Source organism: Billgrantia antri, from assembly GCF_019430905.1.
GTDB classification, from domain to species: Bacteria; Pseudomonadota; Gammaproteobacteria; order Pseudomonadales; family Halomonadaceae; genus Halomonas; species Halomonas antri.
The window spans coordinates 611,698-669,368 of the sequence record NZ_JAHYCA010000002.1; the positions used below are offsets into that span (position 1 = coordinate 611,698).

General features: G+C 60.2%; 52 protein-coding genes and 1 tRNA gene (2 of these 53 only partly in view). 41 read left to right on the plus strand and 12 right to left on the minus strand.

Annotated elements, in window-relative coordinates; genetic code table 11:
• Positions 1-716, plus strand: the 3' portion of a protein-coding gene (gene dnaG, locus KPL81_RS07315) for a DNA primase (protein WP_219791250.1). 1,108 nt of this gene lie to the left of the window's left edge; 716 of the gene's 1,824 nt are visible here — the last part of the coding sequence; the start codon falls outside the window, past its left edge; it ends in the stop codon at positions 714-716.
• Between the two features lie 247 nt (positions 717-963).
• Complete coding sequence (gene rpoD / locus KPL81_RS07320) at positions 964-2,820, plus strand: RNA polymerase sigma factor RpoD (RefSeq protein ID WP_219791251.1); 1,857 nt, start codon at positions 964-966, stop codon at positions 2,818-2,820.
• A gap of 99 nt (positions 2,821-2,919) precedes the next feature.
• On the opposite strand, the gene KPL81_RS07325 is transcribed toward rpoD, so the two are convergent.
• Positions 2,920-3,582, minus strand: coding sequence for a hypothetical protein (locus KPL81_RS07325; protein ID WP_240549090.1), 663 nt, complete (start codon positions 3,580-3,582; stop codon positions 2,920-2,922).
• 53 nt (positions 3,583-3,635) lie between these two features.
• Positions 3,636-4,574 (minus strand): LysR substrate-binding domain-containing protein, encoded by a 939-nt coding sequence (locus tag KPL81_RS07330; RefSeq protein WP_209476702.1) that lies wholly within the window; start codon positions 4,572-4,574, stop codon positions 3,636-3,638.
• Between the two features lie 166 nt (positions 4,575-4,740).
• On the opposite strand from KPL81_RS07330, the gene KPL81_RS07335 reads away from it, so the two are divergent.
• The 6 genes from KPL81_RS07335 (at position 4,741) to KPL81_RS07360 (ending at position 11,265) form a co-directional block, all read left to right on the plus strand.
• Positions 4,741-6,120 (plus strand): L-serine ammonia-lyase, encoded by a 1,380-nt coding sequence (locus KPL81_RS07335; RefSeq protein ID WP_209476703.1) that lies wholly within the window; start codon positions 4,741-4,743, stop codon positions 6,118-6,120.
• A gap of 270 nt (positions 6,121-6,390) precedes the next feature.
• Positions 6,391-7,164: an ABC transporter ATP-binding protein gene (locus tag KPL81_RS07340; RefSeq protein WP_219791252.1), complete on the plus strand. Its 774-nt coding sequence runs from the start codon at positions 6,391-6,393 to the stop codon at positions 7,162-7,164.
• Entirely contained in the window at positions 7,161-7,913 is a 753-nt protein-coding gene (locus KPL81_RS07345) for an ABC transporter ATP-binding protein (RefSeq protein WP_240549091.1), read from the plus strand. The genes KPL81_RS07340 and KPL81_RS07345 overlap by 4 nt, the downstream gene beginning before the upstream one ends.
• Before the next feature lie 194 nt (positions 7,914-8,107).
• Positions 8,108-9,328 carry an ABC transporter substrate-binding protein gene (locus KPL81_RS07350; protein ID WP_209476704.1) on the plus strand — a complete coding sequence of 407 codons (1,221 nt, stop codon included), beginning with the start codon at positions 8,108-8,110 and terminating at the stop codon, positions 9,326-9,328.
• Between the two features lie 61 nt (positions 9,329-9,389).
• Positions 9,390-10,277, plus strand: a complete 888-nt coding sequence (locus KPL81_RS07355) for a branched-chain amino acid ABC transporter permease (protein ID WP_209476705.1) — start codon at positions 9,390-9,392, stop codon at positions 10,275-10,277.
• A 4-nt stretch (positions 10,278-10,281) separates the two neighbouring features.
• Positions 10,282-11,265, plus strand: a complete 984-nt coding sequence (locus KPL81_RS07360; protein ID WP_219791253.1) for a branched-chain amino acid ABC transporter permease — start codon at positions 10,282-10,284, stop codon at positions 11,263-11,265.
• A 62-nt stretch (positions 11,266-11,327) separates the two neighbouring features.
• Here KPL81_RS07360 and KPL81_RS07365 read toward each other — a convergent pair whose 3' ends face one another.
• Positions 11,328-12,233, minus strand: a complete 906-nt coding sequence (locus KPL81_RS07365) for a LysR family transcriptional regulator (protein ID WP_219791254.1) — start codon at positions 12,231-12,233, stop codon at positions 11,328-11,330.
• A gap of 112 nt (positions 12,234-12,345) precedes the next feature.
• On the opposite strand from KPL81_RS07365, the gene KPL81_RS07370 reads away from it, so the two are divergent.
• From KPL81_RS07370 to mtgA, 3 genes are all read left to right on the plus strand, one after another.
• Positions 12,346-13,455: an S-(hydroxymethyl)glutathione dehydrogenase/class III alcohol dehydrogenase gene (locus KPL81_RS07370; RefSeq protein ID WP_219791255.1), complete on the plus strand. Its 1,110-nt coding sequence runs from the start codon at positions 12,346-12,348 to the stop codon at positions 13,453-13,455.
• Positions 13,456-13,558: 103 nt separating this feature from the next.
• On the plus strand, positions 13,559-14,413 hold the full coding sequence (gene fghA / locus KPL81_RS07375) for an S-formylglutathione hydrolase (RefSeq protein WP_219791256.1): 855 nt from the start codon (positions 13,559-13,561) through the stop codon (positions 14,411-14,413).
• A gap of 24 nt (positions 14,414-14,437) precedes the next feature.
• Complete coding sequence (gene mtgA, locus KPL81_RS07380) at positions 14,438-15,148, plus strand: monofunctional biosynthetic peptidoglycan transglycosylase (protein WP_219791257.1); 711 nt, start codon at positions 14,438-14,440, stop codon at positions 15,146-15,148.
• Between the two features lie 30 nt (positions 15,149-15,178).
• Here the strand turns inward: mtgA and KPL81_RS07385 are convergent, their stop codons facing one another.
• A complete protein-coding gene (locus KPL81_RS07385) occupies positions 15,179-16,093 on the minus strand; it encodes a DMT family transporter (RefSeq protein WP_219791258.1) in 915 nt (304 codons plus the stop codon).
• A gap of 214 nt (positions 16,094-16,307) precedes the next feature.
• On the opposite strand from KPL81_RS07385, the gene KPL81_RS07390 reads away from it, so the two are divergent.
• The 3 genes from KPL81_RS07390 to KPL81_RS07400 all read left to right on the plus strand — a co-directional run bounded on the left by KPL81_RS07390 (position 16,308) and on the right by KPL81_RS07400 (position 19,460).
• Entirely contained in the window at positions 16,308-16,697 is a 390-nt protein-coding gene (locus KPL81_RS07390) for a DUF4168 domain-containing protein (protein WP_209476718.1), read from the plus strand.
• 123 nt (positions 16,698-16,820) lie between these two features.
• A complete protein-coding gene (locus tag KPL81_RS07395; RefSeq protein ID WP_209478521.1) occupies positions 16,821-18,731 on the plus strand; it encodes a DUF294 nucleotidyltransferase-like domain-containing protein in 1,911 nt (636 codons plus the stop codon).
• 3 nt (positions 18,732-18,734) lie between these two features.
• Positions 18,735-19,460 (plus strand): 3'-5' exonuclease, encoded by a 726-nt coding sequence (locus KPL81_RS07400; protein WP_219791259.1) that lies wholly within the window; start codon positions 18,735-18,737, stop codon positions 19,458-19,460.
• A 21-nt stretch (positions 19,461-19,481) separates the two neighbouring features.
• Here the strand turns inward: KPL81_RS07400 and KPL81_RS07405 are convergent, their stop codons facing one another.
• The 3 genes from KPL81_RS07405 to KPL81_RS07415 all read right to left on the minus strand — a co-directional run bounded on the left by KPL81_RS07405 (position 19,482) and on the right by KPL81_RS07415 (position 23,653).
• Positions 19,482-21,266: a putative bifunctional diguanylate cyclase/phosphodiesterase gene (locus KPL81_RS07405; protein ID WP_209476722.1), complete on the minus strand. Its 1,785-nt coding sequence runs from the start codon at positions 21,264-21,266 to the stop codon at positions 19,482-19,484.
• Positions 21,267-21,509: 243 nt separating this feature from the next.
• On the minus strand, positions 21,510-23,174 hold the full coding sequence (locus tag KPL81_RS07410; protein ID WP_219791260.1) for a BCCT family transporter: 1,665 nt from the start codon (positions 23,172-23,174) through the stop codon (positions 21,510-21,512).
• A gap of 53 nt (positions 23,175-23,227) precedes the next feature.
• On the minus strand, positions 23,228-23,653 hold the full coding sequence (locus KPL81_RS07415) for a universal stress protein (protein ID WP_219791261.1): 426 nt from the start codon (positions 23,651-23,653) through the stop codon (positions 23,228-23,230).
• Between the two features lie 432 nt (positions 23,654-24,085).
• On the opposite strand from KPL81_RS07415, the gene KPL81_RS07420 reads away from it, so the two are divergent.
• The 6 genes from KPL81_RS07420 (at position 24,086) to KPL81_RS07445 (ending at position 29,937) form a co-directional block, all read left to right on the plus strand.
• Positions 24,086-25,231, plus strand: a complete 1,146-nt coding sequence (locus KPL81_RS07420; protein WP_209476728.1) for an ABC transporter ATP-binding protein — start codon at positions 24,086-24,088, stop codon at positions 25,229-25,231.
• Positions 25,232-25,283: 52 nt separating this feature from the next.
• Positions 25,284-26,405 carry an extracellular solute-binding protein gene (locus KPL81_RS07425; protein ID WP_219791262.1) on the plus strand — a complete coding sequence of 374 codons (1,122 nt, stop codon included), beginning with the start codon at positions 25,284-25,286 and terminating at the stop codon, positions 26,403-26,405.
• Between the two features lie 89 nt (positions 26,406-26,494).
• On the plus strand, positions 26,495-27,748 hold the full coding sequence (locus tag KPL81_RS07430) for an ABC transporter permease (protein ID WP_338035597.1): 1,254 nt from the start codon (positions 26,495-26,497) through the stop codon (positions 27,746-27,748).
• Between the two features lie 4 nt (positions 27,749-27,752).
• Positions 27,753-28,604: an ABC transporter permease gene (locus KPL81_RS07435; RefSeq protein WP_209476731.1), complete on the plus strand. Its 852-nt coding sequence runs from the start codon at positions 27,753-27,755 to the stop codon at positions 28,602-28,604.
• Between the two features lie 278 nt (positions 28,605-28,882).
• On the plus strand, positions 28,883-29,314 hold the full coding sequence (locus tag KPL81_RS07440; RefSeq protein ID WP_219791263.1) for a hypothetical protein: 432 nt from the start codon (positions 28,883-28,885) through the stop codon (positions 29,312-29,314).
• A gap of 95 nt (positions 29,315-29,409) precedes the next feature.
• Positions 29,410-29,937: a hypothetical protein gene (locus KPL81_RS07445; protein WP_219791264.1), complete on the plus strand. Its 528-nt coding sequence runs from the start codon at positions 29,410-29,412 to the stop codon at positions 29,935-29,937.
• A gap of 212 nt (positions 29,938-30,149) precedes the next feature.
• On the opposite strand, the gene KPL81_RS07450 is transcribed toward KPL81_RS07445, so the two are convergent.
• From KPL81_RS07450 to KPL81_RS07465, 4 genes are all read right to left on the minus strand, one after another.
• Entirely contained in the window at positions 30,150-31,538 is a 1,389-nt protein-coding gene (locus KPL81_RS07450; RefSeq protein WP_209476737.1) for a sigma-54-dependent transcriptional regulator, read from the minus strand.
• Positions 31,535-32,992 (minus strand): sensor histidine kinase, encoded by a 1,458-nt coding sequence (locus KPL81_RS07455; RefSeq protein ID WP_219791265.1) that lies wholly within the window; start codon positions 32,990-32,992, stop codon positions 31,535-31,537. The genes KPL81_RS07450 and KPL81_RS07455 overlap by 4 nt, the downstream gene beginning before the upstream one ends.
• 71 nt (positions 32,993-33,063) lie before the next feature.
• On the minus strand, positions 33,064-34,203 hold the full coding sequence (locus KPL81_RS07460; RefSeq protein ID WP_219791266.1) for a PQQ-dependent sugar dehydrogenase: 1,140 nt from the start codon (positions 34,201-34,203) through the stop codon (positions 33,064-33,066).
• 92 nt (positions 34,204-34,295) lie between these two features.
• Positions 34,296-35,171 carry an AEC family transporter gene (locus KPL81_RS07465; protein WP_209476742.1) on the minus strand — a complete coding sequence of 292 codons (876 nt, stop codon included), beginning with the start codon at positions 35,169-35,171 and terminating at the stop codon, positions 34,296-34,298.
• A gap of 170 nt (positions 35,172-35,341) precedes the next feature.
• Here KPL81_RS07465 and KPL81_RS07470 point away from each other — a divergent pair, with 170 nt between their 5' ends.
• Entirely contained in the window at positions 35,342-37,147 is a 1,806-nt protein-coding gene (locus KPL81_RS07470) for an ABC transporter ATP-binding protein (protein ID WP_219791267.1), read from the plus strand.
• A gap of 23 nt (positions 37,148-37,170) precedes the next feature.
• Here the strand turns inward: KPL81_RS07470 and KPL81_RS07475 are convergent, their stop codons facing one another.
• On the minus strand, positions 37,171-37,773 hold the full coding sequence (locus KPL81_RS07475) for a hypothetical protein (RefSeq protein ID WP_219791268.1): 603 nt from the start codon (positions 37,771-37,773) through the stop codon (positions 37,171-37,173).
• Positions 37,774-37,918: 145 nt separating this feature from the next.
• On the opposite strand from KPL81_RS07475, the gene KPL81_RS07480 reads away from it, so the two are divergent.
• The 20 genes from KPL81_RS07480 to KPL81_RS07575 all read left to right on the plus strand — a co-directional run.
• A tRNA-Ile gene (locus tag KPL81_RS07480) sits at positions 37,919-37,995 on the plus strand.
• 97 nt (positions 37,996-38,092) lie between these two features.
• Positions 38,093-39,157: a tyrosine-type recombinase/integrase gene (locus KPL81_RS07485; RefSeq protein ID WP_219791269.1), complete on the plus strand. Its 1,065-nt coding sequence runs from the start codon at positions 38,093-38,095 to the stop codon at positions 39,155-39,157.
• 122 nt (positions 39,158-39,279) lie between these two features.
• Positions 39,280-40,602 carry a dGTP triphosphohydrolase gene (dgt, locus tag KPL81_RS07490; protein WP_219791270.1) on the plus strand — a complete coding sequence of 441 codons (1,323 nt, stop codon included), beginning with the start codon at positions 39,280-39,282 and terminating at the stop codon, positions 40,600-40,602.
• Positions 40,599-41,165 (plus strand): primase 1D-like protein, encoded by a 567-nt coding sequence (locus tag KPL81_RS07495; protein WP_219791271.1) that lies wholly within the window; start codon positions 40,599-40,601, stop codon positions 41,163-41,165. Before dgt ends, KPL81_RS07495 begins: the two co-directional genes overlap by 4 nt.
• Before the next feature lie 61 nt (positions 41,166-41,226).
• Positions 41,227-41,484 carry a tyrosine-type recombinase/integrase gene (locus KPL81_RS07500; RefSeq protein ID WP_338035598.1) on the plus strand — a complete coding sequence of 86 codons (258 nt, stop codon included), beginning with the start codon at positions 41,227-41,229 and terminating at the stop codon, positions 41,482-41,484.
• 18 nt (positions 41,485-41,502) lie between these two features.
• Positions 41,503-42,177, plus strand: coding sequence for a hypothetical protein (locus tag KPL81_RS07505; RefSeq protein ID WP_219791272.1), 675 nt, complete (start codon positions 41,503-41,505; stop codon positions 42,175-42,177).
• Between the two features lie 138 nt (positions 42,178-42,315).
• Complete coding sequence (locus KPL81_RS07510; protein WP_219791273.1) at positions 42,316-43,152, plus strand: hypothetical protein; 837 nt, start codon at positions 42,316-42,318, stop codon at positions 43,150-43,152.
• Between the two features lie 512 nt (positions 43,153-43,664).
• Positions 43,665-43,877, plus strand: coding sequence for a hypothetical protein (locus tag KPL81_RS07515; protein WP_016416860.1), 213 nt, complete (start codon positions 43,665-43,667; stop codon positions 43,875-43,877).
• Positions 43,878-43,935: 58 nt separating this feature from the next.
• A complete protein-coding gene (locus KPL81_RS20875) occupies positions 43,936-44,811 on the plus strand; it encodes a DnaT-like ssDNA-binding domain-containing protein (protein WP_422674115.1) in 876 nt (291 codons plus the stop codon).
• Entirely contained in the window at positions 44,693-45,445 is a 753-nt protein-coding gene (locus KPL81_RS07525) for a replication protein P (RefSeq protein WP_422674116.1), read from the plus strand. The genes KPL81_RS20875 and KPL81_RS07525 overlap by 119 nt, the downstream gene beginning before the upstream one ends.
• A gap of 434 nt (positions 45,446-45,879) precedes the next feature.
• Positions 45,880-46,251, plus strand: coding sequence for a conjugal transfer transcriptional regulator TraJ (gene traJ, locus KPL81_RS07530; protein WP_219791276.1), 372 nt, complete (start codon positions 45,880-45,882; stop codon positions 46,249-46,251).
• 34 nt (positions 46,252-46,285) lie between these two features.
• Positions 46,286-48,067: a TraI/MobA(P) family conjugative relaxase gene (traI, locus tag KPL81_RS07535; RefSeq protein WP_219791277.1), complete on the plus strand. Its 1,782-nt coding sequence runs from the start codon at positions 46,286-46,288 to the stop codon at positions 48,065-48,067.
• 286 nt (positions 48,068-48,353) lie between these two features.
• Positions 48,354-48,971, plus strand: a complete 618-nt coding sequence (gene trbJ / locus KPL81_RS07540; RefSeq protein ID WP_479688647.1) for a P-type conjugative transfer protein TrbJ — start codon at positions 48,354-48,356, stop codon at positions 48,969-48,971.
• A gap of 160 nt (positions 48,972-49,131) precedes the next feature.
• Positions 49,132-49,362: an entry exclusion lipoprotein TrbK gene (gene trbK / locus KPL81_RS07545; RefSeq protein ID WP_219791278.1), complete on the plus strand. Its 231-nt coding sequence runs from the start codon at positions 49,132-49,134 to the stop codon at positions 49,360-49,362.
• A 13-nt stretch (positions 49,363-49,375) separates the two neighbouring features.
• Positions 49,376-50,872 carry a P-type conjugative transfer protein TrbL gene (gene trbL / locus KPL81_RS07550; protein WP_219791279.1) on the plus strand — a complete coding sequence of 499 codons (1,497 nt, stop codon included), beginning with the start codon at positions 49,376-49,378 and terminating at the stop codon, positions 50,870-50,872.
• A 12-nt stretch (positions 50,873-50,884) separates the two neighbouring features.
• Entirely contained in the window at positions 50,885-51,151 is a 267-nt protein-coding gene (locus KPL81_RS07555) for a hypothetical protein (RefSeq protein ID WP_219791280.1), read from the plus strand.
• Positions 51,152-51,219: 68 nt separating this feature from the next.
• A complete protein-coding gene (locus tag KPL81_RS07560; protein ID WP_219791281.1) occupies positions 51,220-51,420 on the plus strand; it encodes a hypothetical protein in 201 nt (66 codons plus the stop codon).
• Positions 51,421-51,519: 99 nt separating this feature from the next.
• Positions 51,520-54,876, plus strand: coding sequence for a helicase-related protein (locus KPL81_RS07565; RefSeq protein WP_240549093.1), 3,357 nt, complete (start codon positions 51,520-51,522; stop codon positions 54,874-54,876).
• Positions 54,873-55,547: a DUF4391 domain-containing protein gene (locus tag KPL81_RS07570; RefSeq protein WP_219791282.1), complete on the plus strand. Its 675-nt coding sequence runs from the start codon at positions 54,873-54,875 to the stop codon at positions 55,545-55,547. The genes KPL81_RS07565 and KPL81_RS07570 overlap by 4 nt, the downstream gene beginning before the upstream one ends.
• Positions 55,548-55,575: 28 nt before the next feature.
• Positions 55,576-57,671, plus strand: partial view of a site-specific DNA-methyltransferase gene (locus KPL81_RS07575; protein ID WP_219791283.1) — the 5' portion only. The gene runs 13 nt beyond the window's last position; only the first 2,096 of its 2,109 coding nucleotides appear in the window; its start codon is at positions 55,576-55,578; the stop codon falls past the right edge of the window.

Below are 57,671 nucleotides of genomic sequence, written 5' to 3' on the forward strand. Positions count from 1 at the left end.
TGTCGGAGTTCCTGTTCGACCAGGCGGCGCGGGGGCGAGACCTGGCGCGAGTCGAGGAGCGTGAGCGTTTCGCCAGCCAGGTGCTCAAGGCGGCCAGTCGCTTGCCGCGAGGCATGCTTCAGACGGTGCTTCTGGGGGAACTCGCACGCCGTACTGGGGTCGACCAATCGCGCTTCGAGGCGCTCCTGGCGCGGGACGAAGGCGTGGCGCCGTCATTGGCGGAGCCGAATGTTGCGCCTGCCGCATCCTCTACCGGGCAGGAGGTGGTGGGTCATGTACCGCCGGCCAAGGGGGCTTCGCTGGGGCTGGTGGCGCGCGTGCTGCAACTCCTGGTGCATGAGCCGGCGTTGGTCGAGCGCTTGCCCGGCGAGGACGACTGGTGTCCCGAGGGAGATGGCGACGCGGCGCTGTGTCGCGAACTGGTTCGGCTATTGCGTGCTGGGCGCTACCGTAGTCCACAGGTGGTGCTGGCGCATTTTCAGGGCAGCGCTCAGGGCGAGCGCCTGGCGTTGCTGGCACGGCGAGAAATGCTCATTCCTCGCGATGCCCGGGCCCAGGAGCTTGATGGCCTGATCGAGCATTTTCGTCGCCACCAGAGGCGGCCGTCATGTCAGGAGCAGATCGATGCGCTTCTGGCGAAGCAGCGCTCGGGGGAACGGCTTTCGCCCGAGGAGCGACAGCGACTCATGACGTTGCTGGCCGAGCTGGGAAGTTGAGATACAAGCGTCAGGACGACGAAGGATGTTGGTGACAGGGTTGAATTCTCTTCTATCACCACCACATAGGGAGCATGGACTGGGCTCCGCGACAGCATAACCGTTTAAACTAACACACCTGAGTGATCGAGCAAATGGGCCGCACTGGCGGGCTCGCGGTGTTTCCCGCTATACTATTGGGCTTCATGAGTTTTCTCCACCCCAGCGCTTCAGGTGCTTCATTCTTCTTCGTCGAGATAGGGTTTCTATGGCTGGAAATGCGCAGCAGCAGTCACGTCTGAAGGAGTTGATCGCGCGTGGCAAGGAACAGGGTTACCTGACCTACGCCGAGGTCAACGACCACCTCCCCGAGGATATTGCCGACCCCGACCAGGTGGAAGACATCATCGGCATGATCAACGACATGGGTATCAGCGTCGTCGAGGAGGCCCCCGATGAAGATACCCTGATGATGTCTGATCATTCCGCCGACGAATCGGCGGCTGAAGAGGCCGTGGCTGCCCTGGCAGCGGTGGAGAGCGACGTAGGCCGTACCACCGACCCCGTGCGCATGTATATGCGCGAGATGGGAACCGTGGAGCTTCTGACCCGCGAGGGGGAGATAGAGATCGCCAAGCGCATCGAGGAGGGTACGCGCGAAGTGATGTCGGCCCTGGCCTGGCTGCCCGGCGCGGTGGATTCGATTCTCGAGGCATATGACGCGACCCAGGATGAAGAAGCCCCCGGCCGTCTCTCCGATCTCTTTTCCGGTTTCATCGACCCTGACGAAGGTATTCCCGGCGTTGCCGAGGCCGAGCTTCCCGAGGAGGAGATCAGCGCTACCGACGACGATGACGACGCCGGTGACGAGGATGATGACGACACCGGTGAGGCGGAGGAGGAGAGTTCCGGCGGTCCGGATCCCGAGGAAGCCAAGGCCCGCTTCGAGCAGATTCGCGAGCAGAACGAGCTGGTGCGCGAGGCGATTGCCAAGCACGGTCGGGGTGGGGCGCAGGCCCAGGCCGAGATGGAGCGTCTGGCCGAACTGTTCTCGCCGATCAAGCTGGTGCCCAAGCACTTCGAGCGTCTGGTCGGTCAGGTGCGCATCAGCGTCGAACAGGTTCGCGCCCAGGAAAAGACGGTGATGCAGCTGTTCGTCAAGAAGGCGAAAGTGCCGCGCAAGAGCTTCATCAAGGCGTTTCCGGGCAACGAGTCGCGCCAGGAGTGGGTTGACGAGTTCATTGCCCAGAATCCCAAGTTCGCCGAGCGCCTGGAGCCCCTGCGTCCCGATATCCAGCGTGCCCAGCGCCGGATCGCCTTCGAGGAGGACATGGTTCAGCTGGCGGTGGCGGAGCTCAAGGAGATCAATCGTCGGCTCTCCATTGGCGAGGCCAAGGCCCGGCGTGCCAAGAAGGAGATGGTCGAGGCCAACCTGCGTCTTGTGATTTCCATCGCCAAGAAGTACACCAACCGCGGGCTGCAATTCCTGGATCTGATCCAGGAGGGCAATATCGGCCTGATGAAGGCGGTGGACAAGTTCGAGTACCGTCGCGGCTACAAGTTCTCGACCTATGCCACCTGGTGGATTCGCCAGGCGATCACTCGCTCGATTGCCGACCAGGCGCGGACCATCCGCATTCCGGTGCACATGATCGAGACCATCAACAAGCTCAATCGCGTGTCGCGCCAGATGCTGCAGGAGATGGGCCGCGAGCCGACGCCGGAAGAGCTGGGCGAGCGTCTCGAGATGCCCGAGGACAAGGTGCGCAAGGTGCTCAAGATCGCCAAGGAGCCGATCTCCATGGAGACGCCCATCGGCGACGATGACGACTCGCATCTGGGCGACTTCATCGAGGACAGCACCATGCAGCTGCCGGTCGACCTGGCCACCGGCGAGGGGCTGATCGAGGCCACGCGCAACGTGCTCGGCGGGCTGACCGCCCGCGAGGCCAAAGTGCTGCGCATGCGCTTCGGCATCGACATGAACACCGACCACACCCTCGAAGAGGTCGGCAAGCAGTTCGATGTTACCCGTGAGCGGATCCGCCAGATCGAAGCCAAGGCGCTGCGCAAGCTGCGCCATCCCAGCCGTTCGGAGCCGCTGCGTTCGTTCCTCGACGAGTGACCAGTCCAGCATACCGGGCATGACAGGACGCCCACCGCCATGGCGGTGGGCGTCCTGCTTTTGGTACGGGCAAAATGAAAGTTTGAGAACACGCTGCCATCAGGGCAGGGAACGGGCCTGCTGCCAGCGCCGGGAGAGCAGGACGAGTTCGATGACGGCAATCAGGATCAGGCTGTAGCCGAGCAGCTCGGTGATCTCCTCTGCGGCCTCCTTGAAGGTGCGCAGATAATGTTCTTCGAGGATAGCCATCCACATCTCGCTGCGCCCATACAGGCGAGAGAATACGTAGGTAACGAGGAAGCCGGCAGCGAAGAGGCCGAACGAGAAACTGTTGCCGTAGGTGACAAACTCGCTCGAGAAGCGCTGGCGCCGCCACAGGACGAGGGTCAGGCAGGGAAGCAGCACAAGAGTGACGAGCAACTGCCAGGCGCCGTCGAAAAGGTGCCGGTCCAGATAGTAATCCTGCTCGCGAATCAGCGAAGCAACGATCAGCGCGAACATCAGCAGCGAGACGGTGGGCAGTTCGCGCCTGGCCGAGGGCGTGCACAGCAGAAGCGCGCTGGCTGCCAGCACGACACTCTGGCACAGCTCGGTGAAGCCCAGCTCGGCAAAGGAACGCCGGGCGGGAAGGTACAGCGCTTCGTAGTAGATGCCTTGCAGAAATGCAGCGATGAGCAGGATATAGAACACGGCCCGCAGGCAGGCCGCAGCAAAGCCGATAGGCGCCGCGGGCGGCGGCGGCAGGGAAGAAGTTCGAGGCATAGAGGTTCCGGTGGGGCAGCACTAACAGAAACACGCAGAGTGTAGCGTCATCGCTACGGGACTGCCATGGGCAGGGATTGGCTGCGTTGCGCTTCCTCCACGATCCAGTCGTGTACCGCCGCCACGCGCCGGTCGTCCAGGGCGCCGCTGGTATGCACGATGCCGTAGCGCTTGCCCGTGGGGATGCGCTGGGGAAAGGGGGCGATCAGGCTGCCTGACTTCAGTTCGTCGGTCAGCAGGGCCTGGCGGGCGATGGCGACCCCCATGCCTGCCACCGCCGCTTCCATTGTCAGCCGATGACGATTGAACGTGTAGCCGCGGCGCACATTGATCGGGGGGGCTTCGATAGCTTCCAGATAGTGCTCCCACTCGGCATAGGAGTGGCCGCCGCGCCAGGCGGTGATGTCGTGCAGCAACGGGTACCAGGCCAGCTCCTCGGGGCGCGACAAGGTGGGGCGGCGACGCATCAAGGACGGGGCGCAAACGGGAAATATCACCTCTTCCATCAGTGGGGTGATGGCAAGGCCGGGGTAGTAGCCGTCGTTGAGGTCTATGGCCAGATCGAATTCGCCTTCGCGCAGCGACAGGCTGCTGTCCTCGGCGATGACCTGCAGCTCGATATCGGGAAAGCGCGCCTGCAGCCGCGGCAGCCTCGGCATCAACCATTTACTGAGAAAAGCCGGCACGCTGCGCAGTCGAATCACGCCGCTCATCACGCCGCTACGCAGACGCTTTACCTCGAGACCGACCGACTGGTAGGCCTCGTCGACCACGGCAGCCAGCCGCTTGCCTTCCTCGGTGAGCTCCAGGCGCCGCGGCAGGCGGCGAAACAGGCGGAAGCCCAGCCGCTCCTCGAGCTGCTTGATCTGCTGGCTCACCGCGCCGGTGGTGACGTGCAATTCCTCCGCCGCGCGCGTGAAGGAGAGATGTCGGGCGCTGACGGCGAAGACTTTCAGCCAGGCATGGGTCTGGGCGTGCAAGAGTCGGCTCATGGTTTAGTTTTGCTATAGCTTCTAGCAGATATTCTCGTTTGCCGAACGGCAGTCTCGCCACCAACATAAGGTCATCAGTGCCGTAAAGGCAAACATGTTTTAGTCAGGCTGATGCATGAGCCGCATGAAGCGCATGGCGAACGACTGGCAGCAGACGAGGTAACGTATGGCAATCAGTGTCTTCGACCTGTTCAAGGTCGGTATCGGCCCCTCCAGCTCCCATACCGTGGGGCCCATGCGCGCCGCCTTCGACTTCGTTCAGGCACTGCGTGACGAGGACCAACTCGAGCGGGTGGCCCGTATCGAGGTGAGGTTGTACGGCTCGCTGTGCGCTACCGGCAAGGGGCATGGTACCGACCGCGCCGTGATCATGGGGCTGATGGGGGAACGTCCCGACCAGATCGATCCGGCGATCGTCGCGCCCTGTATCGAGGAACTGCTCGAGGCGAGCACGCTGATGCTCGACGGGCGCCTGGCGATCCCCTTCCTCTGGGCACGCGACATGCAGTGGTACGAGGAGTGCCTTCCCTACCACCCCAATGCCATGACGCTGATCGCCCATGGTCACGGTGGTGAGCTGTGGCGTAATACCTATTATTCGATCGGCGGTGGTTTCGTCGTCGACGAGGCCCAGGCCGAGCGCGGTGAGCTTGACCAGGACCACACCGCGCTGCCTTACGATTTCAACTCGGCCGCCGAACTGATGGCGCTGTGTCGCATGCACGACATGCGTATCAGCGAGCTGATGCTGGAGAACGAAAAGGCATGGCGCAGCGAAGCCGAAGTGCGTGATGGCCTGTGGCGGATCTGGCTGGCCATGCGTGCCTGCGTCGATACCGGCCTCGAGCAGGAAGGCGTGCTGCCTGGTGGGCTCAACGTCAAGCGGCGCGCGGCATCGCTGCACCGTCGGTTGCTGGCGGCGAGTGACGATCAGAGCTTGATCGCTACCACCTTCGGGGCAATGGACTGGGTCAATGTCTTCGCCCTCGCGGTGAACGAGGAGAACGCTGCCGGCGGGCGCATGGTGACCGCGCCGACCAACGGTGCGGCCGGCATCATTCCCGCGGTACTGCACTACTACATGAAGTTTCAGCCCGGCGCCTGCGAGCGCGACGTAGTGGACTTTCTGCTCGCGGCAGGGGCGGTGGGCATCCTGTGCAAGAAGAACGCCTCTATCTCGGGCGCCGAGGTCGGCTGTCAGGGCGAGGTCGGCTCGGCCTGTGCCATGGCCGCGGCGGGCCTGGCCGAGGTCATGGGCGGCAGCGTGGCGCAAGTGGAGAATGCCGCCGAGATCGGCCTGGAACATAACCTCGGGTTGACCTGCGACCCCGTGGGCGGCCTGGTCCAGGTGCCGTGCATCGAGCGCAACGCCATCGCCTCGGTCAAGGCGATCAACGCGGCTCAAATGGCTCTGCGTGGTGACGGCGAGCATTTCGTCTCGCTCGACAAGGCGATTCGCACCATGCGCGACACCGGACGCGACATGCAGGACAAGTACAAGGAGACGTCACGCGGCGGCCTCGCCGTGAACGCCATCGAGTGCTGATTCCTGCGACAGGCTCCTGAGGGGGCCTGATCCAATCCCCGCGCGATGCCCGATGGCATCGCGTTTTTGTTTGCACGCTATTGACATGGGGCTGCCTCTACGCCATTGGTCGAGTTCGACGTTTCTATGGTTGCCCCGCGAGTGTGTCTCCTCTAGCTTACGTTAACGTAAAGGTTAGAGTTCAGGCTGAACCAGCCACGAACCGCCGCCTTACACGACAACGACAATAATCAGCATGGGCCGCCGCGGGCGGTCCAGAGAGGACGTCACATGACCCAGGAGTTCATCCTCGAAACTCGCGGACTGACCAAGCAATTCCGCGGCTTCACGGCGGTGGACGACGTCAACCTACGGGTTCGGGAGGGGCATATCCATGCCTTGATCGGCCCCAACGGTGCCGGCAAGACGACCGTCTTCAACCTCCTTACCAAGTTCCTGCCGCCGACACGGGGCGAGATCCTCTACCGTGGCAAGGCCATCACCGGCATGAAGGCCAACGAGATCGCGCGCATGGGAATGGTGCGCTCGTTCCAGATCTCTGCGGTATTTGCCCACATGACGGCCCTGGAGAACGTGCGCGTGGCGCTGCAGCGACCGATCGGCACCTCGTTTCACTTCTGGAAATCCGAACGCAGCCTGGAACATCTCAACGCGAGAGCCATCGAGCTGCTCGACGAGGTTGGCCTACGTGAATACGCCGACGTGCTGACCGTGGAAATGCCCTACGGGCGCAAGCGGGCCCTGGAAGTGGCGACGACGCTGGCCATGGATCCGAAGCTGATGCTGCTCGACGAGCCGACCCAGGGCATGGGGGCCGAGGATGTCGATCGCATCGTCGAGCTGATTCGCCGCGTGGCCAAGGGGCGCACGGTACTGATGGTCGAGCATAACCTCAGCGTGGTGAGCCGCTTGTGCGACCAGATTACCGTGCTCGCCCGCGGTGCCGTGCTGGCAGAGGGCGACTACGAGACGGTTTCCGCCGATCCACAGGTTCGCGAGGCCTACATGGGCAGCGAGGCCGAGACAGAGGAGGCCAGTGCATGAATCAGGTCGTCGAACAGCCGACTCGCAGCGAATATCGCGATCACGATGGCGCCGAAATGCTGCGTATTCGTGACCTTCATGCCTTCTATGGCGAATCCCACATCTTGCATGGCGTCGACATGGAGGTGCGCCGTGGCGAGCTGGTCACGCTGCTGGGGCGCAACGGCGCAGGCCGCAGTACCACGCTCAAGGCGATCATGAACATGGTCGGTCGACGTACCGGCTCGATCATGATCAACGGCACCGAAACCGTTGGCATGAAGGCACACCGGATACCGCGGCTGGGGATCGGCTACTGCCCCGAGGAGCGTGGCATCTTTGCCAGTCTCGACGTCGAGGAGAACCTGCTGCTGCCGCCCACGGTACGCTCGGGCGGGATGTCGATCGACGAGATCTACGCGATGTTCCCCAACCTTTACGAGCGCCGTCGCAGCCAGGGCACCCGTCTCTCCGGCGGCGAGCAGCAGATGTTGGCCATGGCGCGCATTCTGCGTACCGGGGCACGCATGTTGCTACTCGACGAGATTACCGAAGGGCTGGCGCCAGTCATCGTGCAGAAGCTGGGAGAGGTGCTGGTGCAACTGCGCGACCGTGGCATGACCATCGTGCTGGTAGAGCAGAATTTCCGCTTCGCCGCACCGCTGGCGGATCGTCACTACGTCATGGAACACGGCCGCATCGTCGAGGAGATCAGTGCCGCCGAGCTGCCATCGAAGCGTGACCACCTCAATGCCCTGCTAGGAGTCTAGTCAGCCTGCTACGAAGCAAGTCCCGGTTCGCCATGCCCCGGCAGGCGGGCCGCTTGCCAAGACGCGCCTTGAAGGCGAAACAAGAACCACAACCGTCAATACGCAATCGCTAATTTCGAACTACCTAGAATTGCGACTTACCCGCAGTGCGCGTGACAACAACAACCCGCCCAGTTGGGCTATGGAGACGAACAATGACCTTCATCAAGAAGACACTCGCCAGCAGCATCGCCATTGCCGCCACCGCCGCCATGGCAACCACCGCCCAGGCGGAGATCAGCGATGGTGAGGTGCGCATCGGCTACCTCGCCGACATGTCGGGCACTTACCGCGACCTGGCCGGCCCGGGTGGCCTCGAGGCCCTCCAGATGGCCGTCGAGGACTTCGGCGGCAGCGTCGACGGCGCCCCGATCGAAGTGTTCAGTGCCGACGACAGCAACAGCGCTGACGTGGGTGCCAATACCGTGCGCGAATGGGTCGATCAGCGTAATGTCGACCTGGTCGCCGGCATGGTCGCCTCCTCGGTGACCATCGCCGTGACCAAGGTGCTCGAAGACAACGACGGTTTTGGTATCGTTTCCGGTTCGGCGGCGTCGAGCATCACCAACGAGCACTGCACGCCCAACCATATCCACTGGGTCTACGACACCTATCCGCTGGCCAACGGTACCGCGCGTGCCGTCGTCGAACAGGGCGGCGACACCTGGTTCATGCTGACCGCCGATTATGCCTTCGGCCATGCACTTGAAGGCGACGTGACCAAGGTGGTGGAGGAAAATGGCGGCGAGGTCATCGGCGGTGTGCGTCACCCGTTCCCGACCAACGATTTCTCCTCCTACATCCTCCAGGCCCAAGGCTCGGGGGCCGAGATCATCGGCCTGGCCAATGCGGGTGCCGATACCGTCAACGCGATCAACACCGCCAGCCAGTTCGGCGTCGTCGAGGCCGGACAGCAACTCGCCGGTCTGCTGGTATTCCTCAACGACGTCCACGCCATGGGCCTGGAGACTACCCAGGGCCTGCTGCTGACGACTGGCTGGTACTGGAACATGGACGATCAGGCGCGCGAGTGGGCCGAGCGCTACTACGAGCGCGTGGGCAGCATGCCGACCATGGTCCAGGCCGGTATCTACTCCAGCACCATGCACTATCTCCAGGCCGTCGAGGCGACCGGCAGCGACGACACCCAGACGGTGCGCGAATACATGATGAAGCAGCCGATCCACGACTTCTTCGCGCGCAATGGCCGCATCCGCGAGGATGGCCGCATGGTGCACGACATGTACCTGGCCCGCGTGAAGTCGCCGGAAGAGTCCACTCACGAGTGGGACCTCTACGAGATCCTGACTTCCATTCCCGCCGAAGAGGCATACCGTCCGCTCGCCGAAAGCCAGTGCGACCTGGTTCAGAACTGAGCGTGACACGAGACGGCGGCGGCCTCGGCCGCCGCCCCTCTGACGGCGAGGAGAATCCGACATGACGATGATATTCGGGGTGCCGTTGGCGGTGTTCATGGGCCAGTTGCTACTGGGTCTGATCAACGGCGCCTTCTACGCCCTGTTGAGCCTGGGCCTGGCGGTGATCTTTGGCCTGCTGAAGATCGTCAACTTCGCCCATGGGGCCATGTACATGCTGGGGGCATTCACCACACTGCTGGGGATGCAATACCTAGGCATCAATTACTGGGCTGCGCTGCTGCTGACACCGGTGGTGGTGGGGCTGGGCGGCATGCTGATCGAGCGCGTGCTGCTGCGACGCATCGCGCATCTCGACCATCTCTACGGGTTGTTGCTGACCTTCGGCCTGGCGCTGATCTTCGAAGGCTCCCTGATCAACTTCTTTGGCGTCTCCGGGGCTCGCTACCCCACGCCCGAGATCTTCCAGGGCGGCTTCCAGCTGGGCTTCATGTTCTTGCCCAAGTACCGGGCCTGGGTGCTGCTGGCGGCTATCGTCGTCTGCTTTGCCACGTGGTTCATCATCGAGCGTACACGTCTAGGCGCCTACCTCCGGGCCGGCACCGAGAATCCCTCGCTCATGCAGGCCTTCGGCGTCAACGTACCACTGCTGGTGACGTTAACCTACGGCTTCGGCGTGGCGCTTGCGGCTTTCGCCGGCGTGCTTGCTGCACCGCTCTATCCCGTGTCGCCGACCATGGGGTCCAACCTGCTGATCGTGGTATTCGCAGTGGTCGTCATCGGTGGCATGGGCTCCATCCTGGGGGCTGTCGTCACCGGACTCGCCATGGGGCTGATCGAAGGCTTGACCAAGGTGTACTACCCCGAGGCAGCCAATACCGTAATCTTCCTGGTGATGATCCTGGTGCTGCTGCTCAGGCCCGCCGGACTCTTCGGCAAGGAGGCATGACGCCATGGCCACGACTCAAACCTTGACCCCGTCGATGAAACGCGAGCGGCGTGCCAACCTGCGTCGCAACGCCTTCTACCTGGCGCTGATCGTCATCGGCCTGGTGGCTCCTTTCGCAGCCTACCCGGTCTTCCTGATGAAGATGCTGTGTTTCGCCCTGTTCGCCTGCGCGTTCAACCTGCTGCTGGGCTATGCCGGCCTGCTCTCTTTCGGTCATGCGGCTTTCCTGGCCACCGGGGGCTACGTGACCGGCTACTTGCTGTCGAGCTATCCGACGCTGACTCCCGAGCTCGGCATCCTGGTCGGTACGGCTGCTGCCGTGTTGCTGGGGGCCGTCTTCGGCGCGCTATCGATTCGGCGACAGGGTATCTACTTCGCCATGGTCACGCTGGCCCTGGCCCAACTGGTGTTCTTCTTTTATATTCAGGTACCCTTTACCGGCGGCGAGGATGGCCTGCATGGCGTGCCGCGCGGCCACCTGTTCGGCGTCATCGACCTGAACAACAGCTTGGCGATGTACTACTTCGTCTTTGCGGTGTTCCTATTCGGCTTCGCCCTGATCCAGCGCACCGTGCACTCGCCGTTCGGCCAGGTGCTAAAGGCGATTCGCGAGAACGAGCCGCGCGCCGTGTCGCTTGGCTACAATGTCGAGGCCTACAAGCTGGTGGCCTTCATCCTGTCGGCCGGCCTGGCCGGTCTGGCCGGCTCCACCAAGACGATAGTGTTCCAGCTCGCCTCGCTCACCGATGCCCACTGGCACATGTCCGGCGAAGTGATTCTGATGACTCTGCTGGGTGGCGTGGGCACACTCTTCGGCCCGGTCCTTGGTGCGGGAATGGTGGTTGGCCTGCAGCACCTGTTGTCGCAATCGCCGCTGGGCAACTGGGTCAGCCCGATCCTTGGCTTGATCTTCGTCGTCTGCGTGCTCAGTTTTCGCAGCGGTATCGTCGGAGAGGCCATCAAGATGTATCGCAAGAACTTCAAGTAAAGCGGCGCTTGAAGCCAAGGTTATCGGCAAGCCTCATCCTGGCGCCCTGCGGGGCGCCTTTTTTATTCTCGGCTCGTCGCGCAGGCTCGTGCCAGGGCGGCAGGCAGATGGTCGACCAGGTAGTCGACGAACTGTCGAACCTTGGCGGCATGCTGACGATGGCGCGGCATGACGGCCCAGACCCCCGCATCTCGACATTGGAAGCGGGACAGCACCTCGACCAGCTCGCCGCTGGCAAGATAGGGCATGACGTAATAATCGGGCAACTGCGCCACCCCCAGCCCCTTGAGCGCCGCATCGAGCAGCGCGAGCCCCGAATTGGCCTGCCAGGGCCCTTGCACGCGGACTTCACGGTGCAGCCCATCGATGTCGAAACGCCACACATCGCGTGAGCCGATCAGGCAACGATGATGGGCCAGTTCCGCCACTGAGTGCGGCTGCGATATGCCCTGGAAGTAATCGGGGGAGGCGACGATGTATTCGTGACGCTCGCACAAACGCCGTGCTACCAGGGAAGAGTCTTGTAGCGTGCCCATGCGAATGACCACGTCGTAACCTTCGTCGATCACGTCCACCTGGCGGTTGGTCAGGTGCAGGCGCATCTCGAGCTGGGGATGAAGGCGCAGGAAGTCGTTGATCAACGGGGCGAGGAAGCGTTCTCCGAAGGTGGTGGCACAGCTGAGCTGGAGCACGCCGTGGGGGCGCTCCTGCAGGCTCTGCAGGTCGTTCTCGGCTTCGCGGAAGCCATCGAGCAGTTCGCGGCAGCGCACGTAATAGCGCTCGCCGGCATCGGTGAGATGGATCTGGCGCGTGGTCCGGTAGAGCAGCGGCAAGCCCAGCTCCTGCTCGAGCTGCGCGACTTGGCGGCTTATGTGCGAGTTGGACACGTGAAGCTGTCGTGCCGCCGCGGCAAAGGTGCCCAGGCGAACCACCTCGACGAACGCCTCGATGCCATCCCAGTGAGCCATAAATGCTCCATTGTTGCTCAGTTGGAATAATGTTGTGTCGTTGTTTCTATATCATCATAGCCCTGGCCGCACCTAGACTGATAGTGCAAGTCATCATTATCAGGAGATCTGAATGAAGTCGCGTGCCGCTGTTGCCTTCGAAGCGGGCAAGCCGCTCGAACTCACCGAGATCGACGTCGAGAACCCCAAGGCCGGGGAGGTGCTGGTGCGCATCGCCGCGACCAGCGTCTGCCACACCGACGCCTTCACGCTTTCCGGAGCCGACCCCGAGGGCCTGTTCCCCTCGGTGCTGGGCCACGAAGGGGCCGGCATCGTCGAGGCGGTGGGCGAAGGCGTCACCAGCCTCGAGCCCGGCGATCATGTCATTCCGCTCTACACCGCCGAGTGCGGCAAGTGCAAGTTCTGCCGTTCGGGCAAGACCAACCTGTGCCAGGCGGTGCGCGCCACCCAGGGCCAGGGGCTGATGCCCGACGGCACCTCGCGCTTCTCGCTCGACGGCAAGATGCTGCACCACTACATGGGCTGCTCGACCTTCAGCGAGTACACCGTGCTGCCCGAGGTGTCGCTGGCCAAGGTGTCCAAGGAGGCGCCGCTGGACAAGATCTGCCTGCTCGGCTGCGGCGTGACCACCGGTATCGGCGCCGTGCTCAACACGGCCAAGGTCGAGCCGGGCTCCACCGTGGCCGTGTTCGGCCTGGGTGCCATCGGCCTGGCGGTGATCCAGGGCGCGCAGATGGCCAAGGCCAGCCGCATCATCGCCATCGACGTCAACCCGGACAAGTTCGACCTGGCGCGCCAGTTCGGCGCCACCGACTTCGTCAATCCCAAGGAACACTCGGATCCGATCCAGCAGGTGATCGTCGACCTGACCGACGGCGGGGTCGACTACTCCTTCGAGTGCATCGGCAACGTCAACGTGATGCGCTCGGCGCTGGAGTGCTGCCACAAGGGCTGGGGCGAGTCGGTGATTATCGGCGTGGCCGGGGCCGGCGAGGAGATCTCGACGCGGCCGTTCCAGCTGGTCACGGGCCGGGTGTGGCGCGGCTCGGCATTCGGCGGGGTGAAGGGGCGCAGCGAGCTGCCCGGTTACGTGCAGCGCTACATGGACGGCGAGATCAAGATCGACGAGTTCATCACCCACGACATGCCGTTCGAGCAGATCAACGAGGCGTTCGAGCTGCTGCACGCGGGCAAGAGCATTCGGACGGTGCTGCACTTTTGATAGGTGCCCGGTGCCGCGCCCATAATTAGCAGGCGCCTGGCGCCAGCTCTGACGAGCCGCCCAGCCGTATTCCGCTGGGCGGTGAAGGTAAGGAGATCGAACCATGACCATGACCGAGAACCTCGAGCCGATATCGAGCAACAAGAGCTTCGGTGGCTGGCACAAGCGCTACCGGCATCGCTCGCGGGCGCTGGACTGCGAGATGGAGTTCGCCATCTACCTGCCGCCGCAGGCCGAGACGGAGCGTGTGCCGCTCTTGTGGTGGCTGTCGGGGCTGACCTGCACCGACGAGAACTTCATGCAAAAGGCGGGCGCGCATCGCTTGGCGGCGGAGCTGGGCATCGCCATCGTCTGTCCCGATACCAGCCCGCGAGGCACGGACCTCCCGGGCGAGCACGACAGCTACGACTTCGGCTCGGGAGCGGGCTTCTACGTCAATGCCACCCAGGCCCCCTGGAAGCAGCACTACCGCATGTATGACTACGTGGCCGAGGAGCTGCCCTCAGTGGTGCGTCAGCACTTTCCGGTCAATGGTCGCGAGGCGATCAGCGGCCACTCGATGGGTGGCCACGGGGCGTTGATTCTGGCGCTGCGCCGTCCTGGGCACTACCGCTCGGTGTCGGCCTTCTCGCCGGTCGTCAATCCCACCCAGTGCCCCTGGGGGCGCAAGGCCTTTCGCGAGTATCTAGGTGACGACCCCGGCGCCTGGACGCAATACGATGCCTGCGAGCTGGTGGCCAAGGGCGCTTCGAGTCAGCATCTGTTCATCGATCAGGGCGAGGCGGACCAGTTCCTGGAGGAGCAGCTCAAGCCGGAGCGCCTCGAGGCGGTTTGTGAAGAGCATGATCACCCCCTGACGCTGCGGCGCCAGCCAGGGTATGATCACAGCTATTTCTTCATTGCCACCTTCATCGAGGATCACCTGCGCTATCATGCCGAGCATCTGCACAAGCATTGAGCGCTCCACCTGCCAGGGTGGGGCATGATCCAGGCCTGGCTGCATCGCGCGCTACGTTGGGCGGCCCTCGTCGGGGCCGCCTTCGTCGTACTGTCCATCGTCCTTGTGCTGATGCTGAGGTATGTGCCCGTCTATGGCTCCATGGTGATGCTGGAGCGCAAGGTCGAAGCATGGGCGGCTGGTGAAACGCTGCCCCTTCGTCATCAATGGCGGCCGTGGGCAGAACTCTCCGACCATGCCAAGTTGGCGGTGATCGCCGCCGAGGACCAGCGTTTCGCCCTTCATCACGGCTTCGATGTGGACGAGATACGCCGGGCCTGGGAAGCCAGCCGCAACGGGGCGACGCTGCGTGGGGCCAGCACCATCAGCCAACAGACCGCCAAGAATCTCTTCCTCTGGACTGGGCGTAGCTGGCTGCGCAAGGGGTTCGAGGCCTGGTTCACCGTATTGCTCGAGGCACTGTGGCCCAAGCAGCGCATTCTCGAGGTATATCTCAATATCGTCGAGTGGGACCATGGGGTGTTCGGCCTGGAAGCGGCCGGCCAGCACTATTTTGGCGTCTCGGCCGGGCGACTTAGCGAGGCCCAGGCCAGCCGGCTGGCAGCGATCCTGCCCAATCCCCGCCATTGGGACGCGACTCGCCCCGGTCCCCATGTCGAGCGTCGCAGCCAGTGGATTCGCCAGCAGATGCGTAACCTCGGGCCGGGATATCTCGAGCAACTCGCGGCAGATTGAGTCTCTCTGCTCCTACCGAAAGGCGAGGGCCTATCGGCGTGCCTGGCCGCGTGCCGCGAGCACCACACCCACGATGGTGATGGCCATGCCGACCAGCGCTGCCACCGGCAGACGCTCGTCGAACAGCCACCAGGCCTGCAGTGCCGTGACCGGGGGCACCAAATAGAACAGGCTGGCCACGCGCGAAGCCTCGCCGCGCCGGATCAGCGCCATCAGCAGCAGGATGGCGGCTATCGACAGCACCAGCACCAGCCAGCCCAGGGTCAGTACGAAGGTGGGCGTCCACTCGACATGACGTTCCTCGAGCCACAGGGCGCCGAGACCGAGTAGGACGCCGGCGGAGAGATACTGCACCACCGTCCCCGAGAGCAGCGGCATGCCGGTACAGTAGCGCTTCTGGTACAGCGTGCCCAGGGTGATTCCCGCCAGTGCAACCAGCACGCAGGCCAGCGCCTCGAGACCGAAGCCTCGGAACGAGGCCGTCCCCGGGTCGAGCTTGCTGCCCAGCACCATGGCGATACCGACTAGTCCGAGTACGAGCCCGAGCCACTGAATGGCAGTGATGCGCTCGCCCAGCAGCGGACCTGCCAGCGTAGCGGTCAACAGCGGTTGCAGGCCGACCAGCAGTGCCGTGAGGCCCGCCGGCATGCCCAGGTAGATACCGTAGAACACCCCGCCCAGATAGGCGGCGTGCACCAGCAGGCCCGATACGGCGATATGTCCCTTCAAGCGCCAGCCCTGCGGCCAGGTGGTGCCCATCAGCATGACCAGCGGAATCAGCAGGGCGAGGGTCAGCACGAAGCGAATGAACAGGAAGGTGAAGGGCTCGGCATGGGGCAGGCCGAACTTGGCGCCAATGAAGCCGGTGCTCCACAAGGCCACGAACAGCACCGGCATGCTGGCCAGCAGAGCGGCCTCGAGACGAGAGTTGGCGGATGACGACATGGCAGGGAAGATCCTTGTGCTCGGGCAACCAAGCGCTGACGATACTGAGTTGGTGGCGCAAGCGAAAGCTAGCAGGTTAACTTTTTACACTTGGTTGGCTGGGATTGATGCCAAGGGAGCACTTTTTTACATTTTCTTGCATAAAAATCTGAACTCCCATCGTTCCCCCTCGTCAGACTTCTTACATTCACGGCAACACCCTTGGAGGTATTACATGCAACGGATGACCGCACTGTTCTCGGCTGCCCTGCTCGCTGCCGGGCTGCTGACCGTACAGGCGCATGCTCAGCAGGACCCCGCCCAGGATCCGGCCGGTCAGCCGCAAGCGCAGGCACCCGCACAGGACTTCTCGGATGATCAGCTTCAGCAGTTTGCCGATGCCTCCCAGGAAATCGCCGTGATTTCACAGGAGTACACCGAGCGTCTGCATGCGGCAGAAGACGAGCAGGCCCAGCAGGAAGTGCGCATGGAGGCCAATGATAAGATGGTCGAGGTGGTAGAGCAGAACGGTCTTGACGTCGACACCTTCAATGCCATCGGTCATGCCATCCAGCAGGACCCCGAGCTGATGCAGCGCGTACAGGAGATGGCCGAGCAGTCGTAAGCCGGCCTTCCTGATGGCGAGAAAGGTCACCTGCGGGTGGCCTTTCTTGTGTCTGGCGTCGGCGGGCCCTTATGCTCAAGGCGCGGCATGACGATTGGCATCGACCCTGGGGGCCCTACCGAGATGGAAGCGGAACTACTCGAGATTCGGCAGCACATGGGGCGCTTCCCGCCCTTCGATGCACTCGACGACGACCTGCTCGACAGTATGGCCGGGCAGGTCGAGGTGGCTTATTTCAAGGCAGGAAGCGATATCCTCCAGCTCGATCAGGAGCTCCACGAGCTGTGTTACATCCGCAGTGGAGCGGTAGAGATTCGACGGCGCACGGGCGATCTCTACGATCGCCTGGGCGAAGGCGACATCTTTGGCCATTTCAGTCTGTTGAGAAACAATCGGGTACGCTTCCCGGCCCGGGCCCTGGAAGACACCCTGATCTACTACCTCCCCGAGACGGTCTTTCAGCACCTGTGCGAGGCCGACGAGCATTTCGCCGACTTCGTGGAGCTGGAGCGTCCACGACTGGAAGCGGCCGTGGAGGAGCACAAGAAAGCCAATGACATGATGATCACCCGGGTGCGCAAGCTGCTGACGCGCTACCCGGTGATGGTGGAAGCCAGCGCCACGGTACAGGAGGCAGCCCGCCAGATCACCGCGGCGCAGGCTTCGTCGGCGCTGATCCTCGATGAGCCCGACGACCCGCGTTACACCTTCAGCGACAGTCAGGACCGACCCTGGCGGCTACGCGGCATCCTGACCGACAGTGACTTTCGCACCCGCATCGTGGCCGAAGGGGTGTCGCCCGACACCCCCGTGGGCGAACTGGCGAGTGGCGGGCTGATCACCATTCAATCGGATGAGTCGGTACACGAGGCGATGCTGTGCATGCTGCGCAACAACATTCATCACCTGCCGGTGCTGTACCGTCGCCGGCCGGTGGGCATCGTGCATCTCTCGGATATCATTCGCTACGAGACCCACAGCAGCCTCTATCTGGTCAGCAACATCTTTCACCAATCCAGCGTCGACGGGCTGGCGCGTCTGGCGCCCGACGTGCGTGCCGCGTTCGTGCGCATGGTGGAGGAGGGGGCCAGTTCGCAGATGGTCGGCAGCGCCCTGTCGACTATCGGGCGCAGTTTCGCGCGACGCCTGCTCGAGTTGGCCGAGGAGGCACTGGGGCCACCGCCGGTGGCATACTGCTTCATGGTCAACGGCTCCATGGCACGCAACGAGCAGACCGCGGTCACCGATCAGGACAATGCGTTGATCCTCTCCGACGACTTCGAACCGGCTCGGCACGACGCCTACTTCCTCAGCCTGGCGCAGTTCGTCAGTGACGGTCTGGCGGCCTGCGGCTACGCCTACTGCAAGGGAGAGGTCATGGCGACCAATTCCCAATGGCGCCAGCCCTTGTCGGTATGGAAACGCTACTTTGAGGAGTGGATAGAGTCGCCGACCCCGGAGCGGCTCCTGCACTGTTCGATCTTCTTCGATCTCGACAGCGCTCATGGCGAAGAGGCCTACGTCGAGCAGTTGCAGGACCTGATCGCGAAGAAGGCGCCTAACAGCCCGCTGTTCCTTGCTGCCCTGGCGCGTAATGCGCTGAACCGTACGCCGCCGCTGGGCTTCTTCCGCACCTTCGTGATGGAGAAGGATGGCAAGCATAACAACTCGATCAATCTCAAGCGCCGGGGAACGGCGCCCCTTGTCGACCTGATCCGCGTGCATGCATTGGCGTGTGGCTCGCGTGCCCAGAACAGCTTCGAGCGGCTGGATGACATTGCCGCCACGCAACTATTGGCCCCCGGGGCGAGCGACAAGCTGCGCTATGCCATGGAGCTGCTCTCCATGGTGCGGATTCGCCATCAGGTGTTCGATCTGCAGCAGGAGCATGAACCGGACAACAATATCGAGCCCGAGAACGTTGCCGACAGCGAACGCCACCACTTGAAAGATGCCTTCCAGGCCCTGAGTCATGCCCAGAAATTCCTCAAGTATCGCTATCCGGTGCCGGCGCAAACCGGTCGGGCGCGCTGAGTCATGCTGTCCCATCGATTCACCTCACGCTCGCAAGGGCATGAATGGCCCTCCTACCTGCAGCGCCGGGCGGCCGAAACCCGGGCGCCCTTATTGAAGACCTTCTTCGCCGCGGACTGGCCGGCGCCCGAGACGCCCATCGCCGAGGCACCGCTGGTGGCACTGGATTTGGAAACCACCGGTCTCGACGTGCAGCGGCATGCCATCGTCAGCATCGGCCTGGTGCCCTTCAGCCTGCAGCGAATCCCCATGGCCGAGCGCCGCTATTGGGTCGTGCGTCCCAGCCGGCCGCTGTCCGAGGCCTCGGTCACCTATCACCACATTACTCACTCGGAAGTGGCCGAGGCCCCTGATCTGGAGGCCATCCTGCCCGAACTGCTCGAGGCCTTGGCGGGGCGGGTCGTCGTGGTGCATTTCCGCCACATCGAGCGGCCCTTTCTGGATGAGGCGATCAAGGAGAGGCTGGGAGAGGGGATTCGCTTTCCGATGATCGATACCATGTCGCTGGAAGCAAGGCTTCACCGGCTTTCGCTGTGGTCGCGAGTGCGGCGCTGGATGCGGCGTCCACCCGTGTCGATACGCCTGGGAGACAGCCGGCGGCGCTACGGGCTGCCCGACTATCAGGGGCACCATGCCATGATCGATGCCCTGGCGACGGCGGAATTGTTGCAGGCCCAGGTGGCGAGGCACTACGACCCCACGCTGCCCGTCAGTGCGCTGTGGACTTGACGGCTCGTCGCAGCGGGCGACTCACAGCCATAGCTCGGCGAAGGTGTCGCCGTCCACCGGGCGACCGAAGTGAAAACCCTGAACCCCGGTACAGCCCAGCGCACGCAGGGCCTCGGCCTGCTCGGCGGCCTCGACGCCCTCCGCCACCGTCAGCATGCCCAGGGTCTGGGCCATGGCAATGATGGTGGAAACGATGGCGTGATCATGACTGCTCTTGAGCATGTCCTGGACGAAGGACATGTCGATCTTGAGGGTGTCGGCGGCAAAGCGCTTGAGGTAGGAAAGTGACGAATAGCCCGTGCCGAAGTCGTCGATCGCCAGGCTGAAGCCCGCTTTGCACAGCGCCCGGGTAACGCGCACCGTCTGCTCGGGGTTGCGCATCAGGCCGCTCTCGGTGAGTTCCAGCCCCAACTTGCCGGGGGGCACGCGTGTCGCGATGCGCTGAATGTGTTCGGCCAGGCGGGGATCGTCCATCTGTTGAGCCGACACGTTGACACACAGCCGACCGGGGAACGGTTTGCCCTGGCGCTCCCAGGCCAGGAGCTGCTGACAGGCGGCCTCCAGTACCCATTCGCCCAGGGCACAGATCAAGCCCTGCTCCTCAGCCAGTGGGATGAAGGTGCCGGGGCTGACGTGGCCGAGGATCTCGTCATGCCAGCGGCACAGCGCTTCCGCTCCGGTCAGCTTGCCTGTCTTGAGGCTGAACTGGGGCTGGAAGGCGAGCGATAGCTTGCCCTTGGCCAAGGCCTCGCTGAAGCGCAGTTGCAGCAGCTCGTACTGGTGTAGCTCATCCGCCATGGTGGCGGTAAAGAAGCGGGTGCGGCTGCTGTCCCGCTTGGCATGGTTGAGCGCGATACTGGCATGCTGGAACAGCGACTGGGCCGTGTCGGCATCGCGGGGAAACAGTGCCGCGCCGACACTGGCGGAAATCGAGAAGCTACGCTCCGATAGTTGGATCGGTGCCGTGAGACTGTTGCGGTATCGCTCGATGGCGTGAGCCATGGCAGCCGGCCGGGTGTCGGTGAGCAGCACCATGAACTCATCGCCACCAAGACGGGCGATGAACTCTCCCGGCTCTGCCTGGGCGCCGAAGCGGCCGGCGATCTCGGCCAGTATGAGATCACCCAGTTCGTGCCCTTGGGTATCGTTGATCTGGCGAAAGCGCTGCAGGTCGAGATAGAGCAGACCCAGGCAGTTGTCACGCAAGCGGGCCTGCTCGCAGGCCTCCTCCAGGCGCTCCATGAAGTAACGCCGGTTGGGCAAGCCCGTGACGCTGTCCCAGTAGATGAGCTGCTGGATACGATAGTCGCTGCTGCGCCGCTTCTCCTCCTCGGCCCGCCGCGCCATCTCGGCGCCAGCCTGGGCTGCGGCGATACGCAGCACCTCCGGGGCATAGGCCGCCAGTTCGAGCGGATGGTTGGAGAGCACCGCCAGCAGGCCGACGAGGTGGCCTTGCGGCGCACGCAGTGGAATGCCCACGTAGCTCTCGACGCCCAGCTCTTCCAGCATGATATCGTCAGGAAAGCGTTGACGAACGTCGCCGGAGAACTCGCATACTTCGCCCTCGAGAACGTGCTCGCAGGGAGTGCCGGCCAGGGCATAGACCGAGGCTGGCTGAAACGAGCCCCGTGACCAGAAGGCAACGGTTCGGATCGAGGCATTATCGGAAAGCAGCTTTCCGATGAGCACGTGCTCCCCACCGAGTATCGTGGAGATGCGCTCGACCAGGTGATCGAACGCCTGGGGAGTGCCGGCCTTGCCCAAGCCATCGGCGAGCAGACGAAAGGCGTCTTCGGGTGCCATCATGGGCGAGAACGGTCCTTAGGCATAGTTGTAATGATCTACTCGAAATATGCCCGAAGCGATAGCGCGTTGCTAGTGGCCGATAGCCGCATGAAACACTTGACGGCGGCGGCTTTTTCATCCCGCTGAATGAGCCACCGTCGGGAGCGGCCAGTCGGATGGCGATGAAGGTTCGTCAAGAGGGGGGAGTGTGTCGCCCTCGGCGGCAGGCAGCCCCGTGGGCTGCCTGCCGTTCGGCCGGTTGCGTCAAGTACGCGGTTCGCTCATCAACCCTTTGACGATGGCATAGCAGCCAGCCAGCAACACCAACGTGAAGGGCAGACCCGTCGAGACGGCCATGGCCTGCAGGGCGGTCAGCCCGCCGCCCAGCAGCAGGGCGATGGCGATGACACCCTCGATGATGGCCCAGAATACGCGCTGTGGCTTGGGCGCGTCGACCTTACCGCCGGCGGTGATGGTATCGATCACCAGCGAGCCGGAATCCGACGAGGTGATGAAGAATACCACCACCAGCACGATGCCGACGAAGGAAGTGATGGCCGTCAGCGGCAGCTCACCGAGCATGACGAACAGCTGCAGCTCAAGGGCTGAGTCGCGCACACCCTCGAAGCCGTCACCGACCAGTTGGTCGATGGCCGTACCGCCGAAGGCGGTCATCCACAGGACCGAGACCAGCGAGGGCACAAGCAGCACGGCGATCAGGAATTCGCGCACGCTGCGACCACGGCTCACGCGGGCAATGAACATGCCGACGAAGGGCGACCAGGAGATCCACCATGCCCAGTAGAAGGCAGTCCACCCCTGACTGAAGTTGGCATCCTCACGGCCGAAGGGGTTCGACAACGCCGGCAGGTTGACGACATAGGCGCCCAGGTTCTTGAAGAAGCCGCTCAGGATCAGCAGGGTCGGCCCGACGAGGATGACGAACAGCAGTAGCAGCACCGCCAGCCCCATGTTGATCTCCGACAGCCGGCGTACGCCCTTGTCCACCCCGGCCAGGATCGACACGATGGCGATGGCGGTGATGCCGAGAATCAAGAGCACCATGGTGGCGTCCGATTCGGGTACGCCAAAGAGATAGGTGAGGCCAGCCGAGGCCTGCGAGGCGCCGATTCCCAGCGAGGTAGCGAGCCCGAACAGGGTGGCGAAGACTGCCAGGATGTCGACGATATGACCCGGCCAGCCCCATACCCGCTCGCCCAGTATGGGGTAGAAGATCGAGCGCATGGTGAGCGGTAGGCCCTTGTTGAACGAGAAGATGGCCAGCGCCAGCGCCACCACGGCATAGATAGCCCAGGGGTGCAGGCCCCAATGATAGATCGTCGCGGCCATGCTCAGGCGGGCGGCGCCTGCAGGATCGTCCGCAGCTGCCCCCAGCGGCGCCCAGTCGGTGCGCACGCCATCCTCCACGGTAGTGCCGCCCAGAGCCGAACCGAAATGAGACATCGGCTCGGAGACGCCGTAGAACATCAGGCCGATGCCCATCCCGGCGGCGAACAGCATGGCAAACCAGCCTAGGTAGGTGAAGTCTGGTTTGGCATGCATGCCGCCGATGCGAACCTTGCCCAGCGGTGATACGACCAGGATCAGGCACAGCAACACGAAGATGTTGCCGGCGAGAAGGAAAAACCAGGACAGGTTGCCGGTGAGCCAGTTGCGCATGGCATTGAACAGCGGCTCGACCTCGGTCTGCAGGGCAAGGGTGATGACCACGAAGAATACCGTGACCAGTGCCGAGATGGTGAAGACCTTGCCGTGCAGGTCGATACTGAAGCCGAGCTTGTCGGTAGCCAGATTGTCCTGCCCGATGACGTAGTCGGTATCAATCAGGTTGGCCGGCCCTTCCGGCGCCGGCACGCCTTCCGAGGGCTCAGGTTCTCTGGCCCTGTCGGTGCGAGAATCGTTATCCACGTTACGCTCTCCCCTTGAAAGATCGAATGTACGATGGCGGTGAACGGATGGGGTCAGGAACGAGAAGGCCTGACCAGAAAGACCGAGACATCGGTATGGGTGGCGATCTTGCCACCATGAGACGGCATGATGACGTCGAGGTGCTTCGGTGGGTGGGTTGGCATGACCACGAGGTCGGCGCCTACGTCATCGATTGCCTGAATCAGAAGGTCGTCGAGATCGGCGACCGGGTCGGCACTGCTTAGGGTATGCACACTGACGGGCTGGCCATGCAGCGCCGCTCGCTGCTGGGCGAAGGCCTCCAGTTTTCGCTCATACTCTTCCGGGCTTCGGGCCACGCTGCTGGGGGCCGTGGAGGTTACACCGACATAGCAGACTTCGGCCTGATAATGTCGAGCCAGATCGGCCACGGCTTGCAGGGAAGGCTCGAGCACTTCCAAGTGGGCGAGGTCGACCGGAACCATGATTTTACTGTACATGTTCGTGCTCTCCTGATTTACGTGATGTCGGCGCTCCGACGAGACGTACGCGGGTGCACGTGTGGGACGTTACACAATGTCAAGTGTGGCGGCTTTGGCGCTTGGTGCCAGTTCTATAATCGGCATGCAGGACGTTCCTGCGCGACACTGTAGTGTGGACAGGGAGTGTACATGAACGGAATGGCGTTGCCGAATTCACCCTGAAAGCGTTGCCAGCGACATCAGCGTAATAATAATTTACCTTGGGTAACGTTGGGTTAACCGATATCCCGCCGTCTGTCCCCCGTCCTGGTTCAACGCTATTTGGACTCTGTGGGGATTGCGGGCACTGACCGGATAGGAATAGGGTCAGGGAATTCCGACAAGAACAAGGGCCAGCCTGAGCAAAGACAATCATTCTTAACGTTCGGCCAGCCGCTATGGGAACCCTGCATGAACGAAAGCCTGCTACAAGAACGCCACGATAACGCAAGGGAAGACGGTCATGAGACGGATGCAGACTTCGTCCGTTTCATTGACGTGCAGAAGAGCTACGACGGGGTCGAGCTGGTCGTCAAGGGATTCAACCTCGACATTCACCGAGGGGAGTTCGTCACGCTGCTGGGCCCTTCCGGGTCGGGCAAGACCACCTGCCTGATGATGATGGCGGGCTTCGAGACACCCACTCATGGCCAGATCCTGCTCAAGGGCGACCCGATCAACGACCTGCCGCCGCACAAGCGGGGCATCGGCATGGTATTCCAGAACTATGCTCTCTTTCCGCATATGTCGGTCGCCGAGAACCTCGCCTTCCCCCTAGAAGTCCGTCACATGAGCAAGGCCGAGACCAAGCGCAAGGTGGACCGTGCGCTGGCCATGGTGCGCCTCGAGAACTTTGGCGATCGGCGCCCGGCGCAACTGTCAGGAGGGCAGCAGCAGCGCGTGGCTCTGGCCCGGGCGCTGGTCTTCGAGCCCGAGCTGGTGCTGATGGATGAGCCGTTGGGGGCGCTCGACAAGAACCTGCGCGAGGAGATGCAGTACGAGATCAAGCGCATCCATGCCGACCTGGGCGTCACCATGATCTACGTGACCCACGATCAGACCGAAGCCTTGACCATGTCCGATCGCATTGCCGTTTTCAACGATGGCGTGGTTCAGCAGTTGGCGGCACCGGATACGCTCTATGAAGCGCCCGAGAATGCTTTCGTGGCCAATTTCATCGGTGAGAACAATCGTCTCTATGGCGAAGTGACCGAGACCATCGGGGACAAGTGCCAGGTCCGCCTCGACAGTGGGGAGACGGTACTGGCCAAGGCCGTCGCCGCAGGGGGCATCGGGACGCGCACGACGCTCTCCCTGCGTCCGGAGCGCGTCGCCATCGTCTCGGGCGAAGCCGACGAGGCTTTCGACAACCGCTTCCCTGCGGAGGTCCGGGAGGTCATCTATCTCGGTGATCACCTGCGTACCCGTCTCAGTGTCTGCGGCAACGATGAATTCATTCTCAAGACTCCCAACGCGAAGGGATATGCTTCGCTGAGGCCGGGCCAGTCGATCGACGTCGGCTGGGCCAGTAGCGACTGTCGGGCTCTCGATGCCTGAATGCGTTTCAATCTGAAGCGGTGTCAACAAGTACAACAAGCGGAGATAGACGATGAAAGACGATAGCAAGCAAGCAGGGAAACCGGCTCTCAAACTGATGGTATGTGCCGTGGCGGGAGCCTCGGCGATGGGCCTGGCGAGCGTGGCGCAGGCTCAGCAGACGCTCAACATCGTCTCCTGGGGCGGCGCCTACACCGAGAGCCAGCAGAAGGCCTACCATGAGCCGTGGATGGAGCAGACCGGCGACGAGATCATCAATCTCGACCGCAGCGGCAATGCCCTGGCCGGCCTGCGTGCACAGACACAGGCGGGCAACGTGACCTGGGACCTGGTCGACATGCTGCCGGCCGATGCCATGATCGCCTGTGCCGAGGGGTTGATCGAACCGCTGGATCACGACGAACTGCTGGCGGATGCGCCGGATGGCACGCCGCCGAGCGAGGACTTCGTCGACGGCGCCCTGGGCGAGTGCTTCGTCGCCTCGATCGTCTACTCCAACATCGTCGCCTTCAACACCGAGATGTTCCCCGAGGACAACCAGCCCAGCAGCATTGCCGATGTCTTCGATCTTGAGAACTTCCCCGGCAAGCGCACCCTGCTGCGCAAGCCGATCAACAACCTCGAGTGGGCGCTGGTCGCCGACGGTGTAGCGCCGGAGGATGTCTACGACGTGCTCGAGACGGAGGAGGGCATCCAGCGCGCCTTCGCCAAGCTCGACACGATCAAGGACGAGGTCATCTGGTGGGAGGAGGGCGCTCAGCCGCCGCAGTTGCTCGCCGATCAGGAAGTCGCCTTCGGCTCTGCCTACAACGGCCGCATCTTCAATGCCATGGTCTCCGAGAACCAGCCCTTCGAGATCATCTGGGATGCCCAGGTGTTCGAGCTGGATGGCTGGGTGGTCCCGACCGGCAAGCTCGACAAGGTGAAGGACTACCTCCACTTCGCCACCGACACCCAGCGCCTCGCCGACCAGGCCCAGTACATCTCCTACGGTCCGGCGCGCTACTCCTCCTCGGACCTGGTCTCGGTCCACGCCGAGACGGGTATCGACATGATGCCGCACATGCCGACGTTCCCGCCCAACTTCGCGACTGCCATCCAGAAGGACGACGAGTTCTGGGCCGACTACAACGATGAGCTGACCCAGCGCTTCGACGCCTGGCTGGCCCAGTAAAGGTCCGCCGTCGCCCGGGTTTCCCGGGCGACGGTCCCATCGTCATACGCGTTTCCCAACCGCTTCCTTTGCTAGATGGAGAGGCCTGAGTGTCCCAATCGCCCTCTGTTCCCCTGACCACTGCGGATGGCGTACCGCTCAAGACCAGCCTGCGGCGCGCCGTGCGGCGCTCGAAGGTCAAGGCCTTCTTGCTGGTATCGCCATTGCTGCTGTTCCTGGGGATCGCATTCATCATGCCGATCGTCGAAATGCTGTGGCGCAGCGTCGACAATCCCGAAGTTTCCACCCAGCTGTCGCGCACAGTCGCCGCCCTGGAAGGCTGGGACGGCGAGTCGCTGCCTGGCGAACCGGTATTTGCCGCACTTGCCGAGGATCTGCGTGAGGGGCAGGAAGCGCGCAACCTGGGTTTGCTGTCGAGCCGGCTCAACTACGAGAAGTCGGGCATGCGCTCGACGATCAGCCGCACGGCACGGCGAATTGGCCGTGTAGAACCGCCTTTCCGTGAATCACTGATCGAGATCAACGACACCTGGGGTGAGCTCGACACCTGGAAGCTGATCCAACGCGAGGCAACTCCCTACACGCTTTCCTATTACTTGGCGGCGGTGGATCGCCAGCTGTCGCCGTCGGGAGAGATCGTCGAGGTGCCGGATCATCTCAAGGTGCATGTCTCGCTGTTCTGGCGCACCTTCTGGATGAGTGCGGTAATCACTGGCTTGACGCTGCTGCTCGGCTATCCGATCGCTTTCCTGCTGACGAGCCTGCCACTGCGCCATTCGAACCTGTTGATGATTCTGGTATTGCTGCCGTTCTGGACCTCGCTGCTGGTGCGCACCACCACCTGGATCGCGATCCTGCAGTCCCAGGGGGTGCTCAACGATGTCATGGTCGCGCTTGGCGTGATTGCCGACGAGGCACGCTGGCAGATGATCCACAACAAGGCCGGCACCATCATTGCCATGACGCATATCCTGCTGCCATTCATGATCCTGCCGCTCTACTCGGTGATGAAGACGATTCCGCCGAGCTACATGCGTGCGGCTCGCTCATTGGGCGGCAAGCCGTTCCTGAACTTTCGGCGAGTCTATTTCCCGCTGACCATTCCGGGCATCGCCGCCGGGGGTATCCTGGTCTTCATCCTGTCGATCGGCTACTACATCACGCCGGCGCTGGTGGGTGGGCAGTCAGGGCGCTTCATCACCAACTACATCGCCTACCACATGCAGACCTCACTCAACTGGGGACTGGCCGCAGCCATCGCCTCGATCCTGCTGTTCGTGGTGATCGTCTTCTACATGGTCTTCAACCGCCTTATCGGTGTCGACAAGGTCAAGCTGGGGTAATCCGATGGCCATTCCTTCCTACGCGACTCGCGGTGAGCGCATCTGGCACTACGTCTTTCTGGGCATTTGCGCGCTGATCTTCCTGTTCCTGGTGGGGCCGCTGCTGATCATCATTCCGCTATCGTTCAATGCGGAGCCCTACTTCACCTTCTCGGATAAAATGCTCAGTCTCGACCCGGCAGGCTATTCGCTGCGCTGGTACGAAGACTTCTTCACTTCCAGCGCCTGGCTCAACTCCATCAAGAACAGCTTCATCATCGGCATCGCCTCGACGTTTTTGGCCACGGTCCTGGGCACCGTGGCTGCGCTGGGCCTCTCCAATCGGCACATGCCGGCGCGCGGCGCGATCATGGCGCTGTTGATCTCACCGATGATTGTGCCGCTAATCATCTCCGCGGCGGCAATGTTCTTCTTCTTCTCCAAGGTCAACCTGGCGCAGACTTACCTTGGCGTAATCCTGGCGCACACCGCGCTTGGCATACCGTTCGTCGTGATCACCGTCACCGCGACGCTGTCGAGCTTCGATACCACGCTGATCAAGGCGGCGCACAGTCTTGGCGCCAACCCCACGCGCACCTTCTTCAAGGTGGTGTTGCCCCTGGTGACGCCGGGTGTCGTTTCCGGCGCCCTGTTCGCCTTCATTACTTCCTTCGACGAGGTCGTAGTGGTGCTGTTCATCTCCGGCCCCGCGCAAACCACCATGCCGATACAGATGTGGTCGGGTATCCGCGAACAGATCAGTCCGACGATTCTGGCCGTGGCGACGCTGCTGGTGCTGCTCTCCATGCTGCTGCTGACGACGCTGGAGCTGCTACGGCGTCGTAGCGAGCGGTTGCGGGGCATTACGCCGGAATAGTGCGGCGGCGCAAGGCCCGATTCCCTGGCAGGGGCACCGTTCGGTGCCCCTTTTTGCTGCCCCTTGCTTCTGCCCGTGCGAGATCCGGGGCCATTGCCTGTGGCAGACCTGCCCATGTGTCAATTTGCGCCAGCAATAAGCACAGTGTGGGGAGCAGGAATGCTTCTCTTGATTAAAGTTAATATTCTGTATTTTAAGCAAAAAATAGAAATCCCGGTGAGGCTGGCACGTCTTCTGCTGGAACGGAGTGAGGACGAGTCAAATCAGGGAGAGAGCCAATGAGTCATGAGACGCGTAAACCCAGATCTGCCTGGCGACTGACTGCCTTGGCTTCGGCAGTGGCGGTAGCGCTAGGGACGCTGTCACTTGCTGGTTGCGGCAATGAGGAAGACGAGCTGCCGCCCATCGAGGAGGAGGCGCCCGCCATGGAGGAGCAGGGTACCCAGATGGATGACGCGACGTCTGATCCCGGAATCGATCAGACCGACACCGCTTCCGATGATGGCGCTGAGGTGCCTGGGACGAACGCCGATGCAAACACGGAAGACCAGGCTGACTCGGAAGTGACCGAGAACGTGGCTCCCGAGCAGGATCCGCTCCCGGAAGCCGAACAGGAACCGGTACCTGAGGAGCAACCCGAGGGGCAGCAGGCCACCATGGAGGGTGATCAGGAAGCGTCCTCCGAGGAAGAGCAGGGCAGCGGCAGTTAAACCGACGGCCCTTTCACGTGCCCCTGCCGAGGATGGCGGGGGCAGGCAGGAAGCCCAACCCGTCGTTGCAAGACGATATGGCAGGAGGTGGAGAGATGATGTCCAAGGAATTTCTGAAGAAGCTAGGCATTTTCGGCATTACTGTAGGTCTGACGGCGAGCCCGCTGGCGCTGGCGCAGCAGACTCAGCAGGACCAATACCAGACGCAGCAAGGCACCGATCAGCCGTCATACCCGACTACGGAAGAGGCTCCGGGCCATGAGACCGCACCCGGCGTCGATCCGGGGGATCCTGCGGCACCGGGTATCGACGGTACCACTGCACCAGGCGCGGATCCGGCCATGCCGGGCACCGAAGCGGATCCGGGCATGCAGCAGGATCCGGGTATGCCGCAAGAGCCGGGTATGCCACAGGAGCCTGGAATGGAGCAGAACCCGGGCATGCAGCAACAGCCAGGCACTGAAACCGTTCCGGGTGCCGATCCGACCATGCCGGGGGCGCAGGACGACGCCGGCTTCGGCAAGGGCGCGGAGGCGGTCCCGGGTGAAGAGCCCGAGTACGAGTACGAGAACGAGGAAGAAGAGTGGGACTATCCGGAGGAGGAGAACGAAGGCGCTTCGTGATCTACCGGGTTTCGGCCCCGGCCGGGCGGCTGGGGCCAGAGGAGTAGGATCGACGCAAGGATGCGTCACTCTAGCATGACGCGGCGCAATCCGCTGGCGGCCCGCCACCCTCCCCCCTTGCACCGTCAGTAGGATTGCATGGCGTGCTTCGCCCCCGAGCTCCCACGGGGTCTTTTTGTGTCTTGCCATGGCATTGCATCGCTACGACGCGGTTACTCTTCCTCAAGGCGGCGATAGAGCGTACGCCTGGCGATGCCGAGGATGTCGGCGGTACGCCGCTTGTTGCCACCCGTCGCCTCGAGCACTTTCTGAATGTAGCGCTTCTCGACCTCCTCCAGACTGGGCCAACTCTGCTGGCCACGGGTCATCAAGGCATGGCCGGCTTCGACCTGACGGGCCACCCCCCGCTGTTCCTGACCATGCTGACGAATACGCTCGGGCAGGTCGGCATGGCTGAGCAGACCCTCCTCCGCCAGGGTCACGGCGCGCATGACGGCATTCTCGAGTTCGCGCACGTTGCCGGGATAGGGGTATTCCAGCAAGGTCTGCAAGGCCAGGGGCTCGATGCGCTCGATGTGCTTGCCCTGGGCGCCGGCATGCTTCTCGATCATGGCGGAGATCAGTCGCTCCACATCTCCCGGGCGTTCACGCAGGGGAGGGATGCGTAGCGAAAAGGTCTCCAGACGATAGAACAGGTCGCTGCGGAAGTTGCCGCTCTCGATCTCCTGCTCCAGGTCGCGATGGGTGGCGGCAATGATGCGCACATCCACTGCTTCTTCCTTCTCGGCACCCACTGCCTTGATCATCTTCTCCTGCAATGCCCGTAGCAGCTTGGCCTGCAGGCCGGGCGACATCTCGCCGATCTCGTCGAGAAAGAGGCTGCCGCCATTGGCTGCCTGGAACAGGCCCTGGCGTGATTCGTTGGCGCCGGTGAAGGCGCCTTTCACATGGCCGAAGAACTCGCTCTCCATCAGTTCGGAAGGAATGCTGGCACAGTTGATGGCAATGAAAGGTTCGTCGGCCCGCGGGCTCTCGGCATGAATGGCACGGGCCAGCAGCTCCTTGCCGGTGCCGCTCTCCCCGAGGATCAGGATAGGTGCATCGCTTCTGGCCAGGCGGGCCGCATCGTGGAAGAGCGACTGCATCGTCTCGCTCTCGCCGACGATGCCGTGGAAGTGGCCGGCCGGCTCGCTTTGATACAGACGCTCGGCCAAGCGGCGGTTTTCCAGTACCCGAAAAATCGCCTCCCCCACGCTCTCCAGGTCCAGTGGCTTGGTAAGGAAGTCGTCGGCGCCAATTTTTAGTGCCTCGACGGCCTGGTCGATGGTGCCGAAGGCGGTGATGACGATGAACCCCACTCGATTGCCTTCATGGCGCAGCTGCTCGAGCAGCTGCATGCCGCTCATGCCGGGGAGACGTACGTCGCTGATCACCAGAGCCACTTCGCTATGACTCAGGGTAACCACGGCTTCCTCGGCACTGCTTACACCTAGCGTGTGATACCCGGCTTCCTGGAGCTCCTCTTCCAGCAGTTCGAGAATGGCGGCGTCATCCTCGACGATGAGGATCGGAAGGTCGGTATGGCTGTGGCTCCCAGTCACGTGGCGGTTCCTCCTCCATCGTTATCGTTCAGTGGCAGTCCGATCTCGAAGCCGGCTCCCCCCAGTTCGCTGTCGAACACCCCGACGGTGCCACCATGGTCGTTGATGATTCGGTGCACCATGGAAAGCCCCAGGCCACTACCTTGGCCAACGGGCTTGGTGGTGAAAAAAGGATCGAAGACCTTCGGTTTGTCCTGATCGGCGATTCCTGTGCCATCATCCTCCAACCATAGCGTCAGCCAGCCTCCCTGTTCCCGTGAGTGGATGCGGACACGGCTGACGCCCTCGGCCTGGGCGGCGTTGCGTAGCAGGTTGGTCAGCACCTGGATCAACTGCTGGCCGTTGGCCAGCAGCGGTGAGGATGACGGCGCAAGGTCGAGTTCGAGCCGGATAGCGTTCTGCTCGAGGTCTTCCTCGACCAATTCGCGTGCCGTCGCGAGAAGGTCGGACAGCTCCAGCGGCTCCTTCTCGACATTGTGACGGCGACCCAGCTCCATCAGTTGGCGCACGATCTCGACGATACGCTCCACCTCGCTGCGAATGCGCCCGAGCTTGGCCCTATCCGCCTCGTCCAGGGTCTCACGCCGGGCCAGGCGCTGGGCCTGGCCGTTGATCACCGTGAGCGGCGCACCAATCTCGTGTGCAACCCCGGCGGCCAGCACGCCCAGCTCGGCGAGCTTCTTCGACTTGCGCAGGCGTTTCTCGAGCTCGATCTCCTTGCGCCGGCGCGCCTCGATGTCGGCGTCTTTCTCGGCCATGGCATCCAGCATGCCGTTGAGCGCAACGGCCAGGCGCTCGTACTCCTGCGGCCCCTTGGCTTCGGCACGCTGGCCGCGGTCGCCGGCCTCGACACGCTGCATGACGGCGAGCAGGCGCTCCAGCGGTCGCTCGATGTGGCGCCGAAAGCCCCACCAAATGCCGAATACGATGCCGGCGGCGCCGATGACGAAGGCCAACAGTGCCAGCTGACTGAGGAACCCGGTGTAGTTCTCGATGCCGGTATTCAGGCGGTTGACTTGCAGTACGCCTTGAATCTCCCCGGTGGCGGAAAGCAGCGGCTTCAACGCCGAGTAGTAGTGCCAGCCTTCGTGCTCACGGTAGGCGGCCCGCATTTTTCCTTCCTCGGCCACCTCACGAATGGTCTCGGGGCTGAACAGCGCCTGGCCCAGCCCGAGGCCGTAGATCTCCCGCCCGCTGGCGTCGAACACATAGGCGCCGTAGATGCGATGAAACGAAAAAGCGGAGTAGAGCGACTCCTCCAGGGGCTCGGTGGCATCGCGCGTCAGGGCCTGGCTCAGGGTCGTGCCGATCACGTTGGTGATGACCTGGACTTCCCGCTCCAGACGATTGCGCACGTTGTCCTCCAGCGACTTGATGGCCACCAGGCTGAAGGTCAGCAGCGCGAGAAAGAGCGGTGCGATGATGGTCAGGAGTATGAGGTTGCGTAGGCGCATGGCGGCTCGCGAACGGTGGTCGACGAATGCGGCGGCTGTGCCGGCTCTCAGGCCGGGCGCCGCGCCTGAGTTCAATTCACCGGCCTCAGCCGGTAGAGACTGCCCTGGGGATCGTCGTTGATCAGGTAGATGGCGCCATCCTGCCCCTGGTGAACGTCGCGAATGCGACCGATCTGTCCGTCAAGCACCAACTCCGTGTCGACCACCTGGGCGTTCTCCAGCGTCAGACGGTACAGCTGCTCGCGGTGCAGCCCCCCGGCCAGCAGATTGCCGCGCCAAGCCTCGAACATGGGGGAGGTGACCTCAGCCAGGCCGGAGGGGGCGAAACGATCTTCGAAGACGTGAACGGGATCGCGCATGCCGGGCAGGGTGGCCTCGCCGACAGGGCGACGGGAGACGTAGGTCTTGCCGAGACTCACCTCGGGCCAGCCGTAGTTTTCGCCGCCGATCAGCCGGTTGAGCTCGTCGCCACCCAGCGGGCCGTGCTCGGTGGCCCAGGCGTCGCCCGCTTGGGTGACTACCAGGCCCTGGGGGTTACGATTGCCGAAGGTAAAGATTTCGCCGAGGGCCTCGTCGTTCCCGACGAATGGGTTATCGTCGGGCACGCCGCCGGTCTCAGTCAGCCGCAGCACGCTGCCGGCATGGTCACGACGATCCTGCGCACGCGATGGGCTGCCGCGTTCGCCAACGCTCATCAGCAGGGTGCCGTCGGGCAGCCAAGCGAGCCGGGAGCCGTAGTGACGCCCGGGATCGCTGTAACGCCCTTGTGCGAAGAGCAGCTCGACGTCGGTCAGCTCGCCATCGCCGAGCCGGGCACGACTCAGGGCGGTGGCGGTGCCGCCCGCGCCGGGCTTGCTCCAGGTGAAGTAGAGCCAATCGTGCTCGCCGTCGCCATAGTGCGGATGCAGTGCCACGTCGAGGAGCCCGCCCTGTGACTGTGCGCTGACCTCGGGCACGCCTTGCAGGTGGGTGACATCGCCAGTCTCATCGATCAGCGCCAGGCGCCCTGGGCGCTCGCTGACCAGGAAGCGTCCATCGGGAAGTTGCTCCACCGACCATGGGTGTTCGAGCCCCTCGGCGATGCGCTCCAGGCGCAGCTCGAGGTGTTCGGTAGAGATTCGGTCGAGGGCCTCGACGGCCTGGGCCGAACCGCCACTCCCCAAGGTAGCGGCCAGCAGAGGCACTGCCAGCCGCTTGCTTGCCTTAAGCATGTCTCCCTCCCTTGCATTTTGTTACCGCCCCCGTCGAATAAAGACTCCGGGGCGGCCTGGGTGTTCCCATCACCCGTATGCGGCCCTTGGCGCTACATCAGGATCGCCAGCAGGATCGGCAGGTAGAGCAAGGCCAGCAGCGTCGAACAGAACACCAGGCTGGCCACGTACTCCGGCTCACGCTTGGCGCGCTGCGCGAACAGATAATTGAAGACCGCCACCGGCATGCTCATCTGCAACACCAGGATGCTGAGCGCCAAGGGCGACAGATCGAGCAGCGTGCCGATGCCCCAGGCCAGCAGCGCGGCGACCGGGATGCGCAGCAGGCTGAAGCCGATCCCGGAGCGCAGGTTCTTGACCTTTATGCTGGCCAGCGACACGCCCAGCGTGATCAGCATCAGCGGCACGGTGAAGCCCGAGATCAGCCCCACGCTGTTGGCCAGCCAGCGCGGCAGCTCGGTGTCGGTCAGCAGCAGCGTCAGTGCTATCAGGATAGCGTAAACCGTGGGTGTCCTGACCAGCGTTCGCAGCGGGTTGCCGGTGCTGGCGATCACGGCGCCGATGGTGAACTGGAACAGCGAGACCGTGACCATCACCGTGATGCCGAAGGCGAAGCCGGCGCTCCCGAAGGCGTAAAGCACGACCGGCAGCCCCATGTTGCCCGTATTGGGGTACATCATGGGGGCCAGCAACACGCGCCAATCTCGGCGTAGCAGGCGTGCCATGGCGAAGGTGGCCAGGCCCATGCAAACCATCACCAGGGCGGTGGCCAGCATGGTGCGCCCGAAGCTGCTGGCGTCGATGTCAGCGCCGGCGAGTGACGAGATCACCAAGGCCGGTGTACCGATGTTGAAGACCAGGCGCGTGACGAAGTCCACGGGGTAGGGCTGGCCCATGCGAATCCAGGTGAAGCCCAGGCCGGCGCCGGCCAGCACGGGCGCCATCACGGCAAAGAGGTCGGCGAGCATCGAGCGTCCTTGGCGGTGAGCAAGCTAAGTATTGTACAGTTCCGGTGCGCCAAGATCATGTCGGTGGTTCGCCCGTCTAGCCGCTTGAGTCGACGGGCTGGCCTGGTTCCTCCTTGGTGGAAGCGCCCTGACCCGGTAAGCTGCGACTCTTGTTCGCAAGGAATTCTCAAATGCCAACCGATGCTTCCGCCAACAGTTTCCAGGCCCTGGTGCGCCTGCTGCGCTACGCCCGCGGCTATCGCCGCCGTATCGTCGCCGCCACGACCTGCTCGATCATCAACAAGATCTTCGACATCGCCCCAGAGATTCTCATCGGCGTGGCCATCGACGTGGTGGTCAACCAGGAGCGCAGCTTCGTCGCCCGGATCGGCTTCGAGACCGCCCAGCAGCAGATCATGGTGCTCGCCGTGCTCACCTTTTTCATCTGGGCCGGCGAATCGATCTTCGAGTATCTCTTCAAGATCCTGTGGCGCAACCTGGCTCAGCGGTTGCAAGCCGACATGCGTCTGGACACCTACGAGCATGCCCAGCGCCTCGACATGGCCTACTTCGAGTCGAAGAGCTCGGGCCAGCTCGTGGCCACCATGAACGACGACGTCAACCAGCTCGAGCGCTTCCTCGACGGCGGCGCCAATGCGCTGATCCAGGTCGGCGTCACCGTGGTGGCGGTGGGGGCGGTGTTCTTCGTCATCTCGCCGCTGATCGCGCTGCTGGCCTTCACGCCGATCCCGCTGATCATCTGGGGCGCCTTCTTCTTCCAGCGCAAGGCCGGCCCGCTCTACGCCGACGTGCGCGAGAAGGTCGGCGACCTCGCCAGCCGGCTCTCCAACAATCTCTCCGGCATTGCCACCATCAAGAGCTTCACCAGCGAGGCGCGCGAGGCCGAGCGGCTGCGCAGCGTCAGCGAAGCCTACGTCGAGGCCAACCGGCGCGCCATCCAGGTCAGCTCGGCCTTCATCCCGGTGATCCGCATGGCGATCCTGGCCGGTTTCCTGGCTACCTTCACCGTCGGCGGCATGATGGCGCTGCGCGGCGACCTCAACGTGGGCGCCTACGGCGTGCTGGTGTTCCTCACCCAGCGCCTGCTGTGGCCGCTGACGGGCCTGGCCGAGGTGATCGACCTGTTCGAGCGCGCCATGGCCAGCACCCGGCGCATCCTCGACCTGCTCGCCGTGCCGATCACGGTGAAGGACAACGAAGGCCAGCCGCTGGCCGAGCCAGTGCGCGGCGAGGTGAGCTTCGAGGCGGTGAGCTTCCGCTATGCGACCAGCGGCGTGGGCGTGGATGGCGTTAGCCTGCACGTGCCCGCCGGCAATACCCTGGCGCTGGTGGGCGCCACCGGCTCGGGAAAGTCGACCCTGATGAAGCTGCTGCTGCGCTTCTACGATCCCCAGGCCGGCCGTGTCTGCATCGACGGCCAGCCGATCGGTGAGGTCAGCCTCGCGTCGCTGCGCCAGGCCATTGGCCTGGTCAGCCAGGACGTCTACCTGTTCGAGGGCTCGATTCGCGACAACATCGCCTACGCCCGTCCCGAGGCCAGCGAGGCGGAGGTAATCGACGCGGCGCGCACCGCCGAAGCGTGGGAGTTCATCCAGGCCCTGCCCCAGGGGCTCGATACCGCCGTGGGCGAGCGCGGCGTGCGCCTCTCCGGCGGCCAGCGTCAACGCCTTTCGCTGGCGCGTGCGCTGCTCAAGGATCCGCCGATCCTGGTACTCGATGAAGCCACCAGCGCGGTGGACAACGAGACCGAGGCGGCGATCCAGCGCTCGCTGGCCAAGATAGGCCACGGCCGCACGGTGATCATGATCGCCCATCGGCTCTCGACCATCGTGCACGCCGACGAGATCGTGGTGATCGACGCCGGGCAAGTCGTGGAGCGGGGCACCCATGCCGAGCTGCTCGAGAAGGGTGGCCGCTACGCCGCCCAATGGAAGGTGCAGACCGGGGCGCTGGAGGAGAGCGAGGCGCTTGGCTGAGAGGGCATATTGCCCGAGAGGTTTTAAGTCTCTGGTTTGACCAGCAGGGCATCGAGGCTGACCGGTACCTCGTCGCCGATCTGCTCATAGCCGAGCAGCAGCAGCACCGAACGCAGGGTGGGGTTGGCCATCAGTGCCTGCCCATCCAGCGCCACCCGCTCGGCGTTGGTCACCTGCACCTGGCCGCTGCTCGTCTTGGTGAAGCGCACCGGCAGCGACTCCTCGCGCACGGCATTGCCCGAGCGCACCTTCATGGTCAGGGTTTCCACCAGGGAATCGCCCACCGCCAACCGGTCCAGCCGTCCGGGCGGGAACTGCGTGGTCAGTGTGGCCATGGGCCGCTCGGTGACGCCGGCAAGCCACGGCGGCAATTGCCCGAGCCGTTCCACCACGTCGCTCTGGTTGAGCCGCAGCGGCATCTCCAGGGAGCCATCCTCATTCGCACTGCCGGAAAGCCGGCGTACCTCATGCTGGCGCGGCACGGGCCCATCGGGAGTGATCTGCATTACCGTGGCGGAGACCCGCGAGTGCTCGGGATCCAGCTCCCAGGCCGCCAACGGCAGGGCGAACAGCAGGGCGGAGGCGCCCAGGGCGATCAAAGAGAAGGAAGAGAAAAGGCGTTTCATCAGCGGTGCGTCTCCTGCAGCGGAAGCTTCCCCCAGAAGACACGCCAAACGCTGAGAAGTGCCCGAACCGTCGGCACGGAAAAAGCCGACCCCGAGCCTCTGGCCTCGCCCGGCAGCATTCGCTATCATACGGCGGCGCAATGCAGGGCCTATAGCTCAGTTGGTTAGAGCAGGGGACTCATAATCCCTTGGTCGCTGGTTCGAGTCCAGCTGGGCCCACCATTAAAATCAGCTACTTAAGAATTTTCTGTGGTGAGTCCCATAGTCCAAGGGTACAGTTTCGGTACAGTGCCGATCCTTCAGCCCCCTGGAGACTTTCATGGCCACCATCGTCAAGACCCCCGCCGGTAGCTGGAAAGCCGTCATCCGTAAGACCGGCTGGCCCACCACCGCCAAGACCTTCCGCACCAAGCGAGATGCCCAGGACTGGGCACGCCGCACCGAAGACGAGATGGTCCGCGGCGTCTATATCCAGCGCAGCGCCTCGGAGCGCATGACGCTAGAAGCAGCGCTCAAGCGCTACCTGGCCGATGTCACCCCCACTAAGAAACCCAGCACCCAGAAGAGTGAGCGCCACAAGGCCAACACGCTGATCGAGCACCTGGGCAAATACTCCCTCGCGGCACTGACGCCAGAGCTGGTTGCCCACTACCGCGATGACCGGTTGAACAGCCTTGGGCATCGGGGCCAACCCATCAGCCCCAATACCGTGCGCCTGGAGCTCGCCTTGCTCGGCCACCTCTACACCGTGGCCATCCAGGAATGGGGCCTGGGTCTGACCTACAACCCCGTCCAGAACATCCGCAAGCCAAGCCCTGGGGAAGGGCGCGACCGGCGCCTGAGCCCCGACGAGGAGAAGCGCCTGTTCGCCGTGTTACGGCAGCACAGCAACCCCATGCTGGCCTGGATCGCCAGAATCGCCCTGGAGACGGGCATGCGCTCGTCGGAGATCCTGACCCTCTCTCGCTCCCAGGTCGACGTGAAACGCCGCGTGGTGCGCCTCACGGACACCAAGAACAACGAAGCTCGCCTGGTGCCCCTGACCCAGGCGGCCACCGAGGTGTTCAAGCAGGCGTTGAACAACCCGGTGCGCCCGCTCGACTGTGACCTGGTGTTCTTCGGTGAGCCTGGCAGGGACGGAAAGCGCGGCCCCTACGCCTACACCAAGCTCTGGAACCAGGCCAAGAAGAAGGCCAGGCTCGATGACTTCCGCTTTCATGACCTACGCCATGAAGCCGTCAGCCGCCTGGTAGAGGCGGGGCTATCCGACCAGGAGGTCGCCGCGATCAGTGGGCACAAGTCAATGCAGATGCTCCGGCGGTATACTCACTTGCGAGCTGAAGAATTGGTTGAGAAACTAGATCGTATTCAATGTAGATTATAGAGCCTAGGCGGCAAGAATGATTATTGATGTAAGGGGTTTTTATAAATAGAGAAAGATTCCAAAAAATCAAGAATTTCTTGTCAATGTTGCTTGATGGTTTAATATGTGAAGTGGAGGGAGATATGGCTTTTGATGGAAACGAATTGCTTGACCTTGTTGTAAGTGATCGGTTAAGGAAAAGTAGCGTTCATTCGGAAACAAATGAGTTGATTTCTTCGGAAAGTGATAAGGGCCGGGTTGTAAACTCAGCGGCATTTCGTCGACTTCAGCAGAAAGCTCAAGTATTCCCTTTAGATGAAAATGCAGCGGTTAGGACTAGGCTTACCCACTCAATTGAGGTGTCGCAGGTTGGAAGATTTCTTGCACAGAAAGTAATTGAAAAGCTTAACCTTGGTGGGAAGTCATACGAAAATCTGGCTGCTTTCGTTAATGCTGTGGAAACAAGTTGCTTGCTGCATGATATAGGTAATCCCCCTTTTGGTCATCTAGGGGAAGCTGCTATTAGGAATTGGTTTCGGCAACATCAAGAAAATACTAATTTGCGTTTTTTTGATGGTAATCCTCAAGGGTTTAGACTCGCCTGCTTTTTGAGCGGAAAGGATGAGTATGGGCTGAATTTGACTGCTACGCTATTACTTTCTTGTATTAAGTACCCATGGGTACAAAAATCTGCTAAGGCTGCGGCGCCTGAGAAATTCGGTATTTTTGATTATGACTATGAGAAATATAAACAAGCATGCGAATTGGTGGGCTGGGAAGAGGGAAAAGCATTTCCGTTAGCGAAGCTTATGGAAGCAGCCGACGATATTGCTTATTGTACTAGCGACCTTGAAGATGGGTTAGAAAAGAACGTTATTCAAAGCTATCAGCTTAGAGAAGAGCTTGATTGGTACGAAGATGATACAAATAGTCCAGTAGACACCTTCGTTAAGTTTAAAACTGATTTGATAAGGGTTGCTGTTGAAGAGGCAGCTGAAGAGTTTGTTGAAAATATTGAAAAAATAGGTGCTGGTGAAGAAGTTAAACTGATAGATGATAATAAAGAGGCTGGGGGTAAAATAAAATCTATTAAGAGCTTTGCAAGAAAATATATATATAGCAATGAGGATGTTGAAAAGATAGAGCTAGCTGGCAATAGTGCTATAAAAGGAATCTTAGGACATTTTCGCCACATTCTTGAAATGGATGAGAGTCGTTTCGAATGCCTGTTGCATGGTGACTATAAAAAAGCAAAGGCGCATTCTCTTGAGTTTGATATGCGAGTGTTTAATAGGCTGCCAAAGTCGTATGTTAAAAAATATGAATTCATGAAGAGATCTCTGAAAAACTCCGATGGAGATGAGAGAGATGCTCGAAATCATCTTGTCGTAGATTTTATTTCTGGAATGACAGATGACTTCGCCATTCATACATACCAAGTTCTACAGGGAATTAGAGTCCGATGATTAGTGAGGAGCATCCGATCTATTTTATATGTGATATATTTCGGGGCATGGATGCCCAGCTTTTTTTTAGTAGATATAATTATGTGAGAGATTCTCTTCTCGACGACAGGGAGGTGTTTCCTGTTGCCTCATCAATGATTGGAAGGGGGTGGCTTAATGACGAGATAAATAAGCTGAAGGAAAATCAAGAGCTTGCTTTTCACTCTATGTTTATTCGAAAGGGGAGAAAGTATCATGTTCCAATGGTGGATTTTTCTATAAAGGAGTGGGAGAAAGATTATGTGACATCAAGGATGTTGAGGTTGATTGGAAAGCGGGTGGTGACAAATATGGCAGTATATGAGAGTGGTCGCTCGTTCCATGGTTACTCGAAATCTATTCTTTCTCCTGGAGAATGGCTTGAATTTATGGGAAGGTTGCTTTTGGTTAACCCTTCTGGAGGAGAAGAAATAATAGATTCTCGTTGGGTGGGGCATAGAATTATAGGTGGTTACTCTTCGTTGCGCCTTTCAAATAATACTCAGCAATACGTTAAGCTGCCTAGTAGGATAAAATTTCCATGATGATGGCAGCTGAAACACCTCAACCTGGCGTTCTTCGGTGAACCCGGTCGGGACGGCAAACGTGGCCCTACGCCTACAACAAGCTCTGGAGCAGGCGAAGAAACAAGCTGGGCGCGATAACTTCTGCTTTCACCACCTATGTCATGAGGCCGTCGGGCGGTTGGTATTGGTAGAAGCTGGACTTTCTGACCAGAATGTCGCAGCGTTCGGTGGCCACAAGTCGATGCAGATGTTGAGGCCATATACTCATTTAAGGGCGAAAAATCTGGTAGTAAAGCTTGATAAAATAAGTTCTACCTGGTTTTTGTGGATGTGTTAATGTGAATGGGGTGAAGCTTTGAGAAAAACAGCATTTGAAAAAATATCAATATGTTCGGCGTTTGAAAGCTTTTTGGTGTTTTTAACATCTGGCTTCTTTGTGGTGATAATCGGTGATTGTTTCATTGATCTTGCTGGTGACTTGCCCGATTGGTATTTAAGCTTAATCCAAGAGCCAATATCTATTGCCCATTTCTTTTTGCTCAGTGTCGGCAGTTTGGTGGTAACAGCAATTGTTACTTGGTGTGGCACAAAGAATCACAATGAGAAGTGGTGGTTTGAGAAAATATTGCTACCTCCAAGTAGGGCTGGAATTAGCTGTGGTTTTATTGCCAGTGGTATGTTAATTGGCATCGGATCCGGGTTGTTTATTGTCACCCGAGGTGCTCCAGAAACTGAGCTTGCGCATACTTCAGTCGTGTTTATTTCCCTAGGCATCTATTGTTTGGCAATAGTTTATCCAGTGTCACTGCTGATGTTATATCTAATAAACCAAGAGGCGAAGCATAGCTTAGTTGTTGATTTTTTAGGAGCCATCTATTTTGTTCTGATGATTTTTTCTGGCTATAAGTTCAGAGAGCATGTGGATGTAGTTAGCTTGGGTGCCAGCTTCTCTGTTTTAATAATTTACGCATGTTTTGGCCGTAGATGGCGAATCAGGAATGATAAAAAAGCTGCAAATGCAAACAGCTGAATGCTATAAAAACTTGTCTTTCGCAATTGGTTTGGTGGTTTTTATTATTTAATAACAAGGTTTTGCTGATGAGAGTTATTCGTTTTTAATTTTGCATTGGGTATTTTTTGAAATTTTAAAAATCTGTTAGAGGTGCTCATGTCTATTCCAATGCCATTTAGTTTAGTTGTGAAAGTTGCTTGTTGGGTTTGGGGTTATGTAACCAGATTTCTTTTTTTAAAGACTTTTCGTCGCTCTCACGAGGCTTGGGCGCGTCGTCACCATTTGGGAGCAAGGTGGATTCCTCTGGGGAGCTATCTGGAATACTCCTTACAGTTAGCAAAGCCTATTGATGCCGGTGCGAAAGTATCGAAGCTGGCTTTTCGTTCAAAAAAACATAATATTTTAAATCTTGAGGTTTTCTTTGAGGCTGTTGGAGGAGGAATTCGCTATCAAGAAAAGATCTGTTTGAGTGATATTGATGAGCGACCCATCGTATGCAGCATGGTGAATGTGCCATGCCAAGAGTTGATTACGTTATCGAATAATAAAATAATGTTTTCTATCGAGTCTGTGCAGTTCCGTAAGTGTCAAGTAGAGCTTGAGGGGGGAGAGGTGGTCTCTCAATTTGACTCTCAAATTTCCTATTTGACACATAGCTGGTTGATGCACGATGAGTGGAAGTTTCGGTGGGGCGTTTGGTGGAACTGCAACTCTATAAAATGGGCAAAGCAAAGGCTGCAAGACTACTGGAGATGGGGGTTTTTGGCTCCTAAGTTTAGAGTTATTAGCCCCTCTACAGTACTTTCCCGTCGTGAACCATTGTGGATGTCAGGAGTGAGAGCCATTGGATGGCTCATGGGGAGGCCGTGGCTAGTGACAATGCAATTTTGGGTCGCTATTTGGTCAGGACTTTTTATTCTCAATGATGAGGATGAACTGCAGTGGCGATGGCAAAAAACCTCCACCAATGACTCATTCGATAGCGAAATCTAGGGGATATGTAGTATGTTGTAGTATACTACTACAACATACTACACCAAACCAAAAAAGTAGAGTCGTTCTTAAGGCTGTAGAGATGCGGTTTTAGCAGCTAAAATTTTTCTCTTATGGCGCGGCCTAACATGATCGCACCACCCCACCTGTTTCCTGTCTAGTCTTTCCCCGTACACGGCGCATGTCTCTATGCTTCCAGAGGCCTGCATAAAAAAGTGCCCCTCAAGTATCAATGAAATGAAGTGCATTGACCAAGCCCCGTGCGCGAGGCGATTCATCTAGGGTGATTATTGACACTTGAGGGGCGTGGATGCCTGGTTTTCTGATTAAGTTTTCATATTGAAATATCGTGGTTTTTTGAATTATGTGAGTTCTTTTAAGAAAGTATAGGTGAACTATTTTAAGGAAGGTATAGCTATACTTTTTTCTTTTAAATCAATTGCTTGAAAATAACCGCAAGTTGGCGTAGATATTAAAAGCGTAATCTCGCTATGCGCTATCTTGAGGTGTTTATGACAACCGAAGAACAGTTGCTTGAACGTTATGGGCCATTGCTCTCCCTGACCGATTTGTCGGAATTGTTGAAGCGTAGTCCCGATGGTCTCCGAATATCTTTGCAGAGCCAGTCAGAGTTTGCTGTGAAATGGAATGCCGCCAAGAGGAAGGTTGGAAGGCGTGTCTATTTCCGTGCAACCGACGTTGCAGGGCTGATTGATGAAGCCTGAGCGGTTAGAGCGGAAAAGTGAAGCGGATACGAAGGGGTAAGGCGTGAGTATTGTCGCCATGAACTGGGCATGGGATGTCCAACTGAGCTACCTGAACGAGCGTGACAACAAGGCTGGGCGTCGCTTGCTGTTGGTAGCGTTGGGCGACAACGCCAACGAAGAAGGGGTGTGTTGGCCAGCCATCTCCACTCTGGCACGTCGCTGTGAGTCCAGTACCAAGAGCGTTCGCCGTTGGTTACGTGAGTTCGAAGAGTATCAGTTACTCAGCATTCAGCCTCGTCGGAATGCGGCGGGGCAGACCAGCAACCTGTATCAACTGAGACTGGCAAATCGAGTCGCGGAGAGGACTTACACCCCCCTGGACACCGAGTCCACCCCCCAGGGACGTGGAGTCCGGGGCCCCCGGACACTTGGTGACCAGGGCCCCTGGACATCTGGTGTCCCCCTAACCACCAATGAACCATCAATGAACCTCTCTCACTCTCAGGCGGGAGAGTCGATGCTTGGTCGAGCGGATCAGAACAGTGACGCAGTTCCTCTTCAGGAATCTTCGTCAACCATCCCAATACGTTCTGATCGCTTTCCCATGACCCTCGAATGGACGCCGGACCCTACTGAGCTGTCGATGGCCTGTTTACGAGCAGGTCTCTTAGCTGATCTGGCTCCCGAGCGATATCAGCTCGCCAAGTTCACGGCCCACCATGCCGATACTGGTCGCACGGCCAGTACGGCTGCCTGGCATACCAAGCTTGCCGACTGGCTGCGCAAAGATGTACTCGCAGCTCAGTCCACTACCGGAGGACTCGCTAATGGACATCTCCGCCAACGCACTCCATCTCGCCGTGTTACCGCCGCAGAAGCACGCGCACGCGCCAAAGCTCAACAGAGTGGGGGAATCATCGACGAAGACTGGCCCGCTGATCGGAGAAACTGACGTGGATCAGTTGTTTGATGCTCTGGGTGTGCTGTACGGATGGAAGTTCACGAGCCAGTGGGGGGTCTTCGATGAATCAGGTGTCTGGATGGCTGAGCTGGCTTTCCTGACTCGTCGACACCTCGAACTGGGTATCAAACGCTGTCGTGAGGCGGTGCAGGAAGCAACGCGGACGGGTAACGAATCCTGGCCACCGCAACCTGCTGCATTCGCGGTTCTCTGTGAGCCGCGCCCAGAAGACTTTGGTATGCCTGGTCTGGAGGAGGCGTGGCGTGAGGTATGCGCCCATGCTCATGAACCGACCCGATGGCACTGGAGTCATGAAGCCGTGAGGATGGCGGGTAGCGCCGTTGGCTGGTGGGAACTTACGCATAGCACGGCGTTGTCGGCTTGGTCACGTCTCGAACGTCACTTCACCCAGGAGTATGGAGCCTTGCTCAATCGGTTGATGAATGGCGAACAACTGACGGACTACTCGCTGCTGGAGGATGACAGCAATCGCAGCCCCGCCGATCTAGCAGAGCGAGCTGGGCACGAGGTTGCGAACCAAGCGGTCAAGGCGGCGGGTCTTCCGCATCGAATGAGCTCCGCGCATGGGCTTACAGCACTACGCAACGCGGTCGGCAAGACTTGAGCGCTTTCATTGACACTTGAGGGGCAGCGCTTCTGATTCATTGACACTTGAGGGGCAGTGCGGAAACCGCGTGGAAAGCTGTGTATTTCAATGTGGAAAGCGCAAGGACACCGCTATGGGTAAATCGCTGTTAGATCGCTGCTTTACCGCTTCTGGAGTGCTGCATTATCGCCGTAAGTGTCGACTTCGTCAGGGTTCGAGACTGTTTGTCACAGATGCACAGGAAAAAACGGGCGGGTGCAACGAAATGCAGAGAAATAGCGATGCTTTGCACATGGCGTACCTACAAAAATCATCGCTGAAGTGCGGGCAGGATGTGTGAAGTAGTCCCACCCCGCAAGCGTGGTGTTCCTCTTCACTGGTCCTTATTCGCACCTGCGGTGCTCAACGGACATCCTGCTCTTCGAGGCATGGCATCTGAGATAGGAGCTGGCATGAGTGAGAAGCAAAGAGTGACACGGAAGAACAGCACTCCGCTCAAGGTGTACTGCCTTCCGGAAGAGAGAGAACTGATTGAATCCAACGCCAGGCAGGCAGGGCTAAGCGTTGCCTGTTTTCTGCGGGAAGTGGGGCAGGGCTATCAGGTTAGTGGCGTTATGGACTACGAGTATGTCCGCGAGCTGGTTCGTGTAAATGGGGACTTGGGTCGTTTAGGGGGCTTGCTCAAGCTCTGGCTGACAGATGACGTGAGAACGGCTCACTTCGGGGCGGCTACCATCCTTAGCCTGCTCGGAAGGATCGAAGCCACTCAGGAGGAAATGAGTCAGGTATTGAAATCTGTGGTGCAGCCAAGGGCCAGATCGTGATTTTTTTAGCCGCTAAAATGTGGGGCTGGCACTGATGATCGCCAAACACGTCCCCATGCGCTCCCTGGGCAAGTCAGACTTTGCTGGTCTGGTGAACTACATCACCGACGAGCAAAGCAAGGAGCACCGTCTTGGCGCGGTACGTCTGACCAACTGCGAGGCGTATTCGGTTCGGGATGCCATCAGCGAAGTGCTGGCGACCCAGTTTGCCAACACCAGGGCGAAGAGTGACAAGACCTATCACCTGATTGTCAGCTTCCGGGCCGGGGAGCAGATCGAGGCCGACACCCTGTCGGCCATCGAGGACCGCATTTGCGAGGGGCTGGGCTTTGGCGAGCATCAGCGCATCAGTGCCGTTCACAACGACACCGACAACCTGCATATCCATATCGCCGTCAATAAGATCCACCCGACGCGCAACACCATCCACGAACCCTACTACCCACACCAGACGCTGGCCGAGCTGTGCGAGGTCATGGAACGGGACTATGGGTTGCAGCAGGACAACCACATGCCGCGCCGACGCGGGGCCGAGTCGCGAGCCGCCGACATGGAGCGTCATGCCGGTATTGAAAGCCTGATCGGTTGGATCAAGCGCGAGTGCCTGGACGACATCAAAACCGCACAGTCCTGGGCTGAGCTACACCAGGTCATGCGTGACAATGGCCTGGAACTCCGGGCGCGGGGGAATGGGCTGGTTGTCGTGGCCGGTGATGACGCGGCGGTCAAGGCGAGCACCTTGGGGCGGGATTTCTCCAAGCCGAAGCTAGAGGCCCGTTTCGGCCCGTTCGAGCCTGACCAGGCGCAACAGGGCAAGCCCCACCGCCAGTACCGCAAAGACCCGGTACGGCTGCGCGTGAACACCACCGAGCTTTACGCCCGGTTCAAATCGGAACAGCAGAGCGCGGCAGCCAACAAGACGGCGGCCCTGGACAAAGCTCGGCGGCAGAAAGACCGCCGGATTGAGAACGCTAAGAGGAAGGGCAAGGCCCGGCGGGCGGCCATCAAGCTCACCAGCGGCAGGCTGACCAAGAAGTTGCTGTATGCGCAGGCCAGCAGCGCCCTGAAAGCCGACATTGACGCGATTCAGAAGCAGTACCGTGAGGAACGCCAGGCGATCCATGAAGCACACGGGCGCCGCACCTGGGCAGACTGGCTAAAACGGGAAGCCTTGCAGGGCGATACCGGGGCCCTGGCCGCGTTACGAGCTAGAGAGGCCGCTCAGGGCCTCAAGGGCAACACCTTGAAGGGTCAGGGGCAGGCGAAGCCCGGCCATGCGCCGGTGATCGACAACATCACCAAGAAGGGCACCATCGTTTACCGGGCCGGAGCCAGCGCCGTGCGCGACGATGGCGACCGGCTCCAGGTGTCCAGGGAGTCCGACCAGGCAGGCATCCAGAAGGCGCTAAGGATGGTGATGGAATGCTACGGCGAGCGCATCACCGTAAACGGTTCGCCCGAGTTCAAAGCGCGGGTGATCAAGGCGGCAGCGGATGGACAGTTGCCTATCCGGTTTGCGGACGCCGGGCTGGAAACTCGCCGCCAAGCTCTGGCGAACGGCGAGAACACCGCCTCGGCCAAGACCCGAAGCAAACGGGCGGGAGTGCCGCCCATCGGTCAGCCGCCACCTCCGGTGCGCCGGAACCGGCTGCAATCGCTGTCCCAGGCCGATGTGCTTCACCTTGAGGGACAAGCGGGCAAGACTCCGACACTGCTCCCACGGGGGCAGAGCGAGCAAGAGCGCCGCAAAGCCAAGTTACGGGCAGAGATGGACGCCAAGAGGGCAAAAAGACAGCAAAAGGGACGTTCACTATAGTGCTTTCCCTTTAGAAGGCGGCAACAAACAGTAGATGCGATTAACCCTTGGGAAGCCTAACCGTTCCCCAGGACAATGACACCGATGTTCAACAACCATTGGCCGCGCGTTTTGACGGTGTCGCGCAGGTCGGACGCCGGGATAGTAAGTGACGAGCTATCCCTGTAGAGGTCCACACTTCACCGCTGGGGTCTCCAGCAGGGGTAGGGGCTCGCAATCTTCATGAGTGAGCCGCTATAGGTTGGTGAGTGCAACTTAGTCACGATGAAGCTAAGAGCACTCAATCATGAGAAGAGAACGAATTTTAGCGGCTAAAACGGCTGCTCTCATCATGTCCTTGGCGTTGACCACGTCCATGCCTGCCCAAGCGGGAATCCCTGTCATCGATGGTGGAAACTTGTCACAGAACATCATGACTGCAATGGAATCTGTGGCCCAGACCCTCAAGCTGATCGAGCAGTATCAGACGCAGTTGCAGCAGTATGAAAACCAGTTGCAAAACACCATGGCTCCAGCGGCTTATATCTGGGACAGGGCACAATCCACGATTAATGATCTGATCCAAGCCACCAATACGCTTCAGCATTACCAGAATCAGCTCGGCAGCCTCGATGCCTATCTGGGCAAGTTCCAGGACGTAGCGTATTACCGGAGTTCCCCCTGCTTCAATGGCGGCGGTTGCACGGATGCCGAACGTGCAGCGATGGATGAAAATCGTCGCCTGGCGTCTGAATCGCAAAAAGCGGCCAACGATGCGCTCTTCCGTGGATTGGATCAGCAACAAGATAACCTGGCGTCTGATGCTCGACAGCTTGAACGTTTGCAATCTGCTGCTCAGGGCGCGGATGGCCAGCTTGCCGCCATTGGTTACGCCAACCAGCTAGCCAGTAACCAAGCCAACTAACTCCTGCAAATCCGCAGCTTGCTGATTGCTCAGCAGAACGCTGAAGCCACCCGTCTCGCTGCCGAACTGGATGCTAACGCCAGAGGGGAAGCGCGAGAAAGGCAGATGCGTACCTGGAATTACCAACCTAGCGCAGCAGATCGCTATTAAGGAGGCTGCGATGAAGAAGATCATCCCACTTGTGGCGGCTGTTGCCTTGGTAGGTTGTGAGCAGGAAACGGTACCTGAGGCGAGTGCGATCACGTGCGCGCCAGTTGCCTTTCAGCAGGCTATCCGTGAGCTGAGCCGGGAATCGAACCGCCAAGCCTTTACCGAAGCCTGCCGGTCGTTCGAGAAGGCCCAACGCATGCGGGAATGGGAGTTCGAACCCAGCTCCCCCGACAGATATTGAGGGAAGGCGTCGCATGAAACGATTCGTTTTTGGTGGCTTGGGCGTGATGGCCGTCGTCATGCTGTCCGATACCGCAATGGCTCAGGAGCTATCCAGCAGCAACATCATGGATGATGTGTTGGACCGCTTTCATTCCGCGGCATCAACGTGGGGGCCTGCCATAGAAGCGGCCGCCAGTCGGTTGTTCTGGACCCTGGTAGTGATCTCGATGGTCTGGACGTTCGGCATGATGGCGCTGCGCAAGGCCGACATTGGTGAGTTCTTTGCCGAGCTTGTTCGTTTCACCATCTTTACAGGCTTTTTCTGGTGGTTGCTGACGAACGCGACTCAGGGCATGAACATCGCGGGAACCATCGTACAGTCATTGCAAACCCTTGGGGCACAAGCCGGTGGCCTCTCCAACGGCAACTTGGGGCCTTCCAGCATCCTCGATATCGGTTTTGAACTGTACGACCAGACGGTGAAGGCTACGTCAGAGTTGAGCTGGAAACAGTTTGCCACTGCGTTGGTGATGGAAGGTATGGCCTTGGCCGTATTGCTGGTGTTGGCGATTATCTCCGTCAACCTACTCCTGCTGCTAGCCGCCAGTTGGATACTGCTTTATGCCGGAGTGTTTTTCCTGGGGTTTGGCGGCTCTCGTTGGACATCAGACATGGCGATCAACTATTACAAGGCTATTCTCGGCATAGCGGCTCAGTTGATGGCAATGGTGCTCCTGGTTGCCATCGGTAGGGAGTTTATTACTCACTACTACTCGCAGATGAGCGAGAACATGGCGTCCCAGGAGTTGGTCGTGATGCTGGTCGTTTCGGTGATCCTGCTATTTCTGGTTAACAAGATTCCACCGATGATTTCCGGTCTGGTGTCGGGTGGCAGTGTGGGAGCAATGGGCATCGGGTCATTCGGTGCCGGTGCTGCGGTAGGAGCAGCCATGACAGCGGCAGGTATGGCCCTCACGGCGGGCAAGATGGCTGGGAGCGCGATGTTGGGCGGTGCGGCGAATGCAGTAGGTGGCGGGTCAGCCATCAAGGCTGCCTTCGAGAAAGCCCAGTCCAATATGTCGGGGTCTGGAGCTGACATGCCGAGCTTTGGCACTGGAGGTAACAGCAGCGGTGGTGGGAGTGGCAGCAGCTCCACTGGAGATGAAGCTGGCACCGGTGACACTCCGTTTGCGCAGGCGGCTGGTTTCGCTGGTTCTGGCTCCCGATCTGGTGGCGGTAGTGGATTCAAGCGAGCAGCATCCTTGGGAGCTGGAACGGCTGGCGAGCTAGCTAAAGGAGTTGGGTCGAAGATGGCTGGGAAGTTCCAGAGCAAGGTCGATCAAACCGCTGGTGGCCGCATGGCGTTCTCCATCCGCGCGAGCATGGAGCCGGAAGGGGATAGTGAGGTCGCGGAAGCGGATGATTCTGCTCCCTCGTTCGACAGCGACAGCTTGGGTGGTAGTGAACGTCAGCAGGATCGTAATGACGAGATAGCTAGCTTTGTGAACTGTGGCCAGCAAGACACCTAAGGAGACCCCACGATGAAACAACGTCATTTTATGGTAGCCCTGGATATGCTCGACGAAGGGCGGGAGGCCCACACAGAAGCCGCTTTTGTACCTGCTGTCGAGCTATCGGCCGATGGGGAGAGGAACCTTGAGGCAGAGATTTCCGCTTTCGTGAACCGTCCGGCCCACTCGGGTCGAGAGGATACACCACGCAGCACGCACACTAGCAACGATGTAGGAGCTGGAACCGGAAGAACCCCGTTTTCAGAGGCGGCGGGATTCTCCGATACTGGCTTCTGAGATTATGGGAGCCATTGACCAGCGATAGCTCAGGTGGCCAATGGCCGCCTTTCCGCTAGGAGGTAGACATGGGCGAGCAGACACGCTGGCAACGGCGTAAAGAGCTGGAAGACAAGACCGTCGAGCAGGTCGGCGAGACGCACCCAGAAAGCGGGGAGCCGGCGGTTAGGTGGCTGACTTCCGAAGAGCTGGACGAATTGCGGCGGGACATGGCCGAATCATCGGCTTGGATGCGAGCTGAGCTGAAGCGGCGTAGAGCAGGTGGGTAGATAGCCTGATTGCCGTCTCCCCCGCAATTACCGTAACCTACGGTTAATTATTAGAACTATGCCAATGGCGCTGATTGGCCGGTCACCGCGGGGGAAAATATGGAGATCATCGACAACGTCAGTCGGCTCCTCGGAGACGATCTGAAGGACACCCTGCTGCCTGGTGCCCGGCTCAAGATCGCGGCCTCCTGCTTCTCGATCTACGCCTACGAGGCGCTCAAGGATGAGCTGGAGGCGCTGGACTCGGTCGAGTTCATCTTCACTTCACCCACCTTCGTGCCTGACCAGGCCAGCGACAAGTTCCGCAAGGAGCACCGTGAGTTCCACATCCCCAAGGCGGAGCGCGAGCGCAGCGTCCACGGCAGCGAGTTCGAGATCCAGCTCAAGAATAAGATGACCCAGCGGGCCATTGCTCGTGAGTGTGCCGACTGGATGCGCCGCAAGGCTCGGTTCCGCTCCAACCGTGGACAGGCCGCCATGCAGCCCTTTGCCGGCGTTGCTGCCCCAGGCGGCGATACGGTCTATATGCCGCTGCAGGGCTTCACGGCGGTGGATCTGGGCTACCAGCAGGGTAACGCGGTCTCCAACTTCGTCACCCGCTTCAGCGAGTCAGCCCACACCTCTCAGTTCATGACCCTCTTCAACCAGCTGTGGCAGGACGATGAGAAGCTCGAGGACGTCACCGAGCGGCTGCGCGAGCATATCGCTTCGGTCTACCGGGAGAACCCACCGGAGCGGATCTACTTCCTGATGCTCTACCACATCTTCCATGAGTTCCTGGAAGACATCAGCGAGGACGTGCTGCCCAACGACCGCACCGGCTACCAGGACAGCGTCATCTGGCAGAAGCTGTTCAACTTCCAGCGCGACGCGGCCACCGGCGTTATCAACAAGCTGGAGACCTACAACGGCTGCATCCTGGCCGACAGCGTGGGGCTCGGGAAGACCTTCACCGCCCTGGCGGTCATCAAGTACTACGAGTTGCGCAACCGCTCCGTGTTGGTGCTGTGCCCCAAGAAGCTCGCCGACAACTGGCTGACCTACAACCGCAACCTGATGACCAACGTGCTGGCCCAGGACCGCCTGAATTACGACGTGCTCTGTCATACCGACCTGCAGCGCACCCGCGGGGAATCCTTCGGCATGCCGTTGGATCGCGTCAACTGGGGCAACTACGACCTGGTGGTGATCGACGAGTCGCACAACTTTCGCAACAACGACGTCTACAAGGATCGCGAGACTCGCTACCAGAAACTGATGAATCAGGTCATCCGTGCCGGGGTGAAGACGAAGGTGCTGATGCTCTCGGCCACGCCGGTCAACAACCGCTTCACCGACCTCAAGAACCAGCTGGCGTTGGCCTACGAGGGCGAAGCCGAGAATCTGTCCCGCCATCTCAGCGGCGCCCAGGACATCGAGGGCATCTTCCGACGCGCCCAGGCCACCTTCAACGAGTGGTCGGCGCTCCCGCCCGAGAAGCGTACCACGGGGGCCATCCTACAGGCGCTGGACTTCGACTTCTTCGAGCTGCTGGACAGCGTCACCATCGCCCGCTCACGCCGGCATATCGAAACCTTCTACGACACCAGCGATATCGGCAGCTTCCCGGAGCGGCGCAAGCCTCTCTCGTTTCATTGCCCGCTCACCCACCGAACCGACGTGATCGGCTTCAACGAGATCTTCCAGCAGCTCTCCCAGCTCAAGCTCTCGGTCTACGCCCCGATCAGCTACATCCTGCCCAGCCGCCTCAAGAAGTATGAGGAGATGTACGACACCGAAGTGTCTAGTGGCGGCGGAAGCTTCAAGCAGGTGGACCGGGAGAAGAGCCTGCAGGCCCTGATGACCACCAACCTGCTCAAGCGCCTGGAGAGCTCGGTGGCAGCGTTTCGCCTGACCCTGGAGGGGCTTCAGGATAGCTACCAGACCATCCTGGATAAGATTGCGGCCTTCAAACGGACCGGCCATTCAGAGAGCTTCGCGGATATCACCGCGTCCTTCGAAGACGCCGACCCCGACGATGACCGCATACCCATGCCGGGCGACACCACGGTAGGCAAGAAGGTCCAGATCAGCTTGGATGACATGGACCTGCCGTCCTGGGAGCATGACCTGAGCACCGACCTGGTATGGATCGAACTGCTGCTGGAGGAAATGGCCAAGGTCACTCCGGCCGACGATGCCAAACTGCAGCATCTCAAGACGCAGATCTCCAGCAAGCTGGCCTCGCCGATCAACCCCGGCAACCGCAAGGTAATAATCTTCACTGCCTTCGCGGACACCGCCAAGTACCTCTACGACAATCTGGCGACTGGCTTGCTGGAGAGCCAGGGCGTGCACACTGGCCTGGTGACCGGTAGCGCCGCCCCGAAATCGACGATTGGGGCCATGCCGGGCAGCCGCCAGCACTACGACTTCCAGGGCTTGCTGACGCTGTTCGCCCCACAGGCCAAGAGCAAGGATGTGGTATATCCTGGCGAGCCCCGTGAGCTGGACATCCTGATCGGGACCGACTGCATCTCGGAAGGCCAGAACCTGCAGGACTGCGACTACCTGATCAACTACGATATCCACTGGAACCCGGTGCGCATCATCCAGCGCTTCGGGCGCATCGACCGCATCGGCTCGCCCAACGCTAGCATCCAGCTGGTGAACTACTGGCCGGACATCAGCCTGGACGAGTACATCAACCTCAAGGAGCGTGTCGAGAACCGTATGGTGATCGCCGACGTCACCGCCACCGGCGACGACAACGTGCTCAACGCCCAGTCCAACGACGTCGCCTACCGGCGCGAGCAGCTGCGCCGGCTGCAGGATGAAGTGGTGGAGATGGAAGACCTCAAGTCCGGGGTATCGATCACCGATCTGGGCCTGAATGAGTTTCGTATGGACCTGCTGGGCTACATGAAGGAGAACGGCGACCTAAGCCGAATCCCTAACGGGCTGCATACCGTCGTGCCGGCTCGCCCCGAGAAGGGCCTGCAGCCCGGGGTCATCTTCACTCTGCGCAATCTCAATCAGCGGGTAGGTCACCAAGGGAGTGGTCTTGAGCAGCAGAACCGCCTGCACCCTTTCTATCTGGTCTACATCAGCCATACCGGTGAGGTGATCAGCGACTACACCGAGGTCAAGCGCTTGCTCGACCTGACACGTACCGCATGCAAGGGGCTGAGCGACCCCGTCGAAGCCGTCTATCGACCCTTCAACGAGGAAACCCACGACGGCCGGGAGATGCACGCCTATTCGGCGCTACTGGATCAGGCCATCCGCTCGATGATCGAGGTGAAGGAGGACAGGGACATCGACAGCCTGTTCAGCGGTGGCGAGACCACGGCGCTGGTCGATACCATTGCAGGGCTCGACGACTTCGAGCTGATTACCTTTATCGTCATTCGTGAGGCAGGCTCAGCCACAGATACAGGCACGGAGCGCTATGCGGCCAGCAGGGAAGAGGCATGACGGCACCGCTCTACCAGTACCCCCACAAGACGCTGCTTGGCCGTGTGGTCGCCAAGCAGCGCATCCTGGCGCATGTGCGTGCCACCGCCACCCTCAGGGAACGCTTGCGGGATGACGTCGCCCAGATCACCTGGCATGCCAAGCTAGCCCATAACACGCTCAATCTGCCTGGCACCTTTGAGGTGCCGGAGCTGCAGGTCTTCGTGATTACTCTCAAGAGCGATGACCTGCACCAGGACGTGCTGCGGGCCATCGACCGCGCCATTCCTTTTCCGATCCTGTTCGAGCTACACGGCGCCCGCGGTATTCGTGTCATTGCCGCCTACAAGCGGCCAAGCCAGGCCGACCCCAGCAAATGGGTGCTTGATGACCACTACGCCAGCAGCGACTGGTTGCCAGCCGAGACGCCCCGGCAACCGCTGCCCACGGCCATCGACCTGAAGCAGCTCTACCAGCAGCTGCTGCGCAGCCTGCTTCCCGCACCGGCGCGTCAGGGTGAAGCCCTGCCAGATCAGTTGGAGCGCCTCAAGGCCGTGGAATCCCTCAAGAAGAATGCCGACAAGCTCGAGAAGCGCCTGCGCAACGAGAAACAGTTCAACCGCAAAGTCGAGATCAACGCCGAATTGCGCTCGATCCGCGAGAAAATTGCCGATTACGATACCCGGTCATAACCGCAGAGGTCTGGAGATATATAACACCATGGAAAAAATGAAAATGCACAGCCCTGACCTGAGCCAGGATAATATCGCCAAGATTCGGGAATTGTTTCCCGGCTGTGTGACCGAGGCGCGGGATGAGGCCACAGGAAAGCTGCGCCTGGCTGTTGATTTTGATCAGTTGCGGCAAGAGCTGAGTGATTCGATTGTAGATGGGCCACAGGAGCGCTATCGGTTGGATTGGCCTGGTAAACGGGATGCGCTCGTCACAGCAAATGCTGCCATTAGTAAAACTTTGCGACCGATGTGCGAAGAAAGCTTGCACTTCGATACCACCAGGAACCTCTTTGTTGAGGGAGATAACCTGGATGCTCTGAAGCTCCTTCAGGAAACTTATCTGGGTCAAGTAAAAATGATCTATATCGACCCGCCATATAATACTGGAAAGGATTTTATCTACAAAGATAATTTTCAGTCATCCAAAGAAGCTTATGAGAGCGAGAGTGGTGTAAGAGATGATGAAGGCAGCCGTTTGATTGCGAATCCGGAAACTCGGGGTAGATACCATTCAGACTGGATGTCTATGATGTATGCACGTCTTACGGTGGCTAAGCGGCTACTGAAAGATGATGGTGTGGTCATGGTTAGCATCGATGATTATGAGCAGTCTGCACTCCGAAAGCTTATGGATCAGGTTTTCGGAGAAAAGAATTTTGTTGCCCAGCTAGTATGGGAGAAGGGGCGAAAAAATGATGCAAAGTTTTTTTCAGTAGGTCACGAGTACCTTCTGGTTTTCTCTAAGAATGTCGCGCTACTACGCGAAAAAAAGGAAGTCTGGCGAGAGGAAAAGCCCGGCGCTCGAGAGATTTGGGAGGAATTTCTCCGATTAAAGGGGATTCATGGCGATGACTACAAGTCAATAGAAGCTGATATATCCCAATGGTATTCAGAACTCCCTAAGAAGCATCCAGCCAAGAAATGGTCCCGCTACAAGCGCGTTGATAAACACGGTCCTTGGCGGGATCGTGACATATCCTGGCCTGGTGGCGATGGCCCAAGATATGACGTGATTCATCCGAAGACTGGAAAACCGTGCTCTGTTCCAGAGCGTGGATGGATTTACTCATCTCCTGAGGAGATGGAGCGGCAAATCAAGCTAGGACTGGTGGAGTTTCGGGACGATCATACCGAGCCACCGTTTCGTAAAGCCCATATTCGCCCCATTCCGGAAGAGACAGAGGATAGCCAATTCGGTTCAGAGGCCGAGGACGATAACGGGGATGAAGGCGACGATAGCGATTTCGCCACTCAGGTTCGCGGCTCGTACTTTTACAAGCAGTCCCAAGTGTCGGTGAAGTATCTGCGCAACCTTATGGGCGCTAAGGTGTTCACGAATCCAAAAGATCATGAAGAGTTGGCGAAGCTAATCGACTATGTTACGCCTAATGACCGCAATGCGCTGATAATGGATTTCTTTGCTGGTTCCGGGAGCACAGCTGAGGCAGTGTTCAAGGCGAACGCAACTTATGGCTCCAACCATAGGTTTATAATGGTTCAGTTGCCCGAAAGCCTAGAACAAGCGGAGGCTTCCACCACAGGAACAGCCAAGAAGACCGTACAAGCAGCAATCAAAATGATGAAAAAAAATGGACGGCCTCTTGTTTTGTCTGAGGTGACAAAGGAGCGCCTTCGGAAAGCAGGTTCTGCCGCCATTGAGGGACCGTGTGACCCCAGCTGGAAAAAGGACGTAGGCTTCCGCGTCCTCAAGGTCGACACCTCGAACATGAAAGACATCTATTACCGTCCCGACGAACTGAAGCAGGCCGATCTGCTGGAGGCGGTGGATAATTTCAAACCCGACCGCATCCCGGAGGATCTACTGTTCCAAGTGCTGGTAGATTGGGGTGTGGACCTCACGCTGCCGATTCGCCGCGAAACCTTGCAGGGCAAGACGGTGTTCTTCGTCGACGACAATGCACTGGTGGCCTGCTTTGACACGGGCATCACCGAGGAGCTGGTCAAGGAACTGGCCAAATATGAACCGCTGCGCGTGGTATTCCGCGACAATGGGTTTGTTTCTGACGCGGTGAAGATCAATGTCGAGCAGATCTTCCGTCAGCTGTCGCCCAGCACCGAAGT

Bases quoted from the DNA above. Each gene is read 5' to 3' on its own strand.
- KPL81_RS07465 (WP_209476742.1), bottom strand. From the start codon at position 35,171: ATGCTCGCCGACCTCTTTGCCGTGATGGCGCCCGTGCTGGCCGGCGCC.
- traJ (WP_219791276.1), top strand. From the start codon at position 45,880: ATGAGTGAGAAGCAAAGAGTGACACGGAAGAACAGCACTCCGCTCAAG.
- KPL81_RS07390 (WP_209476718.1), top strand. From the start codon at position 16,308: ATGCAACGGATGACCGCACTGTTCTCGGCTGCCCTGCTCGCTGCCGGG.
- trbL (WP_219791279.1), top strand. From the start codon at position 49,376: ATGAAACGATTCGTTTTTGGTGGCTTGGGCGTGATGGCCGTCGTCATG.
- fghA (WP_219791256.1), top strand. From the start codon at position 13,559: ATGACCATGACCGAGAACCTCGAGCCGATATCGAGCAACAAGAGCTTC.
- KPL81_RS07495 (WP_219791271.1), top strand. From the start codon at position 40,599: ATGATTAGTGAGGAGCATCCGATCTATTTTATATGTGATATATTTCGG.
- KPL81_RS07370 (WP_219791255.1), top strand. From the start codon at position 12,346: ATGAAGTCGCGTGCCGCTGTTGCCTTCGAAGCGGGCAAGCCGCTCGAA.
- KPL81_RS07340 (WP_219791252.1), top strand. From the start codon at position 6,391: ATGACCCAGGAGTTCATCCTCGAAACTCGCGGACTGACCAAGCAATTC.
- KPL81_RS07325 (WP_240549090.1), bottom strand. From the start codon at position 3,582: ATGCCTCGAACTTCTTCCCTGCCGCCGCCGCCCGCGGCGCCTATCGGC.
- KPL81_RS07405 (WP_209476722.1), bottom strand. From the start codon at position 21,266: ATGATGGCACCCGAAGACGCCTTTCGTCTGCTCGCCGATGGCTTGGGC.
- KPL81_RS07395 (WP_209478521.1), top strand. From the start codon at position 16,821: ATGGAAGCGGAACTACTCGAGATTCGGCAGCACATGGGGCGCTTCCCG.
- KPL81_RS07455 (WP_219791265.1), bottom strand. From the start codon at position 32,992: ATGCGCCTACGCAACCTCATACTCCTGACCATCATCGCACCGCTCTTT.
- KPL81_RS07365 (WP_219791254.1), bottom strand. From the start codon at position 12,233: ATGGCTCACTGGGATGGCATCGAGGCGTTCGTCGAGGTGGTTCGCCTG.
- KPL81_RS07385 (WP_219791258.1), bottom strand. From the start codon at position 16,093: ATGTCGTCATCCGCCAACTCTCGTCTCGAGGCCGCTCTGCTGGCCAGC.
- traI (WP_219791277.1), top strand. From the start codon at position 46,286: ATGATCGCCAAACACGTCCCCATGCGCTCCCTGGGCAAGTCAGACTTT.
- KPL81_RS07475 (WP_219791268.1), bottom strand. From the start codon at position 37,773: ATGAAACGCCTTTTCTCTTCCTTCTCTTTGATCGCCCTGGGCGCCTCC.
- KPL81_RS07555 (WP_219791280.1), top strand. From the start codon at position 50,885: ATGAAACAACGTCATTTTATGGTAGCCCTGGATATGCTCGACGAAGGG.
- KPL81_RS07330 (WP_209476702.1), bottom strand. From the start codon at position 4,574: ATGAGCCGACTCTTGCACGCCCAGACCCATGCCTGGCTGAAAGTCTTC.
- KPL81_RS07425 (WP_219791262.1), top strand. From the start codon at position 25,284: ATGAAAGACGATAGCAAGCAAGCAGGGAAACCGGCTCTCAAACTGATG.
- KPL81_RS07560 (WP_219791281.1), top strand. From the start codon at position 51,220: ATGGGCGAGCAGACACGCTGGCAACGGCGTAAAGAGCTGGAAGACAAG.
- KPL81_RS07440 (WP_219791263.1), top strand. From the start codon at position 28,883: ATGAGTCATGAGACGCGTAAACCCAGATCTGCCTGGCGACTGACTGCC.
- dgt (WP_219791270.1), top strand. From the start codon at position 39,280: ATGGCTTTTGATGGAAACGAATTGCTTGACCTTGTTGTAAGTGATCGG.
- KPL81_RS07435 (WP_209476731.1), top strand. From the start codon at position 27,753: ATGGCCATTCCTTCCTACGCGACTCGCGGTGAGCGCATCTGGCACTAC.
- KPL81_RS07420 (WP_209476728.1), top strand. From the start codon at position 24,086: ATGAACGAAAGCCTGCTACAAGAACGCCACGATAACGCAAGGGAAGAC.
- KPL81_RS07355 (WP_209476705.1), top strand. From the start codon at position 9,390: ATGACGATGATATTCGGGGTGCCGTTGGCGGTGTTCATGGGCCAGTTG.
- KPL81_RS07445 (WP_219791264.1), top strand. From the start codon at position 29,410: ATGATGTCCAAGGAATTTCTGAAGAAGCTAGGCATTTTCGGCATTACT.
- rpoD (WP_219791251.1), top strand. From the start codon at position 964: ATGGCTGGAAATGCGCAGCAGCAGTCACGTCTGAAGGAGTTGATCGCG.
- KPL81_RS07360 (WP_219791253.1), top strand. From the start codon at position 10,282: ATGGCCACGACTCAAACCTTGACCCCGTCGATGAAACGCGAGCGGCGT.
- KPL81_RS07565 (WP_240549093.1), top strand. From the start codon at position 51,520: ATGGAGATCATCGACAACGTCAGTCGGCTCCTCGGAGACGATCTGAAG.
- KPL81_RS07510 (WP_219791273.1), top strand. From the start codon at position 42,316: ATGTCTATTCCAATGCCATTTAGTTTAGTTGTGAAAGTTGCTTGTTGG.
- trbJ (WP_479688647.1), top strand. From the start codon at position 48,354: ATGAGAAGAGAACGAATTTTAGCGGCTAAAACGGCTGCTCTCATCATG.
- KPL81_RS07515 (WP_016416860.1), top strand. From the start codon at position 43,665: ATGACAACCGAAGAACAGTTGCTTGAACGTTATGGGCCATTGCTCTCC.
- KPL81_RS07400 (WP_219791259.1), top strand. From the start codon at position 18,735: ATGCTGTCCCATCGATTCACCTCACGCTCGCAAGGGCATGAATGGCCC.
- trbK (WP_219791278.1), top strand. From the start codon at position 49,132: ATGAAGAAGATCATCCCACTTGTGGCGGCTGTTGCCTTGGTAGGTTGT.
- KPL81_RS07460 (WP_219791266.1), bottom strand. From the start codon at position 34,203: ATGCTTAAGGCAAGCAAGCGGCTGGCAGTGCCTCTGCTGGCCGCTACC.
- KPL81_RS07335 (WP_209476703.1), top strand. From the start codon at position 4,741: ATGGCAATCAGTGTCTTCGACCTGTTCAAGGTCGGTATCGGCCCCTCC.
- KPL81_RS20875 (WP_422674115.1), top strand. From the start codon at position 43,936: ATGAACTGGGCATGGGATGTCCAACTGAGCTACCTGAACGAGCGTGAC.
- KPL81_RS07415 (WP_219791261.1), bottom strand. From the start codon at position 23,653: ATGTACAGTAAAATCATGGTTCCGGTCGACCTCGCCCACTTGGAAGTG.
- KPL81_RS07485 (WP_219791269.1), top strand. From the start codon at position 38,093: ATGGCCACCATCGTCAAGACCCCCGCCGGTAGCTGGAAAGCCGTCATC.
- mtgA (WP_219791257.1), top strand. From the start codon at position 14,438: ATGATCCAGGCCTGGCTGCATCGCGCGCTACGTTGGGCGGCCCTCGTC.
- KPL81_RS07570 (WP_219791282.1), top strand. From the start codon at position 54,873: ATGACGGCACCGCTCTACCAGTACCCCCACAAGACGCTGCTTGGCCGT.
- KPL81_RS07470 (WP_219791267.1), top strand. From the start codon at position 35,342: ATGCCAACCGATGCTTCCGCCAACAGTTTCCAGGCCCTGGTGCGCCTG.
- KPL81_RS07350 (WP_209476704.1), top strand. From the start codon at position 8,108: ATGACCTTCATCAAGAAGACACTCGCCAGCAGCATCGCCATTGCCGCC.
- KPL81_RS07345 (WP_240549091.1), top strand. From the start codon at position 7,161: ATGAATCAGGTCGTCGAACAGCCGACTCGCAGCGAATATCGCGATCAC.